A 57,671-nucleotide genomic window follows, 5' to 3' on the forward strand; every position below is an offset into this window, starting at 1 on the left:
TAGATACCGAGGTGGACATGCACCGCGAGGCCACCGTCGTAATGATGGAACAGATGCTTGCCCCACGCGTCGGCGTGGACGAGGACCCGCCCGTCAACTCCCAACCTGGTGCTGCGGTCGCGAGTTGCCGATGCCCTAACGCATCCAGCGGCCCGCCACCCTCCGCCGTCGGCGGATCCTGCCGAGCTTCTTGACATCCATGTGCGGGTGCCCGGCCGCGCGCCGGCGTTCATAGGGCACCGTGGTCGTCTTCGACGCCCCGGATCACCTCTTCGGTCAGCGGGTCGCAGTCTGTCAGGTAGGGCACGTCGTGGCGTCGCAGAACTCGGGCGATGGCGCGGGCCGGGACGTCGAGTTCGGCGGCCAGCCAGTCCGGTCCACGCCGTTCTCGCACACGCAGGGCGACGATCCGCGCCTCGACCTCGACCGGGGTCCGGGTCAGCATCGTGTGGGTGCGGGAGGAGCGCTTGGACCAGCCGTCGCGGTAGCGGTCGATGATGAGCCTTCTTCCGTAATAGATCGTGCGGGCACACAACTGTGGACACGAGAACCTCCGACCGGATGTTGGCCCTAGACAAGCCACACCCCACTCGGAGGTTCTATTCACTTCAAGCCGACACGCCTGCTAATAACGTCCTGGCCGGCACATCCAGAACCGACCAGGCCGACTAGTTGGGGACCACAGGTCGCCGGCTATCGTGTCGAGGTTCGAGCAGAACTCCAGCTTTGTCGTTGCCCTGCAGGGCGCGGGAAAGTTACTCAGAACCGCACGCATTCGCTTCGAACGAGCCGGAAGGTCCCCCATAGTCGTCCGGTCAGTTCTAGAGCCGATTTGCAGTCGATCAGGGGATCTCGCACGCCCCCGGCTGGTGCCGGTGAGTGCGTCCGGCAGCGTACTCGGCAGGAGTTCGGCACCCGAGCGCCAAATGCCGGTGTCGGCGATATCACCACGCGAACCCGCAGCGTGGGCCAGTAGCTGCGCTTGACCCACTCATCGCGCAACCGGTTGTTGAACGACTCGATGAACTCGTTGTTCCACGGCGCCCTGGTGAATGTAGGACTCCCCCACCGAATTAGCGCAGAAGGCCCGCAAGGCCTCCGAGATAAACTCGGTCCGTTGTCCATCCGCAGCAGCAGCGGCGGACCACTCCACATCGCGAACACCTTCTCCAAGACCACGATCAAACGGGCTGCGGTGATCTGGTGATTGCGGCGCATTTGGGGAGCCGGGCGCAGAATCTTTACTTCGCGATCTCTCGCAACGGGTCCTTCTCCACCTCGACATAACGCCGGAGGCAGTAGGCGTGCTTCCGAACTCGTCGAACAGGTTTTTCCCCAACATGATTCCGGTTCCTCGCAGGGATGTACAGAAGCCTGATGCCATTCGACTATAGCGAGAGATAGACTCGCAGACGTTTGGCGCTGCGGTGATGTAGGTTCATCGACAGAAACACTAACGGCACCCCCGGCCGCCAGGGTAGGTACACCAACCACACTCCACGATAGGACCACTCGAGAGTGGTGTTTCACGCATTCCACCATCGGTAACAGCCCCGTATCATGCGCACGCCGTTACGTCCCGTCGGGGCAGTCGCAAATGTGTTACCTACAGCAGCAGGGTGTCGCGACCGACCCTGACTTCGAGTCGGGCTAACAGTCAAGCGCCGGCGTCCGGCCAAAATCCAGTATGGCCTAAATTACTATGCGCCGCTCTGGCGGCGAGGCCACGGGTATGATTTCCAGGCGTTCTCAAGAATCAAGTTCCGGCCGCTGGGAACTACATTCATTGACAGAACTCCTTCAGCCTTGGCAGCAACTTGGTCAAGCACCACGCGTGCAGCCTTCTCGCCATGCGTTACGAGATACTCGACGTCTCGGGCACTCGCAACTGCAACAGGGATATCAGCGAAGCCGTCCGGGGTCGCAATCGTCGCGAGTCCGCGGCCGAGTAGATCCGCCGGCGCTGTGTAAAACGGTTCCGCCGTAACGACGAGCCCAACGATTTGTCGATCTGTTGGTATATGCGAGAAGGCGAGGTTCTCGCTGAAAATCTCCCCGACGGTGCGCGCCAACTGGCGACGGGCTTTGTGAATTGTGTCTTTCAGCGCATGCGTGAGCATGGCTGCTCCAGCACGTGCGGCGGGTCCAAGCCTCTTCGACTTAACCTCCACCAAAAGAACGAGGTCCGGCGTCACGACGAACCAATCGACGCTCTTCATTCCGCCCCCCTTGCCATAGACGACCTCTGGAAAGATATCGGCCCCATCGATTGTGCGTAGCTGGCGGCCGATGTAGTGCTCGAATAGGGTTCCTAGATCGTTCGCGAAGTCCTGTCCGTGCGCGGCCATGCCTGCGTAGTAGAGGCCGCCGGGTGTCACGGTTTTCAAAATCAAACTGGGCGCTGGCGCCACTAGCGGTCCGCTCCCATCCATCCGGATGAATGGCGTATTGACCAAGGGGTTGTAGTCGAACCTCGCCAAGTGGTCGATGCCGGTCGCGTGGTTAGCGTACGACTCTTTGTACCGCTTACGAGTGACCGTCAAGCGATCTGTAATCGTCGAGATTGTCGCCCGAGGGTACGTCGAGAGCAACTCCGCGAAATTCGGCCGATCGAGCCACTTCGGGTCGAATGTTCCTCCGTTCTTATAGGCAGCCACTTGAAGAAAGAACGTTGCACCAATCGCGTCCCCAAGAGAAACGCCACCCAGCATCGCCGCCAGGGTGTCCTCGTTCAGGACGACGGTTTCGACTTCGGACAGCCCTTCCACAAGCCAGGCGTGGGAACGGGACAGCTCCTCGAACATCGACTGCTGCCATGGAAACTGCTCATAGGTGATGCCCGTGAGCATCGACAACAAGAAGTCATCGCTTGTTGTATACGCAGACGGAAGGTCGCCGGACTCGTGGAATAGATACATCAGGCGATCGATCGACAACCGGCTGATGTCACGGCTACGGTGTTCGTTTCCGTAGAGCAACGACTCCCTAGCGGCAGCCGCCAGTCCCCACGGAGGCCGACGTTTCCGTTCCGCATCCGAATATGGGGGCTCCCCCAATTCAGCTCCGAGAGCGGCAATCACAGGAATGAACTTGCTCGGGCGGTAGGCACGGCAAGCCTGGCGAAACTCTCGATAGCTGATCGACCGACTCAAAATGGACTCGCCGTCCCTTCCTGCTCCCAAACTCGGAAGCCTAGGAAGAATAGCCGCTGCTGGCAGATGCGCCCGACGATCTCTGGCAGGGCGGAAATTGACGACGGCATCCGCGCGACCGCGGTCACAGCGGGTGCATTCGGGATAGCACATTGCCACCATTAAGGAAGTGAGATCGCGCTAGAGGTCGAGACCCTCCAGGTACCGCTTTACCTCTTCATCGTTACGCCGACCTTCCTCGCGATAACTCTCTGCCAGGTAGCGGAGCGCGGACGCTGTCCGTGGGTGCGTAGCATGGACAGCGTCGGCCCACGATTCGTACTTTGCAGCCAGGACGTACTCCTGCTGTCCGCCATCGGTCAGTCCTCGTGACGTCACGCCTCTCTTGTTAGAGAGCCCGACACTAAAGCCGCGTTCCAAGCGGTTATTCGGGGCCGCTTCGAGGACGTCGCGAACTGGAAGCGTGGGGAAGGTGCCATCTGGGTCCTCTGGAGCATGTGCCAGAACTTCGCCGATCTGGAGTTCGCCGACTTCCACCCGATCCACATCGGCGAGAAGCGTGCGCGCCTCTTGAAGCCACTCATTGAGCGCAACACCGTCCACCGTACCGTCCTCGCGAGTGCCGGGAACGAATCTCCACTCGCGAAGGAGTCGGTATGCGTTCGAGGCGAGCGTGGGGTTTTCGTTCCGCGGCCCGCTATCCTCGTCTTCGTTCCGGCGCCGGAAGACAATTGTCACTAATTCCACGAAGGTTGCAGGACTGCGGGATAACAACCGCTCGAGCGCTAACGGGTGCGATTCGTCGTGGAGCATAGGGAGGTATTTCCATTCCAACAACGCGATCGTCTCGTCATCGATGTCCTCTTCTCTGAGGTACTCAAGGAGCGTTGAGATGTCATAGTCAGAGACGCGTGCGGCTTCTGGATCCTCCCTCGTCCCGAACGTCTTCAATGCCTCGACGATCAGGTCGGCGTCTACCCCAGACTGGCGCGTCGCATACATGCTCAGCGCGTCAAGGGCAATCGCATCTCTTCCGTGCGCGATCAACTCGCGTGCGGCCTCATTAACAAATGGGAAATCCGCTCCTCGACCATAGGGCATGAACTCGGACCAGTAAGCCGAGTCGACCTCTTGCCCGTAGTCAGCCAACAAATCCCAGGCTCCTTGAATATCATCGCTTAATTGGAGGAGCCGAGCTTGGATGACGGGGTGCCCGGAGTGTCGCTCTACCCACTCACGAATGCGGTCGAGGTCCCCGCCGAGGCGTGCCCGGGCGTACCCTTCCGCGAACTGAATCTGGGAGCGATCCGATCCGTCGAGAAGAGCGAGTGCGGCAGCGTCGTTCGCATCGCTTACGTGAGCCAGCGAGAAACCCACTGCCCAGGGGAGCTCAACGGTGCCAGCTAACGAAACAACGGCTTCCCAGCCGTCGGTCTCGGCGACTTCTAGGATCGCCCGGCGACGAGCGGCCTCTAGCGCGGTGTCATAGCTCTCAAGGTTTTCTACCGGAGACTCCCCAATACTCGGGTGCCAATCATCGAACAGCCACCGATGAACATCGCTTGGTCGATCGGGCTTTACGTGGTCACGAACGTTATCGAGTGCACTGAGCGACTCTTCGTCCATGGACCATTCGGCTTCCTTGTGCTGTCTGTGCCGCCCCACGAGGCGACCGATCACCTCCCACAAGGTCACCCTCGCTTCGGGATTAAGGTCCGCAGGATCGAGGGTTCCGAGCGCTTCCAGGGCCTCCCGTCGCGACTCGGGCGGCATACGATCGAGCGTGGGCAGGACAGAAACCCATCGGCTGGGCTTCTCCACTGCGAGCTTCAGCACTCGATCAGAGACGGCCTTGACCATCTCGACGAACTCCGATCGGGGAACGCTTGGCTCCGTCGGCCCGGCCCATGCACGGAACTGGGGGCGGTGACTCGGGCTAGCGAACCCCGAGGGCTCGGGAATCAGTTCCAGCAGCAGTTCCCAAGCAACGTCAACGTGGCGTCGGATGAGTGCGTCGAGCGTCTGAAGCCGTGTCGAAAGCGGCGCGGAGGTTTGCGGATACCAAGGCCTAAATATCGCTACGAGGCTGGCTGAGGGACGGTTACTGAGCCGTCCTCCCGGGTCAATTTCTGCGAGTCGGGCGAGTACCTCCGCGGCGTAGCCCATGTACTGCTCGGACCAAGCAAGGCCCTCGAGGGCCCACAGGAAACCCGTATGAGGACTGCCTGCATTCCAGTGGTCGTTGACGTCCTGGAAGAGCTTTCCAGCCAGCGGTTCGGTGCCACTAGTGCTTCGAGACAACGCACGCAGGAACGGGTCCGGTGCAGCCTCGGCCAGCAACGGCACAACGTCCTCCATGGAGGTCCACAGTTGGCCCGACTCGTCTTGGGCTGCACGCTCGAACAGATTCCACGCGACGCGCTCAGCCCACTGGCGGGCGCTTCGGCCTGCGGAGAGCCAAAGCTCGTCCCCGCGGGCACCCAGAAGTGCCAAGGAACGACCGAGTCCCTTCCGCAAATCACTGGAGTGAATCCGACTCTTGCCGTGTATCTCAGCCAGCCAGCGGTCCTCGGCTGGAAGCTCTAGTTTGGGATCGACCGCGCCCAGGACCGTCTGAATCGCCCGTTCAAGTGCATCGAGGTCGCGATCGGAGATGAGGCGCCAAGCCACTCGCCAGGAGTCCTCCGGTGATGCAACCACCCAAGTAGCCCCAACTTTCTTGAAGAGAGGGTCGGGTTGCCGCACCTCGGCGGCGAGCCGCTCTTCGAGCTCGTCCGCGCTGGCTTCCGTGAGCGAGTGCATCACCTCGGCGTCGCCACTCCGCGTCTGACTCCACGCACCCGCAAGCCAAGCACGACGCAGCGGCCGTTCCGCGAGGTCAGTCCTCCACGCCTGGGGGTCGCGCGAACGGGTTGAGACCCTTCGCAAAGCGACCAGACTCTTGTTTCCCGCTCGCATGTACCGATCGAGATCGCAATCCGGCACTCCTGCCTGCTTCAGGGCTGAGCGAAGCGCAAGGTGATCCAGAGGCGGCAACTCGACGTCAGCGTCCCCTTCGGCATCGGTAATCACGAAAACGACGTGGTGGTTGTTGATCAGATGTGCGTCACGCTGCAGGTTCTCCTCATACGGCAGAAGGATGAGCAAGCTCGAAGTGTGTTCCAGTCGTCTGAGCGTGGCGCCATCGTGGACGAGGAGAGACTTCGCCAGCATCGGTTCGGAGTTGTCCAGCCCCGTCATCATTGAGCACGCCGCGAACGCGAGCCCGTCGTCAATGCTCGCTGCCCGGATGAAGGTTCGACCGACCTCGTCGGCCAGACGGCGCACCAATGCTGCAGCCTCATCTTCACGCCCTGCCAGCACGACGGGACTCGTCAGCTTCGGCCTGAAACCCCGTGAGAACCGGCCCCACCAGTCCTCGATCGAGGTCGCACCAAATGGATCCATGCCGAGCAGCTCAGACAGCCAAACTTGTACCGCCGGGGAGACCTCCAGAGCTTGCTCGATGTCGTCTGCATCTAGGACTCGGACATCGCGCCACACCTTTTCATCGCGCCGGCGCTGCTCCCAATCCTTCTTCTTCTCCCAGCGCCGTGGGGTGACAAAAACGAAGGTCGTGCTCGCTCTGTCGACGCCGTTCGGGTTGTTCGTTCGGGTCCGGTAGTCACTCTGGGCTTTCTTCTCGGGGTCGTTTCCGACGCCCATCTCCCAGACACTCAACCCGTCGGGCGCGAACGGCGTTGATCGAGTCGCTTCCACGAATCCGTCGTAGCCCGTCAGTCCGACGCCCTCCCCACCGCGCATCTCCACGCGCTGCACCTGATCATTCTCCGCTCGCACGAGGCGGCGCACGAGGATAGGAAGGTCGGCCTGTGCGGATCGCGTATCCGCCCAGCGTTCAAGCTCACTGGCGCCCGCCAAATGTGGTAGGCCACCGCTAAGCGCCATCTGTCGGATCCTCCGTCGTTCGTGGCCTACACCCAATTGGCGATACGGATAACCCCGAATTCCGGGTTGGGGTTGGGGCACCTCACCCATGTTCGCATGTAAAAGAGCAGGACGCCCCTCTCCGTTCTTCCCGACATTGGCGCTTGCCCCCGGCGTTCACCAATCGAACGAGCGTTTGGACTGGACGACGCGCAGGTTCGCAGCAGCAGCCATCGACAACGGCGCTGGCGAGGCGTTCCAGACACGGTTGACCCGAGCCATAACAAATCCGTCGTGAGTGCGCATCTTGGCTCCGGCGGCAGTGGTAGATAAGGTCCGACCGCCTGGCTCGGCTTGTACTGGGCGTTGCTCCAGGCCCCGACCGAAAAGTGAACAGGTCGTCCGGGGGTGGTCGCCGTCCATCATTGCAACACACACCTGCATTCTGGACGCCATTTGTCATCGACTCGACGTGTCAAGAACGGCCCGGGCAAGCGCCCACTGTCCTCCAAACGCCAGCGGTTCATGGAGTTCGCGCCCGCGGATAGAGCGTCCGCGCCGCCCGAGAGTTCAGGGTGTCACCGGCGGCCGGCCAGAACTGAGCCAGCGACTACACAACCTACCGGGCGGGTCACCCGGCCAACACCGTGACTCCACTCGACCGGCTCGCTGTCTGCGAGATCAGTCCTGAGAAGCCGCAGGACACCCGTGTCGAAGGAAGCACAAAAGCGAGCACATGATACGTACCGCTAAACCAGGCCCAGCAATGACTAAGGCGGTTAACTGAGTTTCTAACCAGGTCGACGCCTTGCTCGGTCGTGGTGGCGGTCATCAGTACCTGGGCGGGCACTTCCGACCTTTGAGTTGCCTCATCTCGTTAGCGTGGGAGTCACCGGCCTGAAAACCGATCCCAAAATCTCGGCGAACCTCAGACGCGACCTGCGGTGGGAACGTGTGCTAAGTGCTGTTAATAACGACGATCGCCGAACGCAACGGACGTTGCTTCTCGATGCCGTTACCGAGCGCCAACCCGGTACGTTCATGAACCAGATGCGAATAGGCAAAAGCCGCAAACACGATCGTCGGATGCGCTTCGATCGAATCTTTCGCGCGGTGAAAGATCGACCTGCCCGCAAGTCGGATTCGATCGGCGTGGTGCCCTCACCGGGTCCCTAGGCCGTGCCCGTAGCGAAGCCAGCGGCACGGCCGAGCGCGCCGCCGAACTGCGCGCCGATTGCGCATCCGGCACCCAGAGCGCCCGCGGTGCCTGCTCCGGTCGCCCCACCGCCGCCGGTGACTGTGCCGACAACGGCACCGGCACGATCGTTCCGACCGCACCGCAATTCCGGTGTCCATGAGCCACCCCGTCACGGTCAAGTAGCTCAATAGCGCTTCGAACCCGGAAGAACCGATGCGCCGGATCGAACGCCCCTCGCTATATCGGTGGCGCGAAAGTCGAGCGATACTACGGCTTCGGCCCGACGCACGGCGCCGCGTTCAACGCGACACTCATGTCGTACCGCGCGGGATGCGGGATCGGGGTCACCGTCGATCCCTGCGCGGTGCCGGATCGGGACGTGTTCGACGAATGCCTACGCAGCGGAGTCGAGGCTGTCGTCGGCTCGGCCGGCGATCCCGGCGTCGACCCGGCCGCTACTCAGTCCGGCTGACAGGCCGGGCACCAGAAGAGGTTCCGCGCACCCATCACCTTGTGCAGCACAGGGGTCCCGCACACACGACAGGGCTCACCGGTACGGCGGTACACGTAGGTGCGGGGGCGGTCCTTCGCGTACGACGGCATCCCGTCGTCGTGTTCGGCGCGAACGACATGCATTCGTCCGCGCTGCGCCCCCACTTCCATGAGTTCGACGAGATCTCTCCACAGCGCATCGAATTCGGCGCGTCCGAGATCGCGTCCGGGCCGGTCGGGATGAATGTTGTGGCGGAACAACACTTCCGCGCGATAGACGTTGCCGACCCCGGCGATCACGGATTGATCCATCAGCAGCGAGCCGATCGGGCTGCGGGAGCGGCTCATTCGCGCCCACACCCGCTCCGCGTCGGCGTCCGGACGCAGCGGATCCGGCCCGAGACGCGCCTCGATGGCATCGACCTCACCTTCGGTGAGCACCTCGCACGCCGCGGGACCGCGCAGGTCGCTGCCGTGACGAGTGCCGATCATCCGCATGCGGACCTGCCCCACCGGTTCGCCCAGCGGCAACTCCGTGTCGGTGAAGGCTCCGTAGATACCGAGGTGGACATGCACCGCGAGGCCACCGTCGTAATGATGGAACAGATGCTTGCCCCACGCGTCGGCGTGGACGAGGACCCGCCCGTCGACTGCCCGGGCACCGTCTTCGAAGCGGCCCTGGGGACTGGACACCCGCACCGGCGCACCCGAATACCACTCGGTGTGCAACCGGGCGAGCCGGTGCAGGATATGTCCTTCGGGCACAGGTCAGTTCGATGCGCCCGGCACAGCCGGAGCCACACCGGTCTTCTCGTACTCGGCAAGAATGTCGATGCGACGCTGGTGACGTTCCTCGTTCGACCACTCGGCCGCGAGGAAGGCATCCACGATCGCGAGGGTTTCCTCGAGAGTGTGCATCCGGCCGCCGATGCCGATGAGCTGAGCATTGTTGTGCTCGCGGGCGAGGGTGGCGGTCTCGACGCTCCACGCCAGCGCGCACCGCGCGCCCGGGACCTTGTTCGCCGCGATCTGCTCGCCGTTCCCACTGCCACCGAGCACCAGGCCGAGGCTTCCCTCGTCGGCAACGGTGCGACGGGCGGCCTCGATGCAGAACGCCGGGTAGTCGTCCTGAGCGTCGTACTCGAAGGCGCCGCAGTCGATCGCCTCGTGGCCGTTCGCGGTCAGGTGTTCGATGATCTGATTCTTACGTTCGAAACCGGCATGGTCGGCTCCCAGGTACACGCGCATGAGCAGAGTCTAACGAGTCCCCGATGTGCGGAGCGACGCCCTGCCCGGATGACTGCGCGCCGATGCCGCGCCCGGTGCCTCGAACGCGTCCCACGTCCGAAGCGCCGGGCAGGCTGGGACCTCAGTCGAAGGTCGGGTCCTCGTTGCGGCTGCGCTTGAGCTCGAAGAAGTGCGGGTACGACGCGAGTGCGACGACGCCGTCCCACACCGTGCCGGCCTCTTCGCCGCGCGGGATCTTCGACAGCACCGGTCCGAAGAACGCGACGCCGTTGACGTGAATGGTCGGCGTTCCCACGTCCTGGCCCACGGCGTCCATTCCCGCGGCATGACTCGCGCGCAGCGCCGTGTCGTACTCGGTGGTGGTCGCGGCGTCGGCCAGCGACGGATCGAGGTCGAGTTCGGCGAGCGCGCCGGCGACGACATCGCCGAGGTTCTCGTTGCCCTCGTTGTGGATCCGGGTGCCGATCGCGGTGTAGAGCGGCGAGAGGATGTCGTCGCCGTACTTCTGCGCCGCGGCAATGGCGACACGCACGGGACCCCACGCGTCCTTCATGCGTTCGGCGTACTCCTCCGGGAGATCACGGCCCTCGTTGAGCACTGCCAGGCTCATCACGTGAAAACGTGCCTCGATGTCGCGCACCTTCGTTACCTCGAGAATCCAGCGTGAGGTCACCCAGCACCAGGGGCACAGCGGGTCGAACCAGAAATCGGCGGTGTTCTTGCCGGTGGGGGTGGTCGAGTCGCTCACGAAGGTCTCCTCAGGGTGGTCCGAACTCGGCGGTTGCCGCGATACGCCGTCCAACAGTCTGTGGCACCGTATTCTTCCCCGCCCAGTCCGCACGGGGCACCGTTCCGACGTCCGGACCATGACGGTACGGCGATCATGATGGGATGGATGCCTGCCGACATCCCGTCGTGAAAAGGAGCTCTTCTGTGGCACCACCCAATCTCACCCGCGAGCAGGCCGCCCAACGCGCCGCCGTGTTGTCCGTCGACAACTACAGCATCGAACTCGATCTGACGGACGGAGCCGGAGCACCCGGCACCACGACGTTTCGCTCCCTCACCACGGTGCGCTTCGACGCGACCGAAGGAGCGTCGACGTTCATCGACCTCATCGCGAAATCGGTCACCTCGGCCACCCTCAACGGCGCCCCGGTCGATGTGTCCGGCTACACCGAGGACACCGGGATCGCCCTGACGGGGCTGGCGGCACGGAACGAACTCGTCGTCGACGCCGAATGCCTGTACACCAACACCGGCGAGGGTCTGCACCGATTCGTCGACCCCACCGACGACGCGGTGTACCTCTACTCGCAGTTCGAGACCGCAGACGCGAAGCGGATGTTCGCGTGCTTCGACCAGCCCGATCTCAAGGCGACGTTCGACGTCTCCGTGACCGCGCCCGAGAGCTGGAAGGTCATCTCCAACGCTGCGGAGGTGCAGACGGCGGCCGCGCAACCGGGCAAGCACATCTTCCGGACGACACCGCGGATGAGCACCTACCTCGTCGCGCTGATCGCCGGTCCGTACGCGCAGTGGACGGACGAGTACAGCGACGCGCACGGCACCATCCCGCTGGGCCTCTACTGCCGCGCGTCGCTCGCCGAGCACATGGATGCCGAGCGCCTGTTCACCGAGACCAAACAAGGTTTCGGTTTCTACCACGACAACTTCGGTGTGCCGTACGCGTTCGGAAAGTACGACCAGTTGTTCGTACCCGAGTTCAACGCCGGCGCGATGGAGAACGCGGGGGCGGTGACATTCCTCGAGGATTACGTCTTCCGCTCCAAGGTGACGCGGTACTCGTACGAACGCCGTGCAGAGACGGTGCTGCACGAGATGGCGCACATGTGGTTCGGCGACCTCGTCACCATGCGGTGGTGGGACGACCTGTGGCTCAACGAGTCCTTCGCGACCTTCGCATCGGTGCTGTGCCAGGCGTCGGCAACCGAGTACACCAACGCGTGGACGACGTTCGCGAACGTCGAGAAGTCGTGGGCGTACCGGCAGGATCAGCTGCCGTCCACACACCCGATCGCTGCGGACATCCCCGACCTCGCGGCCGTGGAGGTCAACTTCGACGGCATCACCTACGCCAAGGGCGCGTCGGTGCTCAAGCAACTCGTGGCCTATGTGGGGCAGGAACCGTTCCTCGCGGGGTTGCGCGACTACTTCCGCGACCACGCGTACGGCAACGCCACATTCGACGACCTGCTCGCTGCTCTCGAGAAGTCCTCCGGACGCGACCTGTCCGGGTGGGGAGCGCAGTGGCTCAAGACCACCGGGCTGAACATCATGCGACCCGATTTCGAGGTCGCCGCCGACGGCACCTTCACCCGCTTCGCAGTGGTACAGGAAGGCGCACAACCCGGCGCGGGTGAGCTGCGGGTCCATCGCCTGGCGATCGGTGTGTACGACGACGACGGCTCCGGCAAGCTCGTCCGGACCCACCGCGTCGAGATCGATGTCGACGCGGCCGAGCGCACCGACGTCCCCGAATTGGTGGGCGTACCGCGCGGCAAGTTCGTGCTCGTCAACGACGACGACCTGACGTACTGCTCGGTGCGCCTCGACGACGAGTCGCTCTCGACGGTCCTCGAGCGCATCGGCGACATCACCGACTCGCTGCCGCGCACCCTCGTGTGGTCGGCGGCGTGGGAGATGACCCGGCAGGCGGAACTGAAGGCGCGGGACTTCGTGGCACTCGTGCAGCGCGGCATCTCCGCCGAAACCGAAGTGGGCGTCGTGCAGCGTCTGCTGATGCAGGCGGCCACTGCACTGGCAAGCTACGCGGAGCCGTCGTGGGCGAACGAGCGGGGCTGGCCGGACTTCGCGAATCGACTCCTCGAGCTTGCCCGCGAGGCCGAGGCAGGATCGGATCACCAACTCGCGTTCGTCAATGCGCTTTGCACCGCGCAGCTGTCGCCCTGGCACACCGAAGTCCTGACGGAACTGCTCGACGCAGACCCGGCATCGGTGGGGCTGGACGGACTCGTCGTCGACACGGACCTGCGCTGGCGCATCGTTCACGCGCTCGCCGCGGCGGGCGAGATCGACAGCGAGGGTGTCGAGTCGCCGTTCATCGACGCGGAGGCTCGCCGCGACCCCACTGCGGCGGGTGCCCGCCAGGCAGCCGCAGCACGCGCCGCACGGCCGCAGGCGGAAGTGAAGGAACAGGTCTGGGAGACGGTCGTGCACGACGACACCGTCCCCAACATCACCGCCCGAGCCGTCATCGGCGGGTTCGCGCCACTGGGTCAGAGCGACTTGCTCGCACCGTATGTCGCGAGGTACTTCGCCGAGGTTCCGCAGGTGTGGGGGCGGCGCTCGAGCGAGGTCGCGCAAACCGTGGTGGTGGGTCTGTACCCGTCGTGGGCCGTCACCGAGGATGCGGTGGCAGCGGCAGACAACTTCCTCACCGGTGAGCACCCGCCGGCGCTGCGCCGGCTCATCGTCGAAGGTCGCGCCGGGATCGTCCGGTCGCTGAAGGCACGCTCGTTCGACGCGTCGTGATCTCACGCGGCATGTGATACGCCTGTGGCCCGGTGCCGCACCCGGTCGTTCGACCGAGCGCGGCACCGGGCCACGGTGGCGGAGCGCAGAGACGGCAGGGTCGCCGGCGCTGCGAGACCGCCGAAACTACAGGAGCGCCGGACCTACGGTGCGACGATCGCGTTGGCCATCACGCGGACGGCACTGGTGATGCCGTCGAGCAGGTTCCCCTGGCCGAAGGACGCCAGCGCGGCGGTGACGCCGAGTTGCAGGACGCGATCCGTCGCGCGGGCGGAAGCCTCGCGTCCGGAACGGATCTCGATAGCCCGCTGGTTGGGGTACACGGCGATCAGCACCGAGTTCGCCGCGTCGGGGGTCGTCGGAAGCAGCGCGTCGGTCTCGGCAGCCGGGTTCACGGCGTCACCGATGTACACGGAGAACCGCACGTGGGTTGCCCGGATGGCATCGGTCAGCGTGTCGTCGAGCCGGATGAGGTCGCTGTCCTTGAACGGCGGTCCGGCGAACGGCTCGCCGAGCGGGCGGGCGCTCGAAATCCGGCCGCTCGGCGTGAGTGCCGCGCCGTACGGAAGAGTCTCCGGGGAACGGACGGGAGAATGGATTACGTCACCACTTGCCACTTGCGGTACCTCCGATCAGATCCGCCGGGTTGCCGACGACATGTCCGTGATGGGCGTAGTGCCCGGGGCGCGTCACTTCGTCCGTGGCGGTCCACAGCACCGGCTCGTACTCCCACTTCTGGCCGAGGGTGTACGCGTTGTCGGACGGAACGGGGCCCGGGTATCGCTGCCCGGTCAGGGACAGACCGGCGAAGACCAAGATGATCAGCAGCGGAATGCCGACGAAGATCAGGGTTGTCTCGAGAATGCTCACACGCAAACGGTAGCCCAGGCACCCGGGAAAGGCCGCATACGCCCCGGATTCCGTGCCGTGCCGTCAGGCGGCGCCCTCTCCCAGATACGGCAACCAGGTGGGGTGCAACTCCGGGAGGGTGGCGAGCAGACGCCAGTGCCTGCCCTTCGGAGGGGTGAGAACGGCGCGCAACGTCCAGCCGAGTTCGGCGAGCATTTTGTCCGCCTTCTTGTGGTTGCAGGGCGCGCAGCATGCGACGCAGTTCTCCCAGCTGTGCTCGCCTCCGCGACTGCGAGGCACCACATGGTCGATCGTCTCGGCTTTCGCACCGCAATAGGCGCAGCGGTTTCCGTCGCGGTGCATGAGCGCCGCGCGGGTCATGGGTACCCGGGCGTGATAGGGCACCCGAACGTAACTGCGCAGGCGGATCACCGACGGCAGCTGCACCGACCATTCCGCGGAGCGGACGAACGGCGCGTGCGGGTCGTCGTGCACGGTATCGGCTTTACCGCCGGTCATGAGAATGACGGCGCGCCGGGCCGGCAGCGCCGTGAGTGGTTCGTAGGTGGCATTGAGCAGAAGCACCCGACGTTTGACCCAGTCGGGCACCGCCGTGCTGTCGCGCACCACGCGCAGGGTGTTGGCCCCCGGCGCCCCCATCGGGGCATCCGCGGGCGGGAGTTGTCGATGTGCGCTGCTGCGGTGCTTCATACGACCTCCGGAAGACTGGAAACAGTGCATCACGGATGGTCGAAAATCGCACCCTGAATCGTGCGACTTTCCGAGGTCGGGTATGTGAACTTCCGGGGCCGCCGGGAACGGATACCGCCGCCGCTACAGGCGAGCCGCTGCAACGGGCACAATGGACATTCGAGAGGGATGGTGAGCAGAAACCGATGAGTGACGAGCAGACCTTCTACGACGCAGTCGGCGGCGCCGAGACGTTTCGAAAGATCACGGCGCGCTTCTACGAAGAGGTGGCCGCAGACGAGATCGTCCGCCCGCTGTATCCCGAGGAAGATCTCGGCCCGGCCGAGCGGCGCATGCGCATGTTTCTCGAGCAGTACTGGGGCGGACCGCACACCTACTCCGACGAGCGCGGCCATCCACGCCTGCGCATGCGGCACCACCCGTTCCGCATCGGACCGCTCGAGCGCGACGCGTGGCTGCGCTGTATGCACACCGCGATCGCGTCGATCGACGAGGAGACGCTCGACGACGCCCACCGACGCCAACTGCTCGACTACATGAACATGGCAGCCGACTCGATGATGAATTCGACCGTGTGACGTCGTCCGCGGAACGGGTCAGCCCCTCCGCACGAGCGACCTGAGCTTTCCGGCGACGCGGAATCCGAAGATCAACGGTGCGGGCATCACCCGATGCAGAATCGCATGTTTGCGGACGTACTCGGGAACCTCCCAGAGCGCGGACGTGCCGGCCCTGAAGAGGGCTGCGTCCCCGGCACGGAGGATCCGCGGATCGGCGTCGTCGGAACTGACGATCACCGAACCTTCCACGATGTGGACGATTTCGTCGGCGCCGAAGTGCCATGTGAAACGGCCCGCCGTGCAGTCCCACACATGTGTGGTGGTGGTCAGGTCGCTGCCTGTCGACCATTGACCGCTGCGGGCCACCGGCGTTCCGTCGTGGATCCAGTCCGGGTCGATCGGATCTGCGTGAAGTTCCACGTCGTCGAGGGAGACAGCGACGATAGGTGTCCAATTCATGAGGATTGTCCTATCACGTGTGCCCGGTCACAGGAATTCGCTGCCGCGGTTCGACCCGTCCACGCGGTGCGCATCTGTCACGATGACTCCCGTGGCCCGCCCCAGCGATGCGCCGACCGACGGTCCCGTCCCCGCGCGGGCCTGGTGGCGCGATGCCGTGTTCTACCAGGTGTATCCGCGGTCGTTCGCAGACTCGGACGGAGACGGGGTCGGCGATCTCGCCGGAATCCGCAGCCACCTCTGGTACCTCGAGCTCCTCGGAGTCGACGCGCTCTGGCTCAATCCCGTGATGCGGTCGCCGATGGCGGATCACGGGTATGACGTATCCGACCCCCGCGACATCGATCCCCTGTTCGGTGACGTCGCCGCCTTCGACGCGTTGGTCGGCGAGGCGCACGCGCGGGGCATCCGTGTCGTGATGGACCTCGTGCCGAACCATGTCAGCAGCGAACATCCCTGGTTCCGCGAAGCGCTCGCCTCGCCGCCGGGAAGCGCGGAACGCAACCGTTTCCATTTCCGGGACGGTCGCGGACCGGGCGGCGACGAGCCGCCGAACAACTGGCCCAGCATCTTCGGAGGTCCGGCCTGGACCCGGGTCACCGAGCCCGACGGCACCCCCGGCCAGTGGTACCTGCACGTGTTCGCCTCGCAGCAACCCGATCTGAACTGGGCCGACTCGGATGTCGGCGAGGACCTCGAGAAGACTCTCCGGTTCTGGCTGCACGACCGGCACGTGGACGGGTTCCGCATCGACGTCGCGCACGGCATGGCCAAGCCCGCCGACCTGGCCGACCACGACGGCTGGGAGGAGAACGAACTCCTCGGACATGCCGCCTCCGATCCCCGCTTCGACAATCCCGAAGTCCATGCCATCCACCGGGCTATCCGGGAAGTGCTCGACGAGTATCCGCATGCGGTGACGATCGGTGAGATCTGGGTCAGCGATCACGAGCGGTTCTCCGCCTACCTGCGACCGGACGAGTTGCACCTCGGTTTCGAGTTCCACCTGACTCTCGCCGGCTGGGATGCGAACGAGATCAAGGAAGCGATCGACAAGGGCTTCGCCGCTGTCGCCGGCACACCGGCGTCCCCGACCTGGACGTTGTCGAACCACGACGTGGACCGGGAGGTGAGCCGCTACGGAGGCGGTGCGCGCGGCCTCGCCCGGGCCCGCGCCATGATCCTGGTGGAGTTGGCGCTGCCGGGTGCGGTGTTCGTCTACAACGGGGCCGAACTCGGGCTACCGAACGTGGATCTCCCGGACGAGGTGCTGCAGGACCCGGTGTGGGAACGCTCGGGACGCACCGACCGCGGCCGGGACGGATGCCGCGTCCCTCTGCCGTGGGAGGGCACGGCTCCTCCGTTCGGATTCACCGGCGCGTCGCAGTCGTGGCTGCCCCAGCCCGAGGACTGGGCCGCGCTCACCGTCGAAGCGCAGCTCGCCGACACGGGATCGACACTGTCGCTGTACCGGCGCGCCATCGAACTGCGGCACGAACGTCCGGAGATCTCCGGCGACGACATCGGCTGGTACGGCAGCCCGCCCGGCTGCCTCGCGTTCCGGCGTACCGGCGGAGTGACGTGTGTGCTCAACGCCGGCACGGAGCCGGTGGTGCTCCCGCCGGGCACGGTGCTGTTGTCCAGCACACCGATCGCGGGCCGGCATCTCCCGCCCGACAGTGCCGCCTGGCTCGTCTGACCGGTCTACACCACGCTCAGACCGAGACCACCGGTCCGGCGCAGATGAACGGATCCGTACCGTGCATCGAGACGCAGCCACGTCGGGGAGGCGCGAACGCGTACCACCTCGGCGGGATCGATGCCCTCGACATCGCCGGAGTCCCGGCTCGTGGTGGGGACGAATCCCATTGCGCCGAGCGCGAAGACCATCCGCATGGGCACCCCCACCGTCGTGTCGCCGCCGCTCACTTCCAGTACTTCCTGCGCGAGCAGCGACGCCGGAGGGCCCTGCGCCCCGTGTTCGCGGCTCACCGTCACGCCGCGATGGGCGAGTTCGACGAGCACGCGAGCGGGGACGTCGTCGACGTGGGTGTAGCCGCCGTCGGGGGGAAGCGCACCGCGCCAGGCCGAATCCATCGCCCATCCCGGATCCACCTCGGGGTGCGGACCCGACGCCCCGACGAGCGCGGCGCGCAGGCCGTCGGCGGCGACGCACGTGTCGGCAGGATCGACGGTGCCGCGCACGACCCGCGACGCGAGCACGTCGAAGCCGGTCTGCGCCCACACGCCGAGCACACCGTCGCCCCGGCGGCGCAGGCGTACGACCGCGGCGTCGTCCATGCGCAGCACGTGGATGAGGAAGCTGGCAAGGTCGGTGCGCTCGGCCGACCCGTCGAGACGCACCGCGCGTTCACCGCGGCCCCGACCACCGGTGTCAGTCACGCCGCCACCGCAGCAGGAACTCGCGTTCGTGGTCGTCGAGCCGACGCAACCGCTGGGTGTCGATGTCGAACGCCGCAATCTGCGTGGATGCGATCACGGCCGGTGCGGAGTCGGCCGGGGCGCCACCGGGACGCACCTCGTAACCGATGGTGAAGTCGACCGCGCGGACCTTCTCGGTCCACATCATGATGTCGAGCGGGCCGTCCGAGTGGCGGAGTTGCCGCCGGTACCGCACGTGGAGATCTGCGATCACGGCGCCTTCGCGCAGGCTCTGGGTGGGCCGGCCGTCGGCGAAGAGCCAAGGGATGCGCGCCTCTTCGAGCAACGTCACCATCCGCGCGTGGTTGATGTGCTGGAAGACATCCATGTCGGACCACCGCACCATCACCTCGGTGTGGAATCCGAACTGTTCCCCCGCGCTGCCCACTCGTTACCTCCGATCGGATGCGCCCGTGCGCACCATGCTTCTGATCTGACGTGCCGCCACCGACAGGATGGCGAGGTCCAGGTTCCCAGACGCGAAGATCTCCTCGAGCGCCGCCCTCGCACGCACGAGCCTCGACCCGTTGGACAACTCCCAGTCCTCGATCATCTCCGCGGTGGTCTCGCCCGGTTCCGCCCCGGCGAACACGTCGAGCACCAAGGCGCTCAACGATCCGTACAGGTCGTCGCGTAATGCCAAGCGGGCGAGGGAATGCCAGCGGTCTCCCCGTTCGAGGGCAGAGACCGCACTGAGAAGGCGGTCGATTCCGAGATGCGCGTCGAGTGCGTAGTACAGCTCCGCAACCTCCTCGTCCTCCCGCTCGACGACGTCCGCGACGTCGATGACATCGAGCAGCGCGAACTGGACGAGGAGGTAGTACACCGCATCCGTGGGTTCGGCCGGAGCACCCCGATCCAGCACGGGCCGGGTCCTGCGGGCGAAGTCTTCGACGTGGTGCCCCCGCACCCATTCGCCGACCCGCGGGGCGAGTCGTGCGAAACGGTCGCGGTACCGGCTGATCTCCGCGCCCACCGCGAGTGGTTGCGGCCGTGTCGAGAGCAGCCGCCGCGACGCGCGGTCCAGGACACGACGTGACTCGAGGAGCAGGTCGTCCTCGACGTCGGTGGGAAGTCGCTCGCTGCGGACCCGGTCCCAGATCGCGGGCAGCCCGAAGATCGCCGTGACCGCGGCGTACGCGCGAATCGCGTCGGTGCTCGACGCTCCGGTCTCTTCTGTCAGCCGGTACACGAAGGAGATTCCGCCGTTGTCGACGGTTTCGTTCGCGAGGATGGTCGCGACGATCTGCCGGCGGAGCGGGTGCGCCTTGATTCCGGTGACGAACCGATCCCGGAGCGCGGGCGGGAAATAGCCGGGCAGGCGCGACGCGAACGTGTCGCTGTCGGGCACGTCGGTGGCGAGCAGTTCCTCGACGAGGGCGAGCTTGACGTGGGCGAGCAGCTGGGACAACTCGGGCGAGGTGAGACCCTCCCCCGCCGTGAACCGGCGTGCGATCTCGGCGTCGTCGGGTAACGCATCGAGGCGGCGGTCGAGTCCGTGCTCGGCTTCGAGCGCACCGAGGAGCCGCTGGTGCACACCGAGCATCGACGGCGCGGCCGCCCGCTCGAGACCCAGGACATTGTTCTGCCCGATGTTGTCGGCGAGCACGAGTTCCGCGACGTCGTCGGTCATGGAGGCGAGCAGCGGATTACGGTCCTCGGTCCGGAGTTCGCCGGCGGTCACCATCGAGTCGAGCAGGATCTTGATGTTGACCTCGTGGTCGGAGCAGTCCACGCCCGCCGAGTTGTCGATCGCGTCGGTGTTGATCTTTCCGCCGGTGCGGGCGTATTCGATACGCCCGAGTTGCGTCACCCCGAGATTGCCGCCTTCGCCGACCACCCGTGCCCGCACACTTTCGCCGTCGACGCGCACAGAGTCGTTGCTCTTGTCCCCGACGTCGGCGTGGGATTCCGAGGACGCCTTGATGTAGGTGCCGATGCCGCCGTTCCACAGCAGGTCGACCGGGGCGCGCAGGATCGCCCGGATCAGTTCGGACGGGGTGAGTTCGGTGACGTCGTCGGCCAGGGCGAGCACCCGGCGGGCCTGTTCGCTGACGGGGAGCGATTTGCGGGTCCGTTCCCAGACTCCCCCGCCCTCGCCGATCAGTGCCGGGTCGTAGTCGGCCCACGACGAGCGGGGAAGCTCGAAAATCCGCCGTCGTTCGGCGAACGAGCGAGCCGCGTCGGGCTCCGGATCGAGGAAGATGTGGCGGTGGTCGAATGCGGCGACGAGCTGGATGTGCTCGCTGAGCAACATCCCGTTGCCGAACACGTCGCCGCTCATGTCACCGATACCGGCGACGGTGAAATTCTCCGACTGCGTATCGAGTCCGCGCTCACGGAAGTGCCGCTTGACGCTCTCCCATGCGCCGCGCGCGGTGATGCCCATCTCCTTGTGGTCGTATCCGGCCGAGCCGCCGGATGCGAACGCGTCACCGAGCCAGAAGCCGTAGTCGGCCGCAACCGAATTGGCCAGGTCCGAGAAGGACGCGGTGCCCTTGTCGGCGGCCACCACGAGGTAGGTGTCGTCGGTGTCGTGGCGCACGACCCGTTCCGGTGGGATCACGGTGGTGCGCGACCGATCGAGGTTGTCGGTGACGTCGAGCAGTCCGGAGATGAACCTGCGGTAGCACTGTTCGCCGCGCTCGCGGACGGCTCGACGATCGGCGGCGGCGTCGCCGGTCGGTTGCGGCGTGTGCTTGACGACGAACCCGCCCTTCGCCCCGACGGGGACGATCACGGCGTTCTTCACCGCCTGCGCTTTGACGAGCCCGAGAACCTCGGTGCGGTAGTCCTCACGGCGGTCGGACCACCGGAGACCGCCGCGCGCGACGGCGCCGTACCGCATGTGCACGCCCTCCACATCGGGTGCGTAGACGAAGATCTCGAACTTCGGTCGTGGCTGCGGGAGTTCGGCGATGCCGGCCGGATCGAGCTTCATCGACAGGACACGGCCGCGGGCGGAATCGTCGTCCGCGGGGACGAAGTAGTTGGTGCGCAGGGTGGAGCGGATCAGCGAGAACAGTCCCCGCAGGATCCGGTCGGGGACCAGTCCTGTCACGGCCTCGATCGTCGACCTGAGCTCGCCGGAGATGCGTTCTTCACTCTCGGATTCGGCAGCCTCCGGATCGAATCGGGCCTCGAACAGCCGGACCAGCAGGACCGTGATCTCGGGGTAGTCGAGCAGTACGCCTTCAATGGTGTGCTGACTGTACGGAAAACCGGTCTGCCGCAGGTACTTCGCATACGCACGCAGCATGACCACCTGGCGCCACACCAGCCCGGCGCGCAGCACCAGTTCGTTGAATCTGTCGGTTTCGGAGTCACCGCGCCAGGCGACGACGAACATGTCGGTGAAACGACCCGCGAGTGTCGGGTCGGAGTCCAGAGCGTCCGGCGCGAGATCACCCGGAAGTCCGAGACCGAAATCGTAGATCCAGCAATCGATTCCGTCGGATCGTGGAACCCGGTACGGACGCTCGTCGATGACCTGGACACCGAGGCTTTGCAGCACCGGAAGCACCCGGCCGAGGGTGACCGGCTCGTCGCCGACGTACAGGGTGAAGCGCCACGCCCCGGGCGCTGCGCCGTCGGACCTGCAGAGACGAGTCTCGATCTCACCGACCCGCAGACACTCGAGCACCACCAGATCGGAGAGAGCGCGCTCCGACGGGAAATCCTCCTTGTAGGCCTCCGGCACCGCGTCGGCGTATCGCTGCACCAGTGCGGCGTCGACGCGGGAATCGCCTGCGGCAGCTTCGGAAAGTCGATCGGTCCAGTTCCGGCTGGTCTCCGCGAGCAGCGCCTGGATCCGGGTGCGGTTCTCGTCGGAGGTGTCGATCTCGTGCCGGCCGCGCCCCGGGAACCTGATGGTGACGTGCAGGAGAGCCAACTCCCCCTCCGAGACCCGCGCGGTGTAGTCGAGGACTCCGCCTCCGTATTCGCTCAGGAGGATCTCCTGCATCGCGATGCGGACCTTCGTCGTGTACCGATCGCGGGGCAGGTACACCAGGCACGACACGTACCGGCGGTGCGTGTCGACACGCACGAACAACCGGACCTGCCTGCGGATGTCGACCACCGAGGTGACGGTGTCGTAGAGCGTGGCGGTGTCCATCGAGAAGAGTTCGGCACGCGGGATGGTCTGCATGATCTCGAGCATCGCCTGACCGCTGTACGACGAAATATCCACGTGGGCTCGGGCGATCACGGCACGTACCCGGCGCGAGATGAGCGGGATGTCGAGGATGTTGTCGTTGAGCGCTGTCACCGTCAGCACTCCGAGGAAGCGGTGCTCACCGACCACGCGACCGTCGGCGTCGAGCACCGCGATCCCCACGAAGTACGGATAGACCGAGCGGTGCACGGTCGTGGGCAGTGCCCCCTGGGTCAGTACCAGCAACGGCCGCCGGTCGGGATGCGCACCGGGCGGCAACTCGAGCGGATCGCTGTCGGGGCCCTCGGTGCGCAGGACTCCCAGACCGCTGCCCCGGACGGACCGCGCTCGGACCACGCCTGATCCGTCGGTGTCGACGAACTCGTAGCGCCGGTAACCGAGCATGGTGAAATGCCCGCGGGCGAGCCAGCGCAACAGATCGGCGGTTTCGGCGAGAACGGTGGCGGTGTGCTGCGGTGGCGGAACGACCGCGAGCGCGTCGAGTGCACCGGCGAGTTCGCGCTGAAGTGCAAGCATCGGTCCGGTGTCGGAGACCACCTGCCGCACTTCGGCCAGCGCACGGCGGAGTCCGTCGTCGATCGTGTCGACTGTGGGCCCGTCGGCCCCGAGGGCGAACTGCACGTGCATCCACGACTCGGCGATCCGGTGTACCGGGTCCTCGGCGTCGAGCGACGGGTTTCCGGGCGAGAGGTCGCGCAGCAGTCCCGCGTCGTCGCGCAGTACCGAGAACTCCGGGTGCACCACCGCATCGACACCCACTCCGAGGCGGGCGAAGAGTGCCAGGACGGCCTCGACGAGGAGGGGCATGTCGTCGGTGACGATCTGGGCGGTCGAGCCCAGTGCGTCGTCAACCGGCGGATGGACCCGGATCGCCGCGGTGCCCGGCGCGCGCTCGCGTCCCAGTTCGAGATGTGCGGCGGCCACTGCCACGGGTGCGCCGATTTCCTCGCCCGACTGCTCGTACACCTGCACGAGAGTCGCCACCAACGACGAATCCAGTTGCGACGCAGTTGAATCCGCCATTACTTCACTCCCTGACCTGCTTGTCGGACAAAACGAGCGCCGCGGACGGGCCCGAGATCGAGCCTATCCGCGGCGCCACAGGTTGGGGGCCGGACACGCGGGCTGTCAGCCCGGGGCCGCGACCCGGTACCGGTCGAGGACCTCACGTTCGAGATCGCTCAACGGCCTCGACCGATCGGTGTGTACGTCGAACCCGACGAGAACCGCATCCCCGTGGGCACACACCACCCCGTGCCGGTCGAGGATCGTGTGGCGCAGCGTGAATGAAGAGGTACCCACGTGCAATACGGCGATCTCGACATCGAGCGGACCCGATGCGTCCTTGATGGGCCGCAGGAACTCGGCGTCCATCTTGCGGACCGCGACGACACCGCGCGCCGAGAGGTTGCTGACCAGGAACTTGATCCGCGCTTCCTGCATGTACTCGACGACTTTGGTGTTGTTGACGTGACCGAGCCGATCGGAGTCGGCCCAGCGCACCTCGATCGAACAACGGAACGGCTCGCCGACGGTGTCCGTCCCGACACCGTTCGGCTTCGTTTCCAGACGATCAGTCACGAGTGAGCTTCCGGTGGGTGACGCGGTGCGGACGTGCCGCATCCGCACCGAGACGCTCGACCTTGTTGGCTTCGTACGCCTCGAAGTTGCCCTCGAACCAGAACCACTTGCCTTCCTCGACATTGCCTTCCCAGGCGAGGATGTGGGTACAGGTGCGGTCGAGGAACCAGCGATCGTGGGAGATCACGACGGCGCAGCCCGGGAACTGCTGCAGCGCGTTCTCGAGCGAACTCAAGGTCTCCACGTCGAGGTCGTTGGTCGGTTCGTCGAGCAGGATCAGGTTGCCGCCCTCTTTGAGGGTCAGCGCGAGGTTCAGCCGGTTGCGCTCACCGCCGGAGAGCACGCCGGCCTTCTTCTGCTGATCCGGTCCCTTGAAACCGAACGCGCTGACGTACGCGCGCGACGGCATCTCGTTCTGCCCGACCTCGATGTAGTCCATGCCGCCCGACACGACTTCCCACACGTTCTTGGTGGGGTCGATGTTGGACCGGTTCTGGTCGACGTAACTCAGCTTGACGGTGTCGCCCACCTTGACGATGCCCGAATCGGGCTCCTCGAGACCCACGATGGTCTTGAACAGCGTGGTCTTACCCACGCCGTTGGGACCGATCACGCCGACGATGCCGTTGCGCGGCAGGGTGAACGACAGGTCCTTGATGAGAACGCGGCCGTCGAAGCCCTTGTCGAGGTGTTCGACCTCCACGACGACGTTGCCCAGGCGCGGAGGCGTCGGGATCTGGATCTCTTCGAAGTCGAGTTTGCGGTGCTTCTCGGCTTCCGCTGCCATCTCCTCGTAACGTCCGAGGCGCGCCTTGCTCTTCGTCTGCCGGGCCTTCGAACCGGACCGGACCCACTCGAGCTCCTCCTTGAGGCGCTTCTGCAGCTTCTGGTCCTTCTTGCCCTGCACCTCGAGGCGCTCGGCCTTCTTCTCCAGATACGTCGAGTAGTTGCCCTCGTACGGGTGCAGCTTGCCGCGGTCGACCTCACAGATCCACTGCGCGACGTGGTCGAGGAAGTACCGGTCGTGAGTGACGGCCAGGACTGCGCCGGGGTACGACGCGAGGAACTGCTCGAGCCAGAGCACGGACTCGGCGTCGAGGTGGTTGGTGGGCTCGTCGAGGAGCAGCAGGTCCGGCTTGCTCAGCAGAAGCTTGCACAGCGCGACACGGCGGCGCTCACCACCGGAGAGGTGCGTGACGGGCTCGTCCGGCGGCGGGCAGCGCAGCGCGTCCATCGCCTGTTCGAGCTGCGAGTCGAGATCCCACGCGTTGGCGTGATCGAGCTCCTCCTGGAGGACGCCCATCTCTTCCATCAGTTCGTCGGAGTAGTCGGTCGCCATCAGTTCGGCGATCTCGTTGAACCGGTCGAGCTTGACCTTGATGTCGCCGAGGCCCTCCTCGACGTTCTGCTTGACCGTCTTCTCCTCGTTGAGCGGGGGCTCCTGCAGGAGGATGCCCACCGTCGCGTCCGGATCGAGGAAAGCCTCACCGTTGCTGGGCTGATCCAAGCCCGCCATGATCTTGAGGATCGACGACTTTCCCGCGCCGTTGGGTCCCACGACGCCGATCTTCGCGCCCGGGTAGAAGCTCATGGTGACGTCATCGAGGATGACCTTGTCACCGTGCGCCTTGCGCACCTTCTTCATCGTGTAAATGAACTCCGCCATGACGACCAGCGTATCCGGCCGGGCGGGATAACCCACATCCTGCGCGTCGTCCCGCCCGAGGGGGACCTCCGATCAGCCCGCGAACAACTCCGCGACGAACGGTGTGGTGTCCGGAAGCGACGCGGCCATGGTCTCCGAATGTCCCGTGGGGTAGGTGGCGAATCGGGGTTGCGCTCCCCCGGCCCACAGATCCGCGACGAGCTTGACACTCAACGGCGCCGGCACGACCCGGTCGTCGAGACCCTGGGCGAGAAACAGCGGCCGGTCGTAACCGTTCACCGGAACTCCCAGGTAGTCGGCGAGGGCCGCCGGGAATCGGTCGTCGCCTAGCGGTCGGGCGAGCAGGTCCCCGATCCCGACGCCGGTGTAGCGCGCGAGCATCTCGTCGTAACACAGCGACTCCGCCGCATCGACGACTTCCCGCCCGAGGCCGGTGAGGTAGCCGTCGAGATCGAGTTCCGGATCCGCCTCGCGCAGCCCTGCGAAGATGAACGCGCCGAAGGCGGTCAGTCCGTCGAGCGGAAGATCGGGAAACTCCGGGAAACCGATCGGGAAGACCAGTTCGAGATTCGACGGCGCCCCCGTCGTGAGTGTTCCGCGGAAGTCGAGTTCGGGCGCGCGGTCGGTGGCTGTGTTCGCCGTGTGCAGCGCCGCGTGCCCTCCTTGCGACTGCCCGACGACCGCCCAGCGCTCCGACAGCGACGGCTCCACCGCGCGCGCGGCGCGCACGAGATCGACGATGCTGTTCGCGGCGCTCTGCCCGTCGAGGTATCGATGCAGACCATCCGATCCGAGGCCCGGGTAGTCGGCCGCGACGACGGCATATCCCTGGTCGAGCCAATGCTCGAGGTAAGCGGTGTCGCGTTCACTACGCGGGTTACGGGAGGGAGCGCAGTCGTCGTCGAGACCGGTGGTGCCGTGCGCCCAGGCGACGACGGGCCGGCCGTCCACGGGAGGTTCGCCGCCGGGTACGAACACCACCCCGGTGGCAGTCGTCGTCTCACCCGAGCGCCACTGCGTCGTGTAGGAAATCGTCCGAGCGGACGTTGCTCCGGGCAGCGACAGCCGCGCCTCGAGAGGCCCATCCGACACCACCGCTCCGGGTGCCGGCTGGGCGTGCGCTGTACCGGAGACGGCAACGGGCGCTCCGACGGCAAGAAAACACGCGAGAAAACCCGCGATCACACTCTCGACACGTCCGTGCGATCTCGTCTCGTCCGTCCCCCTGCGCGCAGTCACAGCGTGCACCATACGGGCAAACCGGGCAGCCGGTGTCGAAGTTCGGATCCGGACAGATTCCGATTGGGCGCGCGCCGCGCCGGGCAACCAATGTGCATGACATCACATTCCTCGACGTCACATTCCTCAACGTCGTCGACTCCGGCCGTCGGGTCCAGGACCGGGCGGGACGTCGTACGCGTCGTCACGGTGGCGGTGAGCGCGGTGATCGCCGTCGCGGGCTCGTTCCTCGGCTCCGGCGCGGTCGCCGGGACGCCCGTCGCCGAAGCGGCGGGCGGAGCCCTCGCGTCGGATGCGACGGCGGTTGCCCCCGGCGGCGCCGCGTTCTCGATCTGGACGCTGATCTACATCGGGCTGATCGCCCTGGCCGTGTGGCAACTGCTGCCCGCCCACCACACCGACCCGCGGCAACGGGCTCTCGGCTGGTGGATCGCCGCATCGATGCTTCTCAACGTCTTGTGGATCGGGACGATCCAGATCGATCAGGTCGGCCTCAGCGTGGTGGTGATCGTCGCGCTGCTCGCGGTCCTGGTTCGCGTATTCCTCGGGCTCACGGCGTCTGCTCCGTCGAGCCGCCTCGAGGCTGTCGTCGTCGACGGCACGATGTTCGTCTACCTGGGGTGGGTCGCGGTCGCCACGGTCGCCAACACCGCGGCGGCCCTGAACTCCGCGGACATCGATCCGTTCGGGTGGGGCGCCGACGTGTGGGCCGTGGTGATCCTCGCCGTGGTCGCGGCGGTGTCGGTGGTGGTCGCGTTCGCCGGGCACGGACGTCTCGCGGTTGCCGCGGCCATGGCCTGGGGTCTGGGCTGGATCGCGGTCGGCCGCACCGCCGACGACGGCTGGAACTCGACACCGGCGGCGGTTGCGGCGGCGGTCGCCGCTGTCGTGGCGGTGGTGGCCGCGGTTGCCGTGCGGATCACCACCGAACGGGCCCGCACGCGAAACCCGGCGTGACGTCGAAGCGCAGGCGCTCCCGCTACCGCGCTTCCTGATCTCGACGGGCCAACTCCGCGAACATCGCGTTGTGCGCGGCGAGGTCGGCGTCTTCGTCCCGATCCGCAGCCCGGTCCACCCGGCGCGCGGTCCGGGTGTCGCTGCGCGACCACTGCACGAGCAGCGCGAGCATGACGAGCACGAGCGGGATCTCCCCCGCCGACCACGCGATACTGCCGCCGACCTTCTGGTCGTCGAACAAATCGTAGTTCCACGGCAGCGCGAGACCGCGGTAGTACGACTCGGCCATCACCGAGCCCATGCTCATGAGGGTGACGCCGAAGAACGCGTGGAACGGGAGCGAACCGAAGACCATGCCGAGTTTCGTGACCGGCTGCAGGTCGCGTGGCGACGGATCGACGCCGATCACCACCCAGTAGAAGAGATAACCGCTCATCAGGAAGTGCAGATTCATCAGCACGTGCGCGGTGTGGCTGTCGGCGAACGTCTCGAAGATGCCACCGAGATACAAGGCGTAGAAGCCGCCGACGAACATCACCGACGCGACGATCGGGTGAGTGAAGAACCGCGACGGCGGACTGTGCAGGAACTCGAGGATCCACTCGCGTGGTCCCGGAGGAGCACTGCGGCCGGCCGGCTTGAACGCGCGCAGCGCCAGCGTCATCGCACCGCCGAGTGCCAGGAGCACCGGCGCGAGCATCGACATGGCCATGTGCGCGCCCATGTGCACGCTGAACATCGCGGCGGAATACATGCCGACGCCCGACGATGTGGCGACCAGCAGCACGAAGCAACCCGAGAACCACGCGATGCTCCGGCCCAGCGGCCAGGCGTCACCGCGCTTGCGCAGCGTCCACAGGCCGATGGCGTAGGCGACGGCCAGGACGATCGCGAGGGTGCCGAAGATGAGGTCGAATCGCCACTGCTCGAAGAACAGGTTGGCGAAGGTCGGGGGCACCTCGAGGTTGTATCCGAGCGCCACTTCCTGAACCGTGGGCACGGCGTCCGGGGCGGGCGGTGGGGTGCGGCCCAACCCGACGGCCAGGCCCACCGTCGCGGCGAGGACGAACGACTCGACGGCTGCGAACCGGACGAGGGCACCCCGGCTGGTCGGGTCGGCTTCGAGCGCCGGAAGTGCACGGCGGCGCTGCATCCAGCCGAACAGCCCGAGCAGGACCAGTGCCACGATCTTGGCGATCAGGAGCCTGCCGTACGTGGTCGTCGTCAGATCGTCGAGCGAGACCCGCACTCCCGCGTTGATCACGCCGGTGACGGCCATGACCACGAACGCCAGACCGGCGACGAAGGAGAACCGGCGCGCCGCGACGTCGGTGTACGCGCCGCCGCGCCACGAATGCGCGAGCAGCGCGAACAGGCCGCCGGCCCAGACCGACGCGGCCACGAGGTGCAGCACGAGGCTGTTGGTGGCGAGGTCGTGCGATCCGCCCGAGGACGAGTGGCCCGTCAGCGCGACCGGCATCAATGCCACCAGCGACAGCAGAAGCAGATAGGGCACCCACGACCAGCGCACCGCCATCCGGATCAGCAGCGCGGTGATCAGGGCCAGCACCGTCGTCCAGGCCCAGGCCGACGCGGTCTCCACTTGGCCGAGCGCACTGAACAGGTTCTCCGGCCGGAGCGCTTCGGTAAACGGCGCGCCGGAGGTGTCGGACAGGGTCAGAGGCACGAGCAGCGCGGCCGTCGCGGCCCACACCACGGCCGCAATACCTGCGGTCCGGACCGCGCGGTACCCGTCGACATCGAGGACACCGTTCTTCTGCGGCGGCACGAGGAACGCCGCGAAGAACAGCGAACCGATGGTGATCACGGTCGCGATTTCGGACACCGCGCGAACCGCGGGCAGACCGTAGGTGGTCAAGGCCCCTGGGTCCGGGATACCGAGGAGCACCAGCGCCTGCGCGGCGGACGCGCCGACGACGAGCGCCGCGACGATGGCGGCGAGGACGCCGAAGAGGACGAACAAAACAGACGGGTTCCCGCGTCCGGACGCGGGCACTGAATGCTGCGCGTCGGACGCGAGCTCGGGTGCTGCCATGCCTACCAGGGTAGGACCTCCCGAACCGTGCCTACGACGGCCCGTCGGAGATCACTCCGACGGCCCGTCGGCGATCACTCCGACGGGCTCGGCAGACAAGCGCCTCAGAGGGTCGAAACCCAGGCGAGCCGATCGGTCGACAGCGAGAACGTGTCCTCGTACAGGACGACGTACGTTCCGGGAGCGGCACCGGCCCGAGCGTCGAAGCACACGTTGCCGGTTGCGGTGCCGCCCGGAGCGAGGCGGCCCGAATTGAGCATCGGACGGTCGGCGCCGAACGTGGAATCGCGGATCGCGCCGCCGGCGTCCTGCACATGCCAGTCCATGTATCCGTTGAAGTCGTTCTGGTCTGTGCCGACGTTGACGATCGTCACGTCGCTGCAGAGGTAGCTGCCCAGTACGGAGTCGATGAGCTGGAGCGGCCCGACGGTGTAGGCGAGATCGTCGCGGGTGATGGTGGCGCCGGCCACCGCGGCGGTGTCGTGGTCGAGCTTCCCGGAGAATTCCGGGCCCCGATCGGCCACTGCCTCTTCGCCGGCGGGACCGGAGGTGACGGTGGCCTCCTTCTCGCCGCCGACGCTGGAGACCACGGCGATGGAGCATGCACCGAACAGGAGGACGGGCACACCGACGACGATCCAGGGCCAGATCCGGCGCTTGGCGCGCGGCGGCTGTCCGGACGGGTTCTGGTTCGGGTCGGGGTACGAAATCGGGTGAGTCATGACGCTTCTCCTCAGTTCTCGGGCTGGAGATTCGGAGCGGACGGTGCCGCTCCTCCGGTGTGAACAGCTCACCCGAGTTGCCCGGTCCGGCACCTCGTCCGATCGGACAGAGCTCCTCCTCCTTTCGGACCGACCGCGTTCGCTGTGCGGACCGTTCGGACCATGCGGGTCGTCGGCGGAGGTGCGTAGCGTGCACGAAGTGATGGTTACTTCCGGTCAGGACTTACGACGCCCGGTGTGGCGTCGGCGTGTCTGGACCACCGCCGCTGTGACACTGAGCGTGTTCTGCACGCTGCTCGCGATGGGCCTGTCGTCGGACTCGAACACGGTCCCCGAGTGGAACTACGCCCTCGGCTTCGTGCTGAGCCTCGTCGCGGCGGCTGCCCTGGTGTGGCGACACGACCATCCCTGGACCGTGCTCGCCGTCACGCTCATCAGCCCGTTGCTGTTCTCGACCGATGCCACCGCCGCGCTCATCGCGCTCTACGCCGTGGTCAAGTCCGAACGCACCGGACGACTCGCGGGAGCCGCCGGTGCCGTCTTCGTCGTGTGCGGGATCTCGCTCACCTACGACGCGCACCGCACGCGCGACAATTCCGTACTCACGATGGGCACGATGCGCCCGGACGACACCGCCCCCAAGCCGATGTGGGAGATCGCCTGGTGGATCCCCTGGCTGGTCGCGGCGGCGCTCGTCACGATCGTGGTGGTGTTCGCCCTGCTCGAACAGACGCGTTCACAGCTGAGCGTCGCCGAACACGTGCGTGACCGCGCGACGGCGAAAACACGGACCTTCCACGACGAGATGATCCGCGCCGAGGAGCGGACCCGGATCGCGCGCGACATGCACGACACGCTCGCTGCGGGACTGAGCCGCATCTCGTTGTTCGCCGGAGCGCTTCAGGTCGGCGGGTCCGACGATCCGCAGAAGATAGCCAATACGGCCGCGATGATCCGCAGCACCGCGCACGAAGCTCTCGACGAGCTCAAGAGCATCGTCGGTGTGCTTCGTGGGACGGCCGGCGCGCCGCGGGCCAGCGGACATCAGGGGATCGATGCCGTGGCCGATCTCGTCCAGTCCGCGCGCGCGGCCGGGCTGCACACCGTCTTGTTCACCGATCTCCAGCCCGGCGACGTCGGCACCGTGTCGGGCCACGTGACGTACCGGGTTGTGCAGGAAGCCCTCACCAACATCCAGAAGTACGCGTCGGACCAGACGGTGCGCATCACCATCACCGGCGCTGCCGACCAGGGCATCCGGATCGACGTGCGCAATGGGCTCAGCTCGTTGCCTCCGACCGTGCCGATCGGCTCGCGGGCGGGCCTGACCGGTCTCGCCGAGCAAGCACATCAGATCGGGGGCACGCTCCGGGCCGGGGTGGTGGGCTCCGAGTTCGTCGTGGACTGCTGGGTGCCCTGGTCGGCCTGACAGGCGCTTCAGCACGAGCGGATCACGCCTGTCGGGGTCGGGTCCTAGGCTCGATCTGTGCCCACTGCTGCCGAGATGATCACCGTGCTCGTCGTCGACGACGACCCCTTCGTTCGCCGTGGCGTAACCGACATCTTCGCCGCGACCGACGACATCGTGGTCGTGGCCGATGTCGACGACGGCGACCGGGTCCCCCACGCCGTCCACCGGTTCTCGCCGCGCGTGGTGCTGATGGATCTGAAGATGCGCCGGGTCGGTGGCCTGGACGCGACCCGGCAACTCATGTCGATGCCCCACCCGCCCCGCGTGATCGCCATGACGGCGATGGACGTCGACGATCTCGTCGTCCAGGCCGTCGCTGCCGGCGCTCACAGTTTCCTGAGCAAGGACGAGCCTCCGCAGACGTTCCATCAGTCGGTGCGCGCGGTCGCTGCGGGCAACACACTGTTCAGCGCCGACTCGCTGCGCCGAATCGTGGCACACCACCGCGCGGCGACCCCGGCGCCCGCGGTGACGGACCTCACCCGGCTGTCCGAGCGGGAGCGCGACGTGTTGCGGGTGCTGGCCACCGGGGCGTCCAACGCCGATATCGCCGGCCGCCTGTTCCTGAGCGAAACCACTGTCAAGACGCATATTTCGGCGGTCTTCACCAAACTCGGTACCCGCAACCGAGTGGAGGCGGCTCTGGCCGCGTTCCGGGCCGGACTGGTCGCCTGAGCCCTTCGCGGCGCCGAGGTCGTTCCCACTTCCGCCTCGACCGCATACCGTGGGGTGAGCACATGCGCGATACCCGACGGGAGCACACCACCAGCCCATGGATGTGATCAACGAGTTCATCACCGGTCAGGCGGCTGCGCTGTGGGTCTACCCGCTGCTTTTCGTGGTGTGCACCGTCGACGGGTTCTTCCCGCCGGTACCGAGCGAGACGGTGCTGGTCACTCTGGCGTCGCTGTCGGGTTCGACCGGGCGGCCGTACCTCGCCGCCATCATCGTGATCGCAGCGGTCGGAGCGATCCTCGGAGACAACATCGCGTACACGATCGGACGGCGGGTCGGCACGGAACGGTTCCGGTGGATGCGGACCTCCAAGGGCAAGGCCGCATTCGCGTGGGCCCGCCGCGGACTGGACAAACGCGGCGCGGCAGTCATCCTCACCGCCCGGTACATCCCGATCGGCCGTATCGCCGTGAACATGACCGCCGGCGCCACTCGATACCCTCGCAAGAAGTTCGTCCCGCTGACCATCCTCGGCGGCATCACCTGGGCTCTGTACTCGTCGCTGATGGGCAGGCTCGTCGGGGGTTGGTTCGAATCCCAGCCGTTGCTCGGCGCCGTCATCTCCGTCTGTTTTGCCGTCGTCCTGGGAATCGGGATCGACCACGTACTGCAGAGGGTCAAGGGCGGCGACGTGGACATTCCGCGCGTCTCCCCACCGGGGGACGGTGCCGCACCGGAGGCCCAGGGGGACAACCCCGGCTCCGCGCGCAACGCGTAGAGGGGTACCCGCACACGGCTGCCCGCCGAGCCGTTAAGATTCTGGCCGCGCCTCCGTAGCTCAGTTGGATAGAGCAAGAGCCTTCTAATCTCTAGGTCGCAGGTTCGATTCCTGCCGGGGGCACCACAATGTCCGTCCTAACCTTCGTCCCAGGGACGAAGGTTTTTCCATTCCCACGGTCCGCATCAGGCGAGTTGGTACGCCTGTCCGCGACGTTCCGGTGCATCCGAACCCGGTGTATCCGAACCATCCACGAGCACGCTCCCCCTCGGATACCGTGAGCACTGCGCATCGGACACCGACGAGCGTTGGGGAGTTCTTCGCTCTTCTCCCTTCGTCGACCGAGGCAACCACATGGTGCCCTCCTCGCTCCCTCACAGCATCGGGGTTGGGCCGCGAGTTCGGAGGTAGTCACATGTGCACAGCCGCCAACTACACCGCTGAGGATCACTACTTCGGCCGCAACCTGGACCTCGAGTACTCCTATCGTGAAGCGGTCACCGTGACGCCGAGGAACTTCCCCTTCGAATTCCGGAAGGTTCCCGCGCAGACGACCCACCACGCCATGATCGGCATGGCGACCGTGGCCGACGGTTACCCGCTCTACTACGACGCCACCAACGAAAAGGGTTTGAGCATGGCGGGACTCAATTTTCCCGACAATGCCGACTACAAACCCGCATCGGACGACGGAACGAATGTTGCGTCCTTCGAATTCATCCCCTGGATTCTCGGGCAATTCGAGACCGTGGCCGAGGTGCGACGCGCGCTGGCAGAAGTACGGATCGTCGACACCGCGTTCAGCGCGGAGTTTCCGCCGTCTCCGCTGCACTGGATCATCTCCGACAGGAACGAGTCCATCACGGTCGAGTCCGTCGCGGAGGGCCTGAAAATCCACGATAACCCGATCCAGGTTCTCGCCAACAATCCCACATTCGATATCCAGTTGTTCAATATCAACAACTACATGAATTTGTCGGTTGACCCGCCCGATGCGCTCTTCTCGAAGGAGATCCAGTTCGACACCTACAGCCGAGGCATGGGAGCTATCGGCTTGCCAGGAGATCTGTCCTCGATGTCCCGGTTCGTGAAAGCCGCGTTCACGAAGGTGAATTCGGTGTCGGGCCGGTCGGAGTCCGAGGCGATCAGCCAGTTCTTCCATATTCTCGGTTCCGTGGAGCAGCAGAGGGGCTGTGTCCGTCTCGGGGAGAAATACGAGATCACCATCTACTCGTCGTGCTGCAATACGCACAAGGGCATTTACTACTACCGCACGTACGAGAACAGTCAGATCACCGGAGTCGACATGCACAAGGAAGATCTGGACGGACGTGACGTGGTGTCGTACCCCTTGGTGAAGGGACAGCAGATCCTGATGGAGAACTGACCCGGCCCGACCGTGCCGGGCGGCCGAGGTTTCGCGCGCCCTCGGCGAGCCCGAGTCCACCCCGGACCCCGGCGGTGGAGCGTCCGGCGCCCGACCGGGACGGGATCCGGTCGCGCCTCCGATCGCGGGACGGGAGCGCGCACCGGGGTCCCACGCGCATACATCTTTTCCTGGGCTTTTGCGGCCGGACACCCTTCAGGGCCGTGTGTTTCCGATCGCACCGGCGGACCGGGCTAACAGTGGGTAGGCGTCACGTCCTATAGTTCAGATGTAAAGGCCGTGTTACAGAATCCTCACATAGTCAGGTAGGTAGCGTGTCGACTTCGGACCGCATCGCAGAGATTTACGAGCAGGTCAAGGCCCGGAACGCGGGCGAGCCTGAATTCCACCAGGCAGCTGCCGAAGTGTTCGAGTCCCTGCATGTCGTGCTCGAACGCCACCCCGGCTACTTCGAATCCGGCCTCATCGAGCGCCTGTGCGAGCCCGAACGCCAGATCATCTTCCGCGTGCCGTGGATCGACGACCACGGTCAGGTGCACGTCAACCGCGGGTTCCGCGTGCAATACAGCAGCGTGCTCGGCCCGTACAAGGGCGGACTGCGGTTCCATCCCAGCGTGAACCTCGGCATCGTCAAGTTCCTCGGGTTCGAGCAGATCTTCAAGAATGCGCTCACCGGCCTGCCTATCGGCGGCGGCAAGGGCGGTTCGGACTTCGACCCCAAGGGTCGCTCCGAGCAGGAGATCATGCGCTTCTGCCAGTCCTTCATGACCGAGTTGCATCGCCACATCGGTGAGTACACCGACGTCCCGGCCGGCGACATCGGAGTCGGCGGTCGCGAGATCGGCTACCTGTTCGGCCAGTACAAGCGCCTCACGAACTCGTACGAGTCGGGCGTGCTGACGGGCAAGGGCATCACCTGGGGCGGTTCGCAGGTGCGCCGGGAGGCCACCGGTTACGGCGCCGCGTACTTCGTCGCCGAGATGGCCAAGCACGCCGGCAGCTCCGTCGAAGGCCGCACCGCAGTCGTGTCCGGCTCCGGAAACGTCGCGATCTATGCCATCGAGAAGATCCACCAGCTCGGCGGCACCGTGGTCGCGTGCTCCGACTCCTCGGGCTACATCCACGATCCCAAGGGCATCGACGTCGAACTGCTCAAGGAGATCAAGGAAGTCCGGCGCGGACGCATCTCCGAGTACGTCGACGAGCGCGGCGACGCCGAGTTCTACCCCGGTGGAAACATCTGGAACGTTCCCTGCGACATCGCGCTCCCCGCTGCCACGCAGAACGAATTGGACGAGGAATCCGCGAAGACCCTCGTCAAGAACGGCGTCAAGGTCGTCGCCGAGGGCGCCAACATGCCGACCACCCCCGGCGGCATCGCAGTGTTCCGCGACGCCGGTGTCGGCTTTGCCCCGGGCAAGGCCGCCAACGCCGGTGGTGTCGCCACCTCCGCGCTGGAGATGCAGCAGAACGCCTCGCGCGACTCGTGGCACTTCGACTACACCGACGAGCGCCTCGCCCGCATCATGCGCGACATCCACACCCGGTGTGTCGAGACGGCGGCCGACTACGGCAAGCCGGGCGACTACATCCACGGCGCCAACATCGCGGGCTTCGTGAAGGTCGCGGACGCGATGTTCGCACTCGGCGTCATCTGACGTTTCTCCACACCGACGACGAACGGCGGGCCCCGGATTTCCGGGGCCCGCCGTTCGTGGCTGACTATTCTGCTGTCTGAATTTCTGCGAGGGTGCGCAGCGCGCTACTCCGTCGTCGAGACCGTCGGGCCACCCTCGGCAGCCCCGCGGTCCTCGTCGCTGCGCGCCTTGCGGGCAGCTTCGCGCATCTCGATTCCATCGGTGATCCATCCGCCGACCTCGCGGGTGACGTCACGGACAGCTCCGGTGATGATTCCCGCAATGGCGCCGACGCGTGTCGCCGCCGATTCGGTCATCTCCTGGATGGTGTCCTTGTTGCGTTCGAACTTTCCGACCATGGCAGTCCCCCTCAGACGTTCTCCCGTGCGAGGGTACCCGGAGCATCGTCGGCCTGCTCGCGGGGCGAACGCTCGAGAAGCACCGAGATGTCCGGGGTCTGCGACACCCAATTCGGCGGCAGCGCGAACGTGAAGATCTTCTTCCACACCGAACCGACCTGAGCGGTGAGTCCCCGGCTGTTGTAGGGCAGCCCGTACTCCTCACACAGCTCGCGGACGCGCGGTGCGAGCTCCGGATAGCGATGCGCCGGAAGGTCGGGGAACAGGTGGTGCTCGATCTGGTGCGACAGGTTGCCCGACATGATGTGGAACAGCGGTGAGCCGGAGATGTTCGCGCTGCCGAGCAGCTGCCGGACATACCACTCGCCCCGCGTCTCCTCGGCGGTGTCGTCCTCGCTGAACGACTGCACGCCCGACGGGAAGTGCCCGCAGAAGATGATCGAGTAGGCCCACACGTTGCGGACCACGTTCGCGGTCGCATTGCCGACCAGAGTGGGCACGAACAGTGGGCCGGTGAGCAGCGGGAATGCCACATAGTCCTTGACGACCTGGCGACGCACCTTGCGCCACCAGCCCTTCGCGAGCGGCAGGACCTCCTGCCACGACCGGGTGCCGGCGACGATGTTCTCCGCCTCCGCGTCGTGCATCATCACTCCCCACTCGAACAGCAGCATCAGTGCGGTCGCGTAGACGGGGTTGCCGAGGTAGTACGGGTGCCATTTCTGGTTGGGGTCCATGCGCAGGATCCCGTACCCGATGTCACGGTCTTTGCCGACGATGTTCGTGTACGTGTGGTGCATGTAGTTGTGCGAGTGCCGCCATTGATCGGACGGGCACACGGTGTCCCACTCGAACGTGCGCGAGTTCAAGGACGGTTCCCGCATCCAGTCGTACTGGCCGTGCATCACGTTGTGCCCGATCTCCATGTTGTCGAGAATCTTCGACACGCTCAGTGCCGTGACCCCCGCGACCCATGCGGGCGGGAAGAACCCGAAGAACATCAGGCCTCGGCCGGCGACTTCGAATCCGCGCTGCGCCTTGATGATGCGATAGATGTATTCGCGGTCCTCGTCACCGAGGGACGCCACGGTCTGCTCGCGCAGCGCGTCGAGTTCTCGTCCCAGTTCGTCGATGTGCTCGCGGGTGAGCACCAGCGGTTCGGGCTCGGCGGGCGTGGATGAGCCGGAGAGGAACGGGATAAAAGGAATGGTGGGCAGGGACAGTCCGAACATGGTGTCCTCCAGTGGTATTCAGGAATCGTAGATGCTGTGGAGTCGAGGGTCAGAGGTCGACAGCGACGTCGCCGACCGGCGCGTTGATACAGATCTGAATCCGGGTTCCGGGTTCCGAATCGAGTTCACCGGTCCGCACGTCTCGCGTGCATCCGGAAAGCCGGACAGCGGTACACGAATGGCAGATTCCCATCCGGCATCCGTGCTCCGGTGTGAGACCGGCGCTCTCCGCGTGCTCGAGAATTGTGACACCGGTGTTGTCGGCGGCGACACCCGACGAGGCAAAGGAGATCACGCCGGTGGCGTCGTCCGGATCGACCGTGTACGTCGGCGGCGTGAATTCCTCGACGTGGACGAGGTTCTCGGCGCCATCGCGTTCGTAGACGTCCCGAACACGGGACACCAGGCCCGCCGGCCCGCACACGTATACCGGAGTATCGGCGAACCAGGGTGCGACAGCTTGGAGGTGGGCGGCGTCGAAACGCCCTTGCAGAGCACCGTCACCCGACCGGGTGTACACGAGAACGATCTCGACGTTGGGAAGCGCCGCTAGGGCATCGAGCGCCTCGCGCCGCGGGACATGCGCCGGAGTCCGGGCGTAGTACAGAAACGTGACCGCACCGGTGTGCCCTTCGGCCGCGAGTCCCTCGAGCATCGACAGCACCGGTGTGATCCCCGATCCGCCTCCGATGAGGATCAGTCGCTCGGACCGCGGTGTCGAGAGCACGAAATCACCCGCCGGTTCACCGAGTTCGACGACGAGTCCGGGTTGCGCGTGTTCGTAGAGGTGGCGGGAGACGATCCCGTCCGGGTGCAACCCCACCGTGAACACGATCGGCCCGCTCCCGTCACGCACTGCACCGGGTGCGTACGCAGGTGAATAAGTCCGGGTGTGCCGCACACCGTCGATCGTGATCGACAGCGGAATGTGGCTTCCCGGTTCGAACCGCACGGGACGCGCAGGGCTCACCGTGAACGTCACCGACCCCGAGGCATTTCGGTCCACGTGTGTAATCCGAGCACGAGTGACGGAAGTGGCGAGCAGAGGATCGACCAGCTCGAGGTACCGATCGGGATGGTGCGGACTCGAGAGGGTCCCCAGGGCGCCGACGAGGACTTTTCGAGCGAACGTCCGCGCATGGTCTACACGGGGGAGGTGGCGCGCAATCATAGGTGCCTGCCTTCCGAACGACATCGGATTCCAGTGCACATCCGTGCACTCAAGTAAGTGTGACAGGCGGTAGCTCCCCTGTGTCAACCCGTTTGTGACCCCGGTTACACCCGGCGCCCGTGTCGTCCACGCGTCTGCCTACACTCGAAGCGTGTCCGCAGCACCCGCCCCGTCATCGACGACCCGAGCACAGCGCAAAGAACGCACCCGTCAGGCACTTCTCGACGCGGCGCTCGAGCTGTCCTCGGACCGGGGTCTTGCCGGCGTCAGCTTGCGCGAGGTCGCCCGGCACGCCGGAATCGTGCCCACCGCGTTCTACCGCCACTTCGCGTCCATGGAGGAACTCGGCGTCACCCTCGCCGCCGATACGATGCGTGTGTTGCGACGCCTGCTGCGCGACGCCCGCCGCTCCCCCGGCCCCGCCACCGCCCGCGAGTCGCTCCGCATCCTGGTACGTGAAGTGCGGGTACACGAGCCGGCCTTCCGCTTCCTCGCGCGTGAACGCCACGGAGGCCAACCCGAAGTCGCGCGCGCCATCACGACCGAACTGCGTTTGCTCGCCGGCGAACTGGCCGCAGACCTCGCCCGCACACCGGGGCTCGAACAATGGCCGTTCGACGACCTCGAGATGGCGGCCGACCTGCTGGTCACCGCGATGCTCGACATCGTGCTGGAACTGCTGTCGGTGCCACGGCCCGGGAGCCCCGAGGAAACAGAAGTGATCACCCGCGCGGAGAAACAGATGCGGTTGATCCTGCTCGGCATGGCCGCCTGGAAGCCGGCGCACAACTGACCCGACCTCCGTACCGTGGAGGTCATGAGCGGAAACGCCGAAACGACACTGGGCGATCTGATCTTCGATGTCCGGGTTGCGGGACCACCCGGCGGCCCTCCGGTGGTGCTGCTGCACGGCTTTCCCGAGACCGCCCGGAGTTGGACGGCCGTCGCACGCCTGCTCGTACGCGACGGATACCGGGTGATCGCACCCGATCAGCGCGGCTACTCCCCCGGTGCACGACCCGAGGGCGTGGGCCATTACGAGATATCCGCCCTGGCCGGAGACGTAATAGGACTGCTCGACGATTTCGAGATCGAGCAGGCTCACCTCGTGGGACACGACTGGGGTGCTGCGGTCGCGTGGCACACCGCCGCGCACCACCGCGACCGCGTCTCCACGCTCACCGGGTTCTCGGTGCCGCATCTCGCTGCGTACGGCTGGGCATTGCGGGAGGACGACGACCAGCGCGCCCGCTCGTCGTACATCCAGCTCCTGCGCATGGAGGGCAAGGCCGAATCCGTGTTGCTCGAGGACGATGCCCGGAGGTTGCGGGCGATGTTCGACCCGAGCGTCGACCGGGACTCGGTGGACCACTACGTCCGGACGCTGTCCCGTCCGGGCGCGCTCACCGCGGCACTGAACTGGTATCGCGCCATGTCGCGCGAGTGGGAATCGACCCCGCCGGTGCAGGTGCCGACAACCTACGTCTGGAGTACCGGGGACTCGGCGATCGGCTCCGCCGCAGCGGAACGGTGCCACGAATTCGTCGATGCAGATTACGAATTCGTCGTGCTCCCGGACGTCTCACACTGGATTCCGGAAGAAGCACCCGCCGCCGCCGCCGAGGCCATCCGGCGCCGGGTCGGAGCCGGAACAGGCGGCTGACTGCGCACCGGCGAGATTCTGTCAGCGGTAGTTCGGATTGTTGAACTCCGGTATCTCGATGCTGATGGGCCGCAATTCGGACATGTAGAGCAGCACGAACTGACGGAGCAACTCGTCGAACGTCCAGTACGCCTCGGGAGCGAGCGGAAGCGGGAGCAGTCCCTCGCGGACCGCGACGAACGGTCCCCACGCGACGTCGAGGAGGGTCCCCCATACCGGCTCCCGGGGAATGTTCAACGAGTCGGCGATCTCGTTCCCGAGCATGAAACGCGTCAGGGCACCCAGAATCGGCCGGGTCAGCAGGGTGAAGTCGAGTCCCGCACCGAGATCGAGCAGGATGTCGGCGAGCTTGATGCCCTCCGGGGTGGGAGCGAGGATCGGATCCAGTACCTCCACGGCCTGGGATTCGGCCTGGTCCCACGTGGCGGGTATGTACTGGTCCTCGATGCCGAGCATGTGGGCGCTGATCTGCCACGAGTGCAGGAAACCGTCGGCTTCGGCAGCCGCAATGGGCACCTTCCATGTCTTCAGGGTCCGCATGACCGTGGTGGGCAGGCTGTGCCAGGTCACCATCATGTCGTGCTGGCTGATCGGGATGTTCTCCGGTGCGGCGTGCTCCCAGTGCGGAGACTGCGGCAGGAGATGACGAACTGCAGCATGAACCAGCCTGGTCTTCACGGCGGTCACCGCCATTTCGCCGTCGGGTAGGTAGGCGTTGCGAGACCCGATGTCGTATCCCAGCTTTGCCGTTTTCGAGATGCGGCGCTTCATGTTCGCGCCGCCCTGGGAGTAGTAGACAGCGAGCGCTTCCTTGGGTATGACCGTGCTCATCATGCCGCTGGCGAAGCCGTAGAGGACGCCCAGATACAACCCGCGTTTCTCGTTGAATCGCACGGCGGTCTCGAGCTTGCCCCGATCCGCCCAGGCCGGTAGCTGCCGCGCCTGTTCCATGAACTCTCTCAGGTCCCCCGGCAGGCCGTCGGGGAGCGGCTGACCGTTCTTGGTCCAGGTCCGGAGGAGTTCGTTGACCCTCGGCACATCCCCTCGGTCCAGCAGCGAGGCCACCAGCGGATCGGCCTCCGCGTCCCACACCGTCCTCGGGTCGGCACCGTTCCCCGCGCCGGGTATCGACCCGGCGGGCGACCATCGCCACGGCTGGGCGTGGGCGGGAGCGGCAAGCGAGAACGCTCCCAGAGCGCCGAGTGCGCCGCCCAGTTCGAGCATTCTGCGTCTACTGAGATTCTCCATCGGTACCCTCCCGGGCCGGTAGATGATGCAATGAGACACTTTTCGTGTCTCTGTAACATCAGACCACAATCGCCCTTCCCTGGCGGGGGTTTTCCGACAGGCACCGCAGTAGACTCGGGATCCCAGGAGGACACCGTGGAACAAGCCCCGCTCGTCCGCAGCGCGAACGTGGAGTCGCTGCTCGACCGCGCATATCACGACGCCGTCGAACAACCCGGCGACGAGGACCGCACCCGCACGCGACTCCTCGACGCCGCATACGAGCAGTTCTGCCGGCTCGGTATCCAGCGCTCCTCGATGGAGGACATCGCCCGGCGCGCGCAGTTGTCGCGGATCACGGTGTACCGGAAATTCGAGTCGAAGGACGCCCTGGTCGATCAAGTGGTCCTTCGCGAAATCCGCCGCTATTTCACGCGGTTCCTCGACGACATCGCACGTGCCGACACCGCCGCCGATCGCGTCGTCGCCGGATTTGTGAGTTCACTCCACGCCGTCCGCACCAATCCGCTCATCGGCGGTCTCCTCGAGGCGGAACCCACGTTGCTCGCCGGTTCCGTGGTGGGCAACGGGGAAGAAATGCTGGCAACGGTACGGGCTTTCGTCGCGGGCCAGCTTCGCCGTGAACAACAGGCCGGCAACATTTCACGCGCGCTGGATACGGATCTGGTCGCCGAGATGATGGTGCGGATCTCCGCGTCTTTCCTCACCTATCCCAGTCGTCTGGTCGATCTCGACGACGCTGCCCAGCTGGCGCGAATCGCTCGCCGATTTCTCGTGCCGATGCTGGATCCGGCTGACTCGTCCGGCCCTGCGGCGTAGATCTGCCGGTCGGAGTACGCGAGTTCACGGACGGGCGTGCGTGTCGGGCGCGCGGACCGCGAGAAGCGCCGCGAGACCGATCGCGAGCACGAGCAGGAGACCGACGATGCCGGCGCGGTCGGTGGCGAACCACCATGCGAAGAATCCGAAGAGCGTCGGCGCGAGGAACGACACCGCACGGCCGGTTGTCGCGTAGAGGCCGAACATCTGCCCCTCCCGCCCGGGCGGCGTGAGCCTCACGAGGAACGTACGGGCCGACGACTGGGCGGGACCGACGAACAAGCACAGCACCAGTCCGAATATCCAGAACATCGTCGGACCGGAGACCACCAGCAGCACCGTTCCCGCGGCGATCATCGCGATCAGCGAGCCCCCGATGACGTTTTTGGGACCCAACCGGTCGTCGACGCGCCCGGCAGCGAGAGCGCCGAGGGCCGAGACGACGTTGGCCGCGACGCCGAAGAGCAACACATCCGCCGCGCTGATCCCGTACACGTTGACGGCAAGCACCGCACCGAAGGTGAACACACCCGCCAGCCCGTCCCGGAACAGCGCCGACGCGCCGAGATACCAGATGGTGCGGCGGTCGACCTGCCACAGCTCACGCAGATCGCGCCAGAGCACTCGGTAGGACTCGACGATGCCGACCCGCCGTACCTCGTCGCCACGCTCGACCGGTTTCTCCGGTATCGCAAACAGCACAGGCAACGCGAAGACTGCAAACCACACCGCTGCCAGCAGCGCCACGAGGCGGATGTTGGCACCGCCGTCGGTGGAGACCCCGAACAGACCGCGCACGTCTCCGTCACCCGAGATGAAACCGGCATAGCACACCAGCAACAGCACGATTCCGCCGAAATAGCCCATGGCCCAACCGAATCCGGAAACTCGTCCGAGATTGTCCTCGGTGGAGACCTGCCGGAGCATCGCGTTGTACGGGACCTGCGCAAGCTCGGCAGCCACGGATGCGGCACCGAGCAGCACAAGACCGAGCCAGAGATAGCGGTAGTCGTCGCGCACGAAATACATGCCCGCCATCGCCGCGACCGTCAGCGCAGTCAATATCGCTAGCGAACGTTTCCGGCGTCCCGCCGCGTCGGACCTCTGGCCGAAGATCGGTGCCGTGACGGCGATCAGCGCACCCGAGATCCCCAGCGCCCACCCGAGCCACGCGGTCGCCGACACGGTGCCGGGCAGGTCGTCGCCCACAGCATCGGTGAGATAGACCGAGAAGACGAAGGTGAGGATCACCGCGTGGAACGCGGACGACCCCCAGTCCCACAGACCCCACGCGAAGACCTGTTTGCCCGTCGCGGCACCTTCGGCTCCGGCCGGAGCGTGCGTGTGTGCGCTCATGGTGCGCAGCCTAAGCGGCTCGGGGCCGATCGTCCCCGCACCGGCGTCGCGAGTCGCGCCCGGCCGACACCGCGGACCCACCCCGTCCGAATCCCGCTAGGCTGACCCACCGTGACTCTGCCGAATCCCCATCCCGATGCCCGCGCCGTCGTCACCGGAGCTTCTTCCGGTATCGGCGAAGCCCTCGCCACCGAACTCGCCGCACGTGGGCACTCCCTGATTCTCGTCGCACGACGAGGCGAGGTCATGGAATCCCTCGCCGAGACGCTGCGCACCGAGCACGGCGTGGCCGTGGAGGTACGAGCCTGCGACCTGTCCGACCGCGACGCGCGCGCAGTCCTCGTCGACGAACTCGCCGGACGCCGCATCAGCATCCTCTGCAACAACGCGGGAATCGCCACCTTCGGTGCGGTCGCCGAACTCGACCCGGCGTACGAGCGCGCCCAAGTCGAACTGAACGCTGTCGCGGTGCACGACCTCACCCTCGCGGTGCTGCCGCAGATGGTCGAGCGCAAGTCCGGCGCGATCCTCATGGTCGGGTCTGCTGCCGGCAACATGCCCATCCCCCACAATGCGACCTACGCCGCGACCAAGGCGTTCGTCAACACATTCTCCGAGTCGCTGCGCGGTGAGCTCAAAGGCACCGGCGTCCACATCACGCTTCTCGCTCCCGGGCCGGTGCGCACCGAGGAACCCGACCCTGCCGAGGCGTCGATCGTCGACAAGCTGGTGCCCGACTTCCTGTGGATCTCCAGCGCCCACACTGCCAAGGTGTCGCTCGATGCCCTGGCTGCCAACCGGATGCGCATCGTGCCCGGCGTGATCAGCAAGGCAATGTCGGCGGCGGGACAGTTCGCGCCCCGGTCGGTCTCCGCACCCATCGCCGGTGCCTTCTACCGCAAACTCGGTTCGGACTAACGCCTGCGGCGGCGTCCGGTTCCGAAAATGCTGCGGCCGATCTCCCGGCCCGCCGCGGACGCCGCCGACCGCAGGAAGCTCTTGATCGCCGGATTCCCGAGCGTCTGTTCGATCGTCGACGGCTCGTCGTCGCGTGCAGACTCCGGCAGAACCTCGTCGGCACCCGCAGGCAGCGGCGAGGCCTCGAACTCCGGATCGACGTCGGGGGCACCGGCCACCGACGCGGACAGCTTCTCGTACGCCGACTCGCGGTCGACGGTGCGGCCGTACTTGCCATAGAGCGGGCTGGACTGCGCGGCTGCAAGGATCGCGTTTTCCCCTACCGACCCCATCCGGGAACGGGGCGGCCGGATCCGCGTCCATGCCACAGGGGTGGGCGCGCCGGTCTCCGACAGCACCGTCACGACAGCTTCCCCGATTCCGAGCGCGGTCAGCGCCTCACCGAGGTCGTATGCGCCCGTCGCCGGATAGGTGCGAACGATCTTGTCCAGCGCATCCCGATCCTCCGGGGTGAACGCACGCACTGCGTGCTGGATGCGGGCTCCGAGCTGGGACAACACCGGCCGGGGCACATCCGAGGGCAACTGGGTGCAGAAGATGATCCCCACGCCCTTCGAGCGGATCAGCTTGACGGTCTGCTCGACCTGACGCAAGAACGCCTTGGACGCGTCGGTGAACAGCAGATGCGCCTCGTCGAACACGAACACCAGCTTCGGCTTGTCGAGGTCCCCGACCTCCGGCAGAGCCTGGAACAGGTCCGCGAGCAGCCACATCAGAAATGTCGAGAACAACGTCGGCTGTGTCGCTCGATCGCCGAGTTCGAACAGGCTGATGACGCCCTGGCCGTCGACGAACCGGAGCAGATCCTCGGTCTCGAATTCCGGCTCGCCGAAGAATGTGTCGCCCCCGGCATGCTCGAGATTGACGAGCGCGCGCAGGATCACCCCGGCCGTCGATCCGGACACCCCGCCGATGCTCTCGAGATCGGCCTTTCCGTCGTCGCTCGTCAAGTGCCTGATGACCTCGCTCAGGTCCTTCAGGTCGAGCAACGCCAGCCCTCGCTGGTCGGCCCAGTGGAAGATCAGGCCGAGTGTGGACTCCTGAGTTGCGTTGAGTTCGAGCACCTTGCTCAGCAGGATCGGACCGAACGACGTGACGGTCGCCCGGACCGGGATGCCGGCCCCCTCGGTGCCGAGCGAATAGAACTGCACCGGGAATCCCCGCGGCTCCCACGACTCGTCGCCGGTGTCGATCGCCCGCGCGACGATCTTCTCCTCGATCACGCCTTCTCCGGTGAGACCCGACAGATCGCCTTTGACATCGGCCATCACCACGGGCACACCGGCGGACGACAACTGCTCGGCGATCAGCTGCAGTGTTGCGGTTTTGCCCGTTCCGGTGGCGCCCGCCACGAGCCCGTGCCGGTTCATCGTGGCCAGGGGGATGCGTACCTTCGCCGACGGGTCGACGACACCGTCGAGTACGACGGCACCCAGTTCGAGCGCGGGACCTGTCGCCGCGTACCCGGCGGCGATCTGGGCGGCTGCGCCCGTCGGCGCGGACCCGCCGTCGTGGTCGTGGGGGAGCTCGGTGTCGTCCGGCATTCGGATGCTCCTTACGGCGCGCGTGTGACCACTGCAATGCCACTGCCGACCTTAACCGGTCCGACGTCTGACTACGCTGTATCTCGTGCAGGACAAACTCGTATGGATCGATTGTGAGATGACCGGACTGCGGCTCGACAGCGACAAGCTGATCGAGATCGCGGCCCTGGTGACCGATAGCGAACTCAACGTGCTCGGCGAAGGCGTGGACATCGTCATCCATGCCGACGACGAAGCACTCGCGGCGATGCCCGAGGTCGTGCAGCAGATGCACGCCCGCTCGGGGCTCACCGAGGAAGTGCGCCGCTCGACGGTCGGGCTCGCGGAAGCCGAGAAACTGGTGCTCGACTACATCCGCGAACACGTCGGGGAAGCGGGCACGGCGCCGCTCGCCGGAAACTCGATCGGCACCGACCGGGGGTTCATCACCCGCGACATGCCCGAACTCGACAGCTACCTCCATTACCGGATGGTGGACGTGAGTTCGATCAAGGAGCTGTGCCGCCGCTGGTACCCGCGTATCTACTTCGGTCAGCCGGAGAAGGGGTTGTCGCACCGGGCACTGGCCGACATCAAGGAGTCGATCCGCGAACTCCGCTACTACCGGCGTACCGCCTTCGTTCCCGAACCCGGACCGTCCCCGGAGGACATCGCCGCGGTCGTGGAGGACCTCGGACCGGCCTGACCTGCCGATTCGTTGTTTTCGGCAAAGTCACGCTAGTATCTCTACCGCAGGCGCAAGCGGCCCCGGTCACGTGCGAATGCGATGGTGAGTGTAGTTCAGTTGGTAGAGCACCAGGTTGTGATCCTGGCTGTCGCGGGTTCGAGTCCCGTCACTCACCCGATAGAAGGCCCCCGACCGGCGATCCCGGTCGGGGGCCTTTTCCGTTGCCGTGATGTCCCGGCCGCAGGACGCAGTCCTTCGTTCTCCGGTCGTTATCGATCCGCGAGTATGCGCGCGACGAACGGCGCGGAGTCGAGTGCCGAGAGCTCGATGACCGTGAGGTGATCGGCTTCGTATACGCGGTAGTCGACGTCGGCACCCCCGGCGGACATGTCGACGGCGAGCTTTGCGGACAACGGCAACGGCACCACCCTGTCGTCCACACCGTGACCGAAGAAAAGGGGACGGTCGTAGCCGGTGGTGGGGACGGCGAGGTACTCGGCCAGCGCGGCGGGGAGGTCGCCCTGCGACAGCGGACGTGCGGGCAACTCGCCGATTCCGGTATTCCGGACGGACGCGTTGAGCTCGCTGATGCAGAGAACCTCCGCTCGGTCCACCACCTCGCGGCCGGCCGGGGCGAGGTAGCCGTCCACGTCGACCTGCGGATAGGCGTCGCGGAGGCCGGCGAACAGATAGCCGCTGAATGCCGTCAGTCCCGAGAGGCCGAGATCCGGGAAGCCCGGCACGCCCAGGATGAACAGGTTCTCGAGGTTGGCGGGCACTCCGGTCGCGACCGTGCCCCGGAAGTCCAGTTCGGGGGCGCGCCGCGTCGCGATGTGCGCGGTGTGGACTGCGGCGTGGCCACCCTGCGAATGACCGACCACCACCCACCGCTCGGAGAGCGGGGCGCCGGTGGCTCGTGCGGCGCGGACGCTGTCCACGATGCTGTTCGCGGCGCTCGGCCCGTCGAGGTAGCGGTGCAGGCCTTCCGAGCCCAGCCCCGGATAGTCGGCGGCCACCACGGCGTATCCCTGGTCGAGCCAGTGCCGGAGGTACGACTTCTCGCGTGCCGGTCGAGGCGTATCGGTGGTGAATGCACAGTCGTCGGCTATACCGACCGTGCCGTGCGCCCAGGCGACCACAGGAAATCCCCCCTCCGGCGCTGTTCTCTCGGGCAGGAACAGCGCGCCGGTGGCGATCGTGGCCTCTCCGGAGCGCCACTCGGTGCGGTATTCGAGCTTCTCCGCGATCGGCGCACCTGGGAGGGACAACTCGGGCGAGAGTGGCTGCACCGACACAATCTCTCCCGGCAGCGGAGAACCCGCCGGCTCGGCACCCGCCGGCGGCGCCATCACGGAGGCCACCAGCGCCGTCGCGATCACAGAGGTGATCCACCACGACTCCCGATCCCGGACTTGCATCATGGACGCCTCCTCGAGATCGGGACGACGGATCAGGTATCGGCGTTGCCGGCCTTCCACGTCGACCACGGGATGTTCCAGTCGCCGAGCCCCTCGGTGCCCTCCAGGGTTCCGCCGACGGTGTTCCGCACGATGACGATGTCGCCGCGCTTGGTGTTGTCGAAGATCCACTTGGCATTCGCAGGACTCAGATTGAGACAGCCGTGGCTCACGTTGCGCACGCCCTGGTCACCGAGCGACCACGGCGCCGAGTGGAAGAAGATGCCGCTGTAGGACATGCGGGTCGCCCAGTCCACCGGTGTGCGGTAACCCTCGGGCGCATCCGTCGGAACCCCGTAGGTCGAGGAATCCATGATCAGGTGCTCGAAGCGATCGCCGATGACGTACACCCCGTTCGGGGTGGGGGCGTCGTCCTTGCCGAAAGACGTGGGCATCGTCATCACGTCGGCACCGTTGCGGTTGACGGTGACCTGCTTGGTGTTGTCGTCGGCGGTGATGACCACCGCATCACCGATCGTGAACGAGGAGTGGACGTCGTCCTGGCCGAACAAGCCGTCGCCGAGATCCTTGCCGTAGACGTCCACGTCCACCGTGACGGTCGTCCCGGGTGCCCAGTACTGCTCGGGACGCCAGCGCACCTCCCGGTTGCTGAGCCAGTAGAAGGCGCCCTCGACCGGCGGGTCGGTCACCACGGTGATCGCTTCCTCGGCCGCGCGCCGGTCCGGAATGTTCTCGTCGAACTGGACGGCCACCGGCTGTCCGATACCGACTACCGCCCCGTCGCCGGGCATCACATACGGCTGGGTCAGATTGCCCGGTGCCGACGTGGTGAAGGACGCGACGGTCGTTGCCGACCCGCCCAGACCGTAGGCGACGGTTTCGAGGGTGTACTCCCGGTTGTACCCGAGCGGTTCGGTGTTGACCCACGTCAGGCCGTCGGGGGCGAGTTCACCCGCGACGGGTTCACCCGCGGGATTGCTCAGCGTCACGGAGTCGAGTTTTCCGTTGATCACCGACACCGTGACGGGGTCGATCGGGGAGAAGCCGATCTCCCCGTCGGTGACGCTGGACGAGACAGTGGGCTTGATGAGTGCGGCAAGGGGATTCGAATCGATCGGCACCTCTTCCGCACCGGAGCCCGATCCGCCCGAGCATGCGGTGACGAACGCCATGAGCCCGACGAGCAACATACCGAGCACCGCCCCGGCACTTCGCCGCCGAGGATGCGTCACACTTCCAGCCTTCACTGCCATTCTCCGATTCCGCCCCTCCCCACAAGGCACCGAAATTGCACGTCATACGTCCTGTTCAGATGATGCCAGTCGGTCGTCCGTCTCGATGGCCGACTCCCCCCTTGCCGATAACGTTCCGATGACAATCGGACTCCGCTGCGCGTTCGTTACTTGCCTCCGCCGTGAAAATCGCCGTGACCAGCCGATTTGGTGCGATAGTCGAAGGTGTGTAATCTTCTTTTCGTCGCCGGGACAACGGAACGGAGACACCAGCCAAGCGCCATTAGCTCAATTGGCAGAGCAGCTGACTCTTAATCAGCGGGTTCGGGGTTCGAGTCCCTGATGGCGCACCACAAAGATCCCCTTCCGGCCACGCCGGGAGGGGATCTTTCGTTTGCGCGACCGAAACTGTGATGTTCCCCAAACGCACTGTGCCCGCGCCATCGGCGCGGGCACAGTGTTCGGATCGTGTGTGTCAGCGCAGGATCTTGCGCAGCACCAGCAGACCCACCACGGTGCCCGCCGCCACCAACGCGTACTTCTTCACCGCCGGCTGGTTGATCTTCGCGACGAGCGTCTGCTTCGTGCTCGCCACCAGATTCTTCGGGTTGGCACGAACGCTCAGTTCGTCCAGCGTGCCCGCGAGCTGGTTCCGGGCCTTTTCGATCTCCCGCTCGATGTCCTCGGTGTCCCTACCCACGTGATCCTCCAGAAGGTCGCTGCAGTGTGCTGCGACCACGGTAGTGGACGATCGGTCTACTACTGTCGCGGACATGACCGAAAACAACAGACTCTCCCCCGGCGACCCCGCTCCCGACTTCACACTTCCGGACGCCGACGGCAACGAAGTCTCGTTGTCCGACTATCGCGGACGCAAGGTGATCGTCTACTTCTACCCGGCCGCGAGCACGCCGGGCTGCACGAAACAGGCGTGTGACTTCCGGGACAGCCTCGCCGAACTCGGTGACGCGGGACTCGACGTGATCGGCATCTCCCCCGACAAGCCGGCCAAGCTCGCCAAGTTCCGCGACAACGAGGGGCTGACCTTCCCGTTGCTGTCCGATCCGGACAAGGCCACGCTCACCGCGTGGGGAGCGTTCGGTGAGAAGAAGATGTACGGCAAGACCGTCACCGGGGTGATCCGGTCGACGTTCGTGGTCGATGAGGACGGCAAGATCGAGGTTGCCCAGTACAACGTGCGTGCGACCGGGCACGTCGCGAAGCTGCGGCGCGACCTCTCGGTCTAACCGGACCCGAGCGAGCGCATCACCAGAGCTTCGGCGACGGCAAGATTCTCGATCTCCGACGGATCGACACTCTCGTTGGGAGCGTGAATCACGCAGCGCGGCTCCTCCACACCGAGCAGAGCGATCTCGGCACCCGGCACCGCACGCTGCAGCGCGGTGCACAGCGGGATCGATCCGCCCTGTCCGGCCGAGCCGACGCCGCGGCCGTACGCGGTCTCGAGGGCGGCACGCAGCGCGGCATAGCCCGGACCGTCGGTAGCCGCTCGGAACGGTTCGCCGACGACTTCGCGTTCGATACGCAGGTGTGCGCCCCACGGCACGTGCGCCTCGAGGTGTGCGACGAGCGCGTCCTGCGCGGTCACCGCATCGACCCCCGGCGGCACGCGGAGATTCAGCCGCGCCGACGCGCGCGGCACAATCGCCGCCGCGGACCCCACAACCGGCGGGGCGTCGATTCCGAGAACGGTGAGCGCGGGCCGCGCCCACACCGCGTCGGCCACGGTCGCGGAAGTCGGGAGCGACACTCCCGCGAGCACTCCGGCGTCCGACCGGAACCGCTCTTCGGGGTACGGCACACCGTCCCAGGTCGCGGTGGCGTCGAGGCCGTCCACGACGGTGTTTCCGTCCTCGTCACGCAGCGTGCCGAGGAGTCGCACCAGGGCGGCAAGCGCGTCCGGCGCGCCTCCGCCGTACATACCGGAGTGGACCGGGCCCTCGAGCGTTTCGATGTGCACGACGACGTTCGCCGTCCCGCGCAAGGTGGTGGTCAGAGTGGGCTGACCCACTTCGGCGTTGCCGCAGTCCCCGACGACGATGAGATCTGCGGCGAACAACTCCGGCCGCTCGACCACGAGGTGTTCGAGGCCCTCGCCGCCCATCTCCTCGGAACCTTCGACGACCACTCGCACGCCGACGGGCAGTGCGCCGTCCGCGAGCAACGCGCGCAGGGCGAGCAGGTGCATCACGATGTTGCCCTTGCAGTCCGCCGAGCCCCGCCCGTACCAGCGCCCGTCGCGTTCGGTGAGCACGAACGGTGGGCTTTCCCATTTGGTTTCGTCACCGGGAGGCTGGATGTCGTAATGGCTGTAGAGCAGGACGGTAGGTGCTCCGGGCGGAGCCGGGGTGTGACCGATCACCGCACGTGATCCGTCCACCGTCTCGACGAGGTCGACCTGTTCGATGCCGGCCTCTGCGAACGCGTCCCGCACCCACCGGGCCGCCGCGGCGCATTCTTCGGCCGGGTATTGGCGCGGGTCGGCCACGGATCGGAACGCGACCAGCGTTTCGAGTTCGCTTCGGGCGGTGCCCATGGAATTTCGCACCCGGTCACGTATCCGCTGCACGGTCTCTGCGTCGGTCATCGAATCTCCTCCTGCACTCGGGACGACAACCTCCGCTTCGACCCGAGGTGGTCTCCTCACATCCTAGGACCGGGGCCGGTACCGCCACGTGCGCACGCCGCGACGATGTCGCCCGTTCGGGTGGTTCCGCCCTCGGAGCTCAGCACAACCCGGGTTATTGCCACTCGCGTACACAGCAAGTGCTCGGCATTCGCGAACGGTACGGCTAGCCTGGGCGGGTGGAGTCAGCATCGAACAGCCGCCGCACCCCGCGCCGGATCGACCCGGCGCTCGAGGTCCAGACGGAGCCACAAGAGCTTGTGCCCCGTCGGCGGCCCACCCAGGAACGGAGCCGGCGTAAATTCGACGCGCTGCTCGCCGCGTCCCGGGAACTGCTCACCGAGGTGGGGTTCGAGTCGTTCACCTGCGAAGAAGTCGCAGCCCGCGCCGACGTACCCATCGGCACGCTGTATCAGTTCTTCGCCAACAAGTACGTGATCGTGTGTGAACTCAACCGTCAGGATCTCGTCGGTGTCCAGGAGGAACTCGCCAAGTTCAACGGCGAGATCCCCTCCGTCGACTGGTTGCGGTTTCTCAACAGCTTCGTCGATCACATGGCGGGGTTGTGGGCCACCGATCCCTCCCGGCGCGAGGTCTGGCTCGCGATGCAGTCCACTCCGTCCACCCGGGCCACCGGCGCGATCCACGAGAGGGAATTCGCCGAGCAGGTCGCGCGGATGCTCGCGCCCCTGACTCCCGACACGCCTCGCCCGCGTCGCAAGCTCATGGCCGAGGTGCTCGTCCACGTCGTCTATTCGATGCTGAACTTCTCGGTGCAGGACGACCAGACCCACGCCGAGGCGGTGGCCGAACTCAAGCGCATCATGGTCGCGTATCTCCAAGTGGCCGAGCGTGATTCACGGACACAGGCAAAGAAGCGCAAACGGCGCGAGGAGTCCGAACGGTCCCGGGAGACCGAACCTGCGGGTGCGCACCGCGCGGAGCCCACGCCCTCCTCCCGGAATTGACCGGCGCTCCTATCCCTGACCGTCGCCGGTCTCGGCATCGAGCACCACGAACGCGCCGGCCATGTCGCCGTCGTGAGTCAACGACACGTGGATCCTCATCCCCGTCAACTGCTCTGCAACCTTCCCGTGCAGCCGGATGCTCGGGCGCCCCCACGCATCGGAGACGACCTCGATCTGCTGGTGGATGGTCTCCGGCAGCACCGGCGGGCGACCGAACAGTGCGGCCGACCACGCCTTGATCACCGCTTCCTTTGCCGCCCACCGGGCCGCGAAATGCCGGGCCGGATCGGAGCTGCGGGTATTCGCGTCACGTCGCTCCCCCGGTGTGAAGTTCCCCAGCATCGTCGTGCCCGAACGGCTCAACTGCTCGGCGAACTCCGGAACCGACACGAGGTCGAACCCGATACCCGCAACTCCCATCCCTCTGTCCCTGTCCCGTCGTTACTTGCAGCCGGGCAGGCCCGGGCGGTACACGTCGTCGTCGCCGAGCCGTGCATCCGCGTCGAGCAGCACAGCCGCTTCGAGGTGACGGGCTGCCTCGGCCGGCACCGCGTCTCCGCCGAAACGACGGTCTGCGGGCCGCTGGTACAGCGCCGCGCCCCCGGCCATCGCCGACGCCAGGCGCCGCTTACCGACGACAGTCCGTGCCGCTGCCGCCGCGCGGTACTCCTCACGACGTTCCGCCGGGACCGCCTCGACGAACGCCTGCGGGTGCACCACCGCGATCAGCCCGGATACGTGCCCGAACCCGAGACTGGTCAGCAGGCCGGCCTTGAGCGCGTACTGCTCACCGAACCGCAACGGGGTACGTGCCCACACGAGGTGCTCGAACTCGGCCATCTTCTCGTCGACGCAGTCGAGACTGCGGTTCGGCGGGACGACACCCTGTGTCAGCACCTGGCACAGTCCGACGAGCTGGAACGCTGCCGCGCCACCCTTCGCGTGCCCGGTCAGCGACTTTTGCGACACCACGAACATCGGGTTGCCGTCGCTGCGCCCGAGGGCTGCCGCGAGACGTTCGTGCAACTCCGCCTCGTTCGGGTCGTTCGCGGCCGTCGACGTGTCGTGTTTGGAGATCACCGCGATGTCGTCGGCGGTCACGCCGAGCTTGCGCAGTTCCTTGGCCAGCCCCGATTCGAGCCCACCGCGAGCTGCGCCGAGCGCACCGATACCGGGCGCCGGGATCGAGGTGTGCACACCGTCGGCGAAGGATCCGGCCCAGGCGACCACACCGAGAACGGGCAGGCCCATCTCGAGTGCGACGTCACCGGCGGCGAGGAGGACCGTGCCGCCGCCCGCCGACTCGACGAATCCGCCGCGCCGGCGATCGTTGGCCCGCGAGAAACGACGGTCGTCGATGCCCTTGGCCCGCATGTCGTCCGACTTCGCGGTCGCCGACATGTCGCCGAAGCCGATGATGCCTTCGATACCGAGATCGTCGAAGCCGCCCGCGACGACCAGTTTCGCCTTGCCGAGCTTGATCTTGTCGACGCCTTCTTCCACGGACACCGCTGCCGTGGCGCATGCCGCGACCGGATGCACCATCGCGCCGTAGCCACCGACATAGGACTGCACGACGTGCGCCGCGATGACGTTCGGCAAGGCTTCCTGCAGGATGTCGTTCGCGCGGGACTCACCCAGCAGCGTGTCGATGTACAGCGACCGCATGGAGGTCATGCCGCCCATGCCGGTGCCCTGTGTGTTGGCGACCAGCGACGGGTGCACCCAGCGCAGCAGTTCCGACGGGGTGAACCCTCCGGTGAGGAACGCGTCGACCGTGGTGACGATGTTCCACAGCCCCACCCGGTCCACCGAGTCCGCCATGTCGGCAGGGATGCCCCACCGGGTGACGTCGAAGCCGGTGGGGATCTGGCCGCCGACGGTGCGTGTCAGCTTCGCCTTGCGCGGCACGCGGATCTCGGTGCCGGCCTTGCGGGTGACCGTCCAGTCGCCGGACTCGGCATCGACCGAAGCGACCGTGTTCTCCGGGTCGGAGTCGACGAAGGCGCGGGCCTCGATCTCGGAACCCACCACGAAGGACAGGTCCTTGTCGAGGAAGACGGAGGTCAAGAGCGGTGCCGTGTTGTCGGTCATCGCACCGTCGTCGGCGTAGCGGCGGATCCCGCAGCGCTCGACCACCGCGTCGTGGTAACGATCGGCGATGTCCGCTTCCGGAACCAGCGCGCCGGTTTCCGCGTCGTAGAAGCCGGGCTCGGGTTCGTTCTCCCACTCGATCAGTCCGGTGACCCACGCCAACTCGAGCACACCGGCTGCCGACAGTTCCTCGTCGACCTCCATCTCGAAACGGGTGCGAGCCGAGCCGTACGGGCCGAGCTCACCGGCGCCGACGATGACCACCATGTCGGCGGGATCGATATCGAGTGCGGACCACTCCGGGGTCGGCACCTCGTCGACACGCGGGGCCGCGGGCAGAGCCGCGATCGTCGTATCCGGGTCGGTGTCCTGATCGGGTGCGTCCGCGACCTCGGCCGTGTCCTGGGCCTGCTTCGCGAGCGCCGGCAGATCGAGGTTTGCCTCGGCGAGTCCTCCGGTGAGGTCCGCGACCAGCGGCGCTTGCTTCGCGAGTCGCTTGGCCTCCGGTCCGACGAGCTTCAGCAGTTCGGTGGCCATCTCCGACGTGGACCACGTGCGCACGCCGGCCGCCTCGACGGCGTCGACGAGCGGATCGTTGCCGCCCATCAGTCCCGTGCCGCGGACCCAGCCGATGAGAGCGTGCGCCAAGGTGACGCGCTCGGCCCAGGTGCGCTCGGCGCTCCAGCGGGTGACGATCGCGTCGAGTGCCGCCTTGGACTCGCCATACGCGCCGTCACCCCCGAACATCCCGCGGTTCGGGGAGCCCGGCAGCACGACGTGCAGATGCGTGTCGACGTCGGTGTCCGCGCCGATGCCGGACAGACCGGCGATCAGCCGTTCCACCGACCACAGCAGAACCCGCATCTCCATCTCGGCGCGAGCACCGGCGTCGGCCAGCGATCCGGCGACACGGGGCGCGGCGAACGGGAACAGCAGGGTGGGCGTGAGCGCATTCTTGATCAGCTTCTTGGTGCCTCCCGCGTTCTCGACGGTGTCGGTGCCGATCCACTCGATCAGCGCGTCGACGTCGACGTACGACGCCATGTTGGCGGGCACCACCCAGAGGGCGGCGCCGGCGCGAGCGTTCTGCGCGTAGAGATCCTTGTAGAAACCGAGGCGCGTCGAGTCGAGACGCGAGGTCGTGACGACCACGGTTGCGCCGCCGCCGAGAAGCTCGGCTGCGACCGCGGCGCCGATGCCGCCCTTGCTGGCTCCGGTGACCACTGCGACCTCCCCGGTGTACGGGGCGTCGCCCGTCTCCTGGGCGGCGGCCGCGATACGACCGTAGGTCTCGGCCGGCACCACGCGGCCTGCGTCGATGGCCTTGGCCCGCCAGAACGCGGCGTGCGCAGCGACCGTCGCACCCGCACCGTCG

General features: G+C 66.2%; 48 protein-coding genes, 3 tRNA genes and 1 pseudogene (1 of these 52 running past the window's edge). 21 read left to right on the forward strand and 31 right to left on the reverse strand.

What is annotated here, in order from left to right:
* The 4 genes and pseudogenes from ACFWU2_RS19900 to ACFWU2_RS19915 all read right to left on the reverse strand — a co-directional run.
* A pseudogene (locus tag ACFWU2_RS19900) lies at nucleotides 1–98 on the reverse strand (Fpg/Nei family DNA glycosylase); the annotation flags it as partial.
* A gap of 131 nt (nucleotides 99–229) precedes the next feature.
* Complete coding sequence (locus ACFWU2_RS19905) at nucleotides 230–535, reverse strand: hypothetical protein (RefSeq protein WP_378610000.1); 306 nt, start codon at nucleotides 533–535, stop codon at nucleotides 230–232.
* 1,165 nt (nucleotides 536–1,700) lie between these two features.
* A complete protein-coding gene (locus ACFWU2_RS19910) occupies nucleotides 1,701–2,978 on the reverse strand; it encodes a nuclease-related domain-containing protein (protein ID WP_378610001.1) in 1,278 nt (425 codons plus the stop codon).
* A 354-nt stretch (nucleotides 2,979–3,332) separates the two neighbouring features.
* A complete protein-coding gene (locus tag ACFWU2_RS19915; RefSeq protein WP_378610002.1) occupies nucleotides 3,333–6,971 on the reverse strand; it encodes a hypothetical protein in 3,639 nt (1,212 codons plus the stop codon).
* A 990-nt stretch (nucleotides 6,972–7,961) separates the two neighbouring features.
* Between ACFWU2_RS19915 and ACFWU2_RS19920 the strand changes: the two genes are divergently transcribed.
* Nucleotides 7,962–8,255: a hypothetical protein gene (locus ACFWU2_RS19920; protein ID WP_378610003.1), complete on the forward strand. Its 294-nt coding sequence runs from the start codon at nucleotides 7,962–7,964 to the stop codon at nucleotides 8,253–8,255.
* A 209-nt stretch (nucleotides 8,256–8,464) separates the two neighbouring features.
* Nucleotides 8,465–8,749, forward strand: a complete 285-nt coding sequence (locus ACFWU2_RS19925) for a WS/DGAT domain-containing protein (protein WP_378610065.1) — start codon at nucleotides 8,465–8,467, stop codon at nucleotides 8,747–8,749.
* Here the strand turns inward: ACFWU2_RS19925 and ACFWU2_RS19930 are convergent.
* From ACFWU2_RS19930 to ACFWU2_RS19940, 3 genes are all read right to left on the reverse strand, one after another.
* Entirely contained in the window at nucleotides 8,737–9,534 is a 798-nt protein-coding gene (locus tag ACFWU2_RS19930) for an Fpg/Nei family DNA glycosylase (RefSeq protein ID WP_378610004.1), read from the reverse strand. The two genes, ACFWU2_RS19925 and ACFWU2_RS19930, sit on opposite strands and share 13 nt — an antisense overlap.
* 3 nt (nucleotides 9,535–9,537) lie before the next feature.
* Nucleotides 9,538–10,017 (reverse strand): ribose-5-phosphate isomerase, encoded by a 480-nt coding sequence (locus ACFWU2_RS19935; RefSeq protein WP_296550923.1) that lies wholly within the window; start codon nucleotides 10,015–10,017, stop codon nucleotides 9,538–9,540.
* A gap of 121 nt (nucleotides 10,018–10,138) precedes the next feature.
* Nucleotides 10,139–10,765, reverse strand: coding sequence for a disulfide bond formation protein DsbA (locus ACFWU2_RS19940; protein ID WP_378610005.1), 627 nt, complete (start codon nucleotides 10,763–10,765; stop codon nucleotides 10,139–10,141).
* Between the two features lie 185 nt (nucleotides 10,766–10,950).
* Here ACFWU2_RS19940 and pepN point away from each other — a divergent pair, with 185 nt between their 5' ends.
* Nucleotides 10,951–13,533, forward strand: a complete 2,583-nt coding sequence (gene pepN / locus ACFWU2_RS19945) for an aminopeptidase N (protein ID WP_378610006.1) — start codon at nucleotides 10,951–10,953, stop codon at nucleotides 13,531–13,533.
* A gap of 143 nt (nucleotides 13,534–13,676) precedes the next feature.
* Here pepN and ACFWU2_RS19950 read toward each other — a convergent pair whose 3' ends face one another.
* The 3 genes from ACFWU2_RS19950 to ACFWU2_RS19960 form a co-directional block, all read right to left on the reverse strand.
* Nucleotides 13,677–14,150, reverse strand: coding sequence for a DUF5130 family protein (locus tag ACFWU2_RS19950; RefSeq protein ID WP_378610007.1), 474 nt, complete (start codon nucleotides 14,148–14,150; stop codon nucleotides 13,677–13,679).
* Nucleotides 14,137–14,403, reverse strand: coding sequence for a hypothetical protein (locus ACFWU2_RS19955; protein WP_378610008.1), 267 nt, complete (start codon nucleotides 14,401–14,403; stop codon nucleotides 14,137–14,139). The genes ACFWU2_RS19950 and ACFWU2_RS19955 overlap by 14 nt, the downstream gene beginning before the upstream one ends.
* A 63-nt stretch (nucleotides 14,404–14,466) precedes the next feature.
* Nucleotides 14,467–15,093, reverse strand: a complete 627-nt coding sequence (locus tag ACFWU2_RS19960) for an HNH endonuclease (protein ID WP_296550922.1) — start codon at nucleotides 15,091–15,093, stop codon at nucleotides 14,467–14,469.
* Between the two features lie 185 nt (nucleotides 15,094–15,278).
* Between ACFWU2_RS19960 and ACFWU2_RS19965 the strand changes: the two genes are divergently transcribed.
* The gene (locus ACFWU2_RS19965; protein WP_378610009.1) at nucleotides 15,279–15,671 is read left to right on the forward strand and encodes a globin; all 393 of its coding nucleotides are present in this window, start codon (nucleotides 15,279–15,281) and stop codon (nucleotides 15,669–15,671) included.
* A gap of 18 nt (nucleotides 15,672–15,689) precedes the next feature.
* Here the strand turns inward: ACFWU2_RS19965 and ACFWU2_RS19970 are convergent, their stop codons facing one another.
* On the reverse strand, nucleotides 15,690–16,112 hold the full coding sequence (locus tag ACFWU2_RS19970; RefSeq protein ID WP_378610010.1) for a cupin domain-containing protein: 423 nt from the start codon (nucleotides 16,110–16,112) through the stop codon (nucleotides 15,690–15,692).
* Nucleotides 16,113–16,194: 82 nt separating this feature from the next.
* Here ACFWU2_RS19970 and ACFWU2_RS19975 point away from each other — a divergent pair, with 82 nt between their 5' ends.
* The gene (locus ACFWU2_RS19975) at nucleotides 16,195–17,811 is read left to right on the forward strand and encodes a glycoside hydrolase family 13 protein (RefSeq protein ID WP_378610011.1); all 1,617 of its coding nucleotides are present in this window, start codon (nucleotides 16,195–16,197) and stop codon (nucleotides 17,809–17,811) included.
* 5 nt (nucleotides 17,812–17,816) lie between these two features.
* Here ACFWU2_RS19975 and ACFWU2_RS19980 read toward each other — a convergent pair whose 3' ends face one another.
* The 6 genes from ACFWU2_RS19980 to ACFWU2_RS20005 all read right to left on the reverse strand — a co-directional run bounded on the left by ACFWU2_RS19980 (nucleotide 17,817) and on the right by ACFWU2_RS20005 (nucleotide 27,226).
* Nucleotides 17,817–18,515 (reverse strand): hypothetical protein, encoded by a 699-nt coding sequence (locus ACFWU2_RS19980; RefSeq protein WP_378610012.1) that lies wholly within the window; start codon nucleotides 18,513–18,515, stop codon nucleotides 17,817–17,819.
* A complete protein-coding gene (locus ACFWU2_RS19985; RefSeq protein ID WP_169620461.1) occupies nucleotides 18,508–18,942 on the reverse strand; it encodes a thioesterase family protein in 435 nt (144 codons plus the stop codon). Before ACFWU2_RS19985 ends, ACFWU2_RS19980 begins: the two co-directional genes overlap by 8 nt.
* 3 nt (nucleotides 18,943–18,945) lie before the next feature.
* Nucleotides 18,946–23,754 carry an NAD-glutamate dehydrogenase gene (locus tag ACFWU2_RS19990; RefSeq protein ID WP_378610013.1) on the reverse strand — a complete coding sequence of 1,603 codons (4,809 nt, stop codon included), beginning with the start codon at nucleotides 23,752–23,754 and terminating at the stop codon, nucleotides 18,946–18,948.
* Nucleotides 23,755–23,859: 105 nt separating this feature from the next.
* On the reverse strand, nucleotides 23,860–24,300 hold the full coding sequence (locus ACFWU2_RS19995) for an acyl-CoA thioesterase (RefSeq protein WP_378610066.1): 441 nt from the start codon (nucleotides 24,298–24,300) through the stop codon (nucleotides 23,860–23,862).
* 4 nt (nucleotides 24,301–24,304) lie between these two features.
* Entirely contained in the window at nucleotides 24,305–25,978 is a 1,674-nt protein-coding gene (gene ettA, locus ACFWU2_RS20000; RefSeq protein ID WP_378610014.1) for an energy-dependent translational throttle protein EttA, read from the reverse strand.
* A gap of 72 nt (nucleotides 25,979–26,050) precedes the next feature.
* Nucleotides 26,051–27,226: an alpha/beta hydrolase family protein gene (locus ACFWU2_RS20005; RefSeq protein WP_378610067.1), complete on the reverse strand. Its 1,176-nt coding sequence runs from the start codon at nucleotides 27,224–27,226 to the stop codon at nucleotides 26,051–26,053.
* Between the two features lie 186 nt (nucleotides 27,227–27,412).
* On the opposite strand from ACFWU2_RS20005, the gene ACFWU2_RS20010 reads away from it, so the two are divergent.
* A complete protein-coding gene (locus tag ACFWU2_RS20010) occupies nucleotides 27,413–28,174 on the forward strand; it encodes a tryptophan-rich sensory protein (protein WP_378610015.1) in 762 nt (253 codons plus the stop codon).
* A gap of 22 nt (nucleotides 28,175–28,196) precedes the next feature.
* Here ACFWU2_RS20010 and ACFWU2_RS20015 read toward each other — a convergent pair whose 3' ends face one another.
* Nucleotides 28,197–30,230 carry a cytochrome c oxidase assembly protein gene (locus ACFWU2_RS20015; protein ID WP_378610016.1) on the reverse strand — a complete coding sequence of 678 codons (2,034 nt, stop codon included), beginning with the start codon at nucleotides 30,228–30,230 and terminating at the stop codon, nucleotides 28,197–28,199.
* A 104-nt stretch (nucleotides 30,231–30,334) separates the two neighbouring features.
* The gene (locus tag ACFWU2_RS20020) at nucleotides 30,335–30,952 is read right to left on the reverse strand and encodes a DUF4352 domain-containing protein (protein WP_378610017.1); all 618 of its coding nucleotides are present in this window, start codon (nucleotides 30,950–30,952) and stop codon (nucleotides 30,335–30,337) included.
* Nucleotides 30,953–31,154: 202 nt separating this feature from the next.
* Here ACFWU2_RS20020 and ACFWU2_RS20025 point away from each other — a divergent pair, with 202 nt between their 5' ends.
* The 6 genes from ACFWU2_RS20025 (at nucleotide 31,155) to gdhA (ending at nucleotide 36,921) form a co-directional block, all read left to right on the forward strand.
* The gene (locus ACFWU2_RS20025) at nucleotides 31,155–32,381 is read left to right on the forward strand and encodes a sensor histidine kinase (RefSeq protein WP_378610068.1); all 1,227 of its coding nucleotides are present in this window, start codon (nucleotides 31,155–31,157) and stop codon (nucleotides 32,379–32,381) included.
* A 75-nt stretch (nucleotides 32,382–32,456) separates the two neighbouring features.
* Nucleotides 32,457–33,098 (forward strand): response regulator, encoded by a 642-nt coding sequence (locus ACFWU2_RS20030; protein WP_378610069.1) that lies wholly within the window; start codon nucleotides 32,457–32,459, stop codon nucleotides 33,096–33,098.
* 97 nt (nucleotides 33,099–33,195) lie between these two features.
* Entirely contained in the window at nucleotides 33,196–33,876 is a 681-nt protein-coding gene (locus ACFWU2_RS20035; RefSeq protein ID WP_378610018.1) for a DedA family protein, read from the forward strand.
* Between the two features lie 49 nt (nucleotides 33,877–33,925).
* Nucleotides 33,926–34,002: transfer RNA gene (locus tag ACFWU2_RS20040), tRNA-Arg, on the forward strand.
* A 289-nt stretch (nucleotides 34,003–34,291) separates the two neighbouring features.
* The gene (bsh, locus tag ACFWU2_RS20045; protein WP_378610019.1) at nucleotides 34,292–35,263 is read left to right on the forward strand and encodes a choloylglycine hydrolase; all 972 of its coding nucleotides are present in this window, start codon (nucleotides 34,292–34,294) and stop codon (nucleotides 35,261–35,263) included.
* 314 nt (nucleotides 35,264–35,577) lie between these two features.
* Nucleotides 35,578–36,921: an NADP-specific glutamate dehydrogenase gene (gene gdhA, locus ACFWU2_RS20050; protein ID WP_378610020.1), complete on the forward strand. Its 1,344-nt coding sequence runs from the start codon at nucleotides 35,578–35,580 to the stop codon at nucleotides 36,919–36,921.
* A 104-nt stretch (nucleotides 36,922–37,025) separates the two neighbouring features.
* Here gdhA and ACFWU2_RS20055 read toward each other — a convergent pair whose 3' ends face one another.
* The 3 genes from ACFWU2_RS20055 to ACFWU2_RS20065 are packed head-to-tail and all read right to left on the reverse strand — an operon-like array spanning nucleotide 37,026 to nucleotide 39,662.
* Nucleotides 37,026–37,259 (reverse strand): hypothetical protein, encoded by a 234-nt coding sequence (locus tag ACFWU2_RS20055; protein ID WP_378610021.1) that lies wholly within the window; start codon nucleotides 37,257–37,259, stop codon nucleotides 37,026–37,028.
* Nucleotides 37,260–37,270: 11 nt separating this feature from the next.
* A complete protein-coding gene (locus tag ACFWU2_RS20060; RefSeq protein ID WP_378610022.1) occupies nucleotides 37,271–38,491 on the reverse strand; it encodes a fatty acid desaturase family protein in 1,221 nt (406 codons plus the stop codon).
* 49 nt (nucleotides 38,492–38,540) lie between these two features.
* Nucleotides 38,541–39,662 carry a ferredoxin reductase gene (locus ACFWU2_RS20065; RefSeq protein ID WP_378610023.1) on the reverse strand — a complete coding sequence of 374 codons (1,122 nt, stop codon included), beginning with the start codon at nucleotides 39,660–39,662 and terminating at the stop codon, nucleotides 38,541–38,543.
* Nucleotides 39,663–39,813: 151 nt separating this feature from the next.
* On the opposite strand from ACFWU2_RS20065, the gene ACFWU2_RS20070 reads away from it, so the two are divergent.
* Nucleotides 39,814–40,455 (forward strand): TetR family transcriptional regulator, encoded by a 642-nt coding sequence (locus tag ACFWU2_RS20070; RefSeq protein ID WP_378610024.1) that lies wholly within the window; start codon nucleotides 39,814–39,816, stop codon nucleotides 40,453–40,455.
* A gap of 24 nt (nucleotides 40,456–40,479) precedes the next feature.
* Nucleotides 40,480–41,325 (forward strand): alpha/beta fold hydrolase, encoded by an 846-nt coding sequence (locus tag ACFWU2_RS20075; protein ID WP_378610025.1) that lies wholly within the window; start codon nucleotides 40,480–40,482, stop codon nucleotides 41,323–41,325.
* Nucleotides 41,326–41,346: 21 nt separating this feature from the next.
* Here ACFWU2_RS20075 and ACFWU2_RS20080 read toward each other — a convergent pair whose 3' ends face one another.
* Complete coding sequence (locus tag ACFWU2_RS20080; RefSeq protein WP_378610026.1) at nucleotides 41,347–42,573, reverse strand: oxygenase MpaB family protein; 1,227 nt, start codon at nucleotides 42,571–42,573, stop codon at nucleotides 41,347–41,349.
* A 135-nt stretch (nucleotides 42,574–42,708) separates the two neighbouring features.
* On the opposite strand from ACFWU2_RS20080, the gene ACFWU2_RS20085 reads away from it, so the two are divergent.
* Nucleotides 42,709–43,392, forward strand: a complete 684-nt coding sequence (locus tag ACFWU2_RS20085; RefSeq protein ID WP_378610027.1) for a TetR/AcrR family transcriptional regulator — start codon at nucleotides 42,709–42,711, stop codon at nucleotides 43,390–43,392.
* A 24-nt stretch (nucleotides 43,393–43,416) separates the two neighbouring features.
* Here ACFWU2_RS20085 and ACFWU2_RS20090 read toward each other — a convergent pair whose 3' ends face one another.
* Nucleotides 43,417–44,748, reverse strand: coding sequence for an MFS transporter (locus ACFWU2_RS20090; protein ID WP_378610028.1), 1,332 nt, complete (start codon nucleotides 44,746–44,748; stop codon nucleotides 43,417–43,419).
* Nucleotides 44,749–44,859: 111 nt separating this feature from the next.
* Here ACFWU2_RS20090 and cmrA point away from each other — a divergent pair, with 111 nt between their 5' ends.
* Nucleotides 44,860–45,666, forward strand: a complete 807-nt coding sequence (gene cmrA, locus ACFWU2_RS20095; protein ID WP_378610029.1) for a mycolate reductase — start codon at nucleotides 44,860–44,862, stop codon at nucleotides 45,664–45,666.
* On the opposite strand, the gene ACFWU2_RS20100 is transcribed toward cmrA, so the two are convergent.
* Nucleotides 45,663–47,270, reverse strand: coding sequence for a helicase HerA-like domain-containing protein (locus tag ACFWU2_RS20100; RefSeq protein ID WP_378610030.1), 1,608 nt, complete (start codon nucleotides 47,268–47,270; stop codon nucleotides 45,663–45,665). The two genes, cmrA and ACFWU2_RS20100, sit on opposite strands and share 4 nt — an antisense overlap.
* Before the next feature lie 85 nt (nucleotides 47,271–47,355).
* Between ACFWU2_RS20100 and orn the strand changes: the two genes are divergently transcribed.
* The gene (orn, locus tag ACFWU2_RS20105) at nucleotides 47,356–47,955 is read left to right on the forward strand and encodes an oligoribonuclease (protein WP_378610031.1); all 600 of its coding nucleotides are present in this window, start codon (nucleotides 47,356–47,358) and stop codon (nucleotides 47,953–47,955) included.
* A gap of 84 nt (nucleotides 47,956–48,039) precedes the next feature.
* A tRNA-His gene (locus ACFWU2_RS20110) sits at nucleotides 48,040–48,112 on the forward strand.
* Between the two features lie 94 nt (nucleotides 48,113–48,206).
* On the opposite strand, the gene ACFWU2_RS20115 is transcribed toward ACFWU2_RS20110, so the two are convergent.
* Both ACFWU2_RS20115 and ACFWU2_RS20120 read right to left on the reverse strand, forming a co-directional pair.
* The gene (locus ACFWU2_RS20115; protein ID WP_378610070.1) at nucleotides 48,207–49,286 is read right to left on the reverse strand and encodes a lipase family protein; all 1,080 of its coding nucleotides are present in this window, start codon (nucleotides 49,284–49,286) and stop codon (nucleotides 48,207–48,209) included.
* 101 nt (nucleotides 49,287–49,387) lie between these two features.
* Nucleotides 49,388–50,527: an Ig-like domain-containing protein gene (locus tag ACFWU2_RS20120; protein WP_378610071.1), complete on the reverse strand. Its 1,140-nt coding sequence runs from the start codon at nucleotides 50,525–50,527 to the stop codon at nucleotides 49,388–49,390.
* Between the two features lie 337 nt (nucleotides 50,528–50,864).
* On the opposite strand from ACFWU2_RS20120, the gene ACFWU2_RS20125 reads away from it, so the two are divergent.
* Nucleotides 50,865–50,940, forward strand: a tRNA-Lys gene (locus tag ACFWU2_RS20125).
* Between the two features lie 122 nt (nucleotides 50,941–51,062).
* On the opposite strand, the gene ACFWU2_RS20130 is transcribed toward ACFWU2_RS20125, so the two are convergent.
* The gene (locus ACFWU2_RS20130; protein WP_169653199.1) at nucleotides 51,063–51,287 is read right to left on the reverse strand and encodes a DUF3618 domain-containing protein; all 225 of its coding nucleotides are present in this window, start codon (nucleotides 51,285–51,287) and stop codon (nucleotides 51,063–51,065) included.
* A 73-nt stretch (nucleotides 51,288–51,360) separates the two neighbouring features.
* On the opposite strand from ACFWU2_RS20130, the gene bcp reads away from it, so the two are divergent.
* Nucleotides 51,361–51,834, forward strand: a complete 474-nt coding sequence (gene bcp, locus ACFWU2_RS20135; protein WP_378610032.1) for a thioredoxin-dependent thiol peroxidase — start codon at nucleotides 51,361–51,363, stop codon at nucleotides 51,832–51,834.
* Here bcp and ACFWU2_RS20140 read toward each other — a convergent pair.
* The gene (locus ACFWU2_RS20140) at nucleotides 51,831–53,195 is read right to left on the reverse strand and encodes a dipeptidase (protein WP_378610033.1); all 1,365 of its coding nucleotides are present in this window, start codon (nucleotides 53,193–53,195) and stop codon (nucleotides 51,831–51,833) included. The two genes, bcp and ACFWU2_RS20140, sit on opposite strands and share 4 nt — an antisense overlap.
* A 218-nt stretch (nucleotides 53,196–53,413) precedes the next feature.
* On the opposite strand from ACFWU2_RS20140, the gene ACFWU2_RS20145 reads away from it, so the two are divergent.
* Complete coding sequence (locus tag ACFWU2_RS20145) at nucleotides 53,414–54,202, forward strand: TetR/AcrR family transcriptional regulator (protein WP_378610034.1); 789 nt, start codon at nucleotides 53,414–53,416, stop codon at nucleotides 54,200–54,202.
* A 9-nt stretch (nucleotides 54,203–54,211) separates the two neighbouring features.
* Here ACFWU2_RS20145 and ACFWU2_RS20150 read toward each other — a convergent pair whose 3' ends face one another.
* Nucleotides 54,212–54,622: a holo-ACP synthase gene (locus ACFWU2_RS20150; protein ID WP_378610035.1), complete on the reverse strand. Its 411-nt coding sequence runs from the start codon at nucleotides 54,620–54,622 to the stop codon at nucleotides 54,212–54,214.
* 21 nt (nucleotides 54,623–54,643) lie between these two features.
* Nucleotides 54,644–57,671, reverse strand: the final stretch of a protein-coding gene (locus ACFWU2_RS20155) for a fatty acid synthase subunit beta domain-containing protein (protein ID WP_378610036.1). The gene runs 6,257 nt beyond the window's last position; only the last 3,028 of its 9,285 coding nucleotides appear in the window; the start codon falls outside the window, past its right edge; the stop codon is at nucleotides 54,644–54,646.

This window comes from Rhodococcus sp. NPDC058639 (assembly GCF_042717545.1).
Lineage (GTDB): Bacteria > Actinomycetota > Actinomycetes > Mycobacteriales > Mycobacteriaceae > Rhodococcus.

Excerpts from the sequence above, each read along its gene's own strand:
- ettA (WP_378610014.1), bottom strand. The coding sequence starts at position 25,978 with ATGGCGGAGTTCATTTACACGATGAAGAAGGTGCGCAAGGCGCACGGT.
- ACFWU2_RS20140 (WP_378610033.1), bottom strand. The coding sequence starts at position 53,195 with ATGACCGACGCAGAGACCGTGCAGCGGATACGTGACCGGGTGCGAAAT.
- ACFWU2_RS20030 (WP_378610069.1), top strand. The coding sequence starts at position 32,457 with ATGATCACCGTGCTCGTCGTCGACGACGACCCCTTCGTTCGCCGTGGC.
- ACFWU2_RS19970 (WP_378610010.1), bottom strand. The coding sequence starts at position 16,112 with ATGAATTGGACACCTATCGTCGCTGTCTCCCTCGACGACGTGGAACTT.
- ACFWU2_RS19935 (WP_296550923.1), bottom strand. The coding sequence starts at position 10,017 with ATGCGCGTGTACCTGGGAGCCGACCATGCCGGTTTCGAACGTAAGAAT.
- ACFWU2_RS20060 (WP_378610022.1), bottom strand. The coding sequence starts at position 38,491 with ATGTTCGGACTGTCCCTGCCCACCATTCCTTTTATCCCGTTCCTCTCC.
- ACFWU2_RS19975 (WP_378610011.1), top strand. The coding sequence starts at position 16,195 with ATGACTCCCGTGGCCCGCCCCAGCGATGCGCCGACCGACGGTCCCGTC.
- ACFWU2_RS20020 (WP_378610017.1), bottom strand. The coding sequence starts at position 30,952 with ATGACTCACCCGATTTCGTACCCCGACCCGAACCAGAACCCGTCCGGA.
- ACFWU2_RS20025 (WP_378610068.1), top strand. The coding sequence starts at position 31,155 with ATGGTTACTTCCGGTCAGGACTTACGACGCCCGGTGTGGCGTCGGCGT.
- ACFWU2_RS20075 (WP_378610025.1), top strand. The coding sequence starts at position 40,480 with ATGAGCGGAAACGCCGAAACGACACTGGGCGATCTGATCTTCGATGTC.
- ACFWU2_RS19990 (WP_378610013.1), bottom strand. The coding sequence starts at position 23,754 with ATGGCGGATTCAACTGCGTCGCAACTGGATTCGTCGTTGGTGGCGACT.
- ACFWU2_RS20100 (WP_378610030.1), bottom strand. The coding sequence starts at position 47,270 with ATGCCGGACGACACCGAGCTCCCCCACGACCACGACGGCGGGTCCGCG.
- ACFWU2_RS19965 (WP_378610009.1), top strand. The coding sequence starts at position 15,279 with ATGAGTGACGAGCAGACCTTCTACGACGCAGTCGGCGGCGCCGAGACG.
- ACFWU2_RS20080 (WP_378610026.1), bottom strand. The coding sequence starts at position 42,573 with ATGGAGAATCTCAGTAGACGCAGAATGCTCGAACTGGGCGGCGCACTC.
- ACFWU2_RS20120 (WP_378610071.1), bottom strand. The coding sequence starts at position 50,527 with ATGGCGTTCGTCACCGCATGCTCGGGCGGATCGGGCTCCGGTGCGGAA.
- ACFWU2_RS20055 (WP_378610021.1), bottom strand. The coding sequence starts at position 37,259 with ATGGTCGGAAAGTTCGAACGCAACAAGGACACCATCCAGGAGATGACC.
- ACFWU2_RS20015 (WP_378610016.1), bottom strand. The coding sequence starts at position 30,230 with ATGGCAGCACCCGAGCTCGCGTCCGACGCGCAGCATTCAGTGCCCGCG.
- ACFWU2_RS20090 (WP_378610028.1), bottom strand. The coding sequence starts at position 44,748 with ATGAGCGCACACACGCACGCTCCGGCCGGAGCCGAAGGTGCCGCGACG.
- ACFWU2_RS20150 (WP_378610035.1), bottom strand. The coding sequence starts at position 54,622 with ATGGGAGTTGCGGGTATCGGGTTCGACCTCGTGTCGGTTCCGGAGTTC.
- bsh (WP_378610019.1), top strand. The coding sequence starts at position 34,292 with ATGTGCACAGCCGCCAACTACACCGCTGAGGATCACTACTTCGGCCGC.
- ACFWU2_RS19960 (WP_296550922.1), bottom strand. The coding sequence starts at position 15,093 with ATGAAGCACCGCAGCAGCGCACATCGACAACTCCCGCCCGCGGATGCC.
- ACFWU2_RS20115 (WP_378610070.1), bottom strand. The coding sequence starts at position 49,286 with ATGGCGCCGCCGGCGGGTGCCGAGCCGGCGGGTTCTCCGCTGCCGGGA.
- bcp (WP_378610032.1), top strand. The coding sequence starts at position 51,361 with ATGACCGAAAACAACAGACTCTCCCCCGGCGACCCCGCTCCCGACTTC.
- ACFWU2_RS20065 (WP_378610023.1), bottom strand. The coding sequence starts at position 39,662 with ATGATTGCGCGCCACCTCCCCCGTGTAGACCATGCGCGGACGTTCGCT.
- ACFWU2_RS20035 (WP_378610018.1), top strand. The coding sequence starts at position 33,196 with ATGGATGTGATCAACGAGTTCATCACCGGTCAGGCGGCTGCGCTGTGG.